The sequence below is a fragment of the Egibacteraceae bacterium genome, from assembly GCA_035540635.1.
In the GTDB taxonomy this organism is placed as follows: Bacteria; Actinomycetota; Nitriliruptoria; order Euzebyales; family Egibacteraceae; genus DATLGH01.
In genome coordinates this window covers 1-56,605 of record DATLGH010000019.1, presented here as the reverse complement: position 1 = coordinate 56,605, position 56,605 = coordinate 1, and the positions used below count along the sequence as shown (strand labels likewise).

Annotated in this window: 56 protein-coding genes and 2 tRNA genes (1 of these 58 cut by a window edge); 42 read left to right on the top strand and 16 right to left on the bottom strand. The window is 74.0% G+C overall.

Translation table 11 applies throughout. The features are described 5' to 3' along the window. The 5 genes from VM324_03585 to VM324_03565 form a co-directional block, all read right to left on the bottom strand. Positions 1-118, bottom strand: partial view of a metal ABC transporter permease gene (locus VM324_03585; GenBank protein HVL98354.1) — the start only. It extends 701 nt beyond the left edge of the window; the window shows 118 of its 819 coding nt (coding positions 1-118); its start codon is at positions 116-118; its stop codon lies beyond the left edge, outside the window. After that, positions 115-849 (bottom strand): metal ABC transporter ATP-binding protein, encoded by a 735-nt coding sequence (locus VM324_03580; protein ID HVL98353.1) that lies wholly within the window; start codon positions 847-849, stop codon positions 115-117. Before VM324_03580 ends, VM324_03585 begins: the two co-directional genes overlap by 4 nt. Before the next feature lie 58 nt (positions 850-907). Beyond that, a complete protein-coding gene (locus tag VM324_03575) occupies positions 908-1,978 on the bottom strand; it encodes a metal ABC transporter substrate-binding protein (protein HVL98352.1) in 1,071 nt (356 codons plus the stop codon). A 159-nt stretch (positions 1,979-2,137) separates the two neighbouring features. After that, the gene (locus VM324_03570; GenBank protein HVL98351.1) at positions 2,138-3,451 is read right to left on the bottom strand and encodes an FAD-dependent oxidoreductase; all 1,314 of its coding nucleotides are present in this window, start codon (positions 3,449-3,451) and stop codon (positions 2,138-2,140) included. Positions 3,452-3,515: 64 nt separating this feature from the next. Then, positions 3,516-4,964, bottom strand: coding sequence for a phospholipid carrier-dependent glycosyltransferase (locus VM324_03565; protein HVL98350.1), 1,449 nt, complete (start codon positions 4,962-4,964; stop codon positions 3,516-3,518). 24 nt (positions 4,965-4,988) lie between these two features. Between VM324_03565 and rsmI the strand changes: the two genes are divergently transcribed. After that, entirely contained in the window at positions 4,989-5,885 is an 897-nt protein-coding gene (gene rsmI, locus VM324_03560) for a 16S rRNA (cytidine(1402)-2'-O)-methyltransferase (protein ID HVL98349.1), read from the top strand. Positions 5,886-6,023: 138 nt separating this feature from the next. Here rsmI and VM324_03555 read toward each other — a convergent pair whose 3' ends face one another. Together VM324_03555 and VM324_03550 are read right to left on the bottom strand one after the other, a co-directional pair. Then, positions 6,024-6,860, bottom strand: a complete 837-nt coding sequence (locus VM324_03555) for a hypothetical protein (protein ID HVL98348.1) — start codon at positions 6,858-6,860, stop codon at positions 6,024-6,026. After that, entirely contained in the window at positions 6,857-7,351 is a 495-nt protein-coding gene (locus VM324_03550) for a sigma factor-like helix-turn-helix DNA-binding protein (protein HVL98347.1), read from the bottom strand. The genes VM324_03555 and VM324_03550 overlap by 4 nt, the downstream gene beginning before the upstream one ends. A 122-nt stretch (positions 7,352-7,473) precedes the next feature. Here VM324_03550 and metG point away from each other — a divergent pair, with 122 nt between their 5' ends. The 14 genes from metG (at position 7,474) to VM324_03480 (ending at position 21,447) form a co-directional block, all read left to right on the top strand. Continuing rightward, the gene (gene metG / locus VM324_03545) at positions 7,474-9,027 is read left to right on the top strand and encodes a methionine--tRNA ligase (GenBank protein ID HVL98346.1); all 1,554 of its coding nucleotides are present in this window, start codon (positions 7,474-7,476) and stop codon (positions 9,025-9,027) included. 64 nt (positions 9,028-9,091) lie between these two features. Beyond that, positions 9,092-9,646, top strand: coding sequence for a SigE family RNA polymerase sigma factor (locus tag VM324_03540; protein HVL98345.1), 555 nt, complete (start codon positions 9,092-9,094; stop codon positions 9,644-9,646). Beyond that, positions 9,647-11,917 carry a hypothetical protein gene (locus tag VM324_03535; GenBank protein ID HVL98344.1) on the top strand — a complete coding sequence of 757 codons (2,271 nt, stop codon included), beginning with the start codon at positions 9,647-9,649 and terminating at the stop codon, positions 11,915-11,917. It begins immediately after the preceding gene. Positions 11,918-12,042: 125 nt separating this feature from the next. Further along, positions 12,043-12,822: a TatD family hydrolase gene (locus tag VM324_03530; GenBank protein ID HVL98343.1), complete on the top strand. Its 780-nt coding sequence runs from the start codon at positions 12,043-12,045 to the stop codon at positions 12,820-12,822. Between the two features lie 41 nt (positions 12,823-12,863). Then, a complete protein-coding gene (locus VM324_03525; GenBank protein HVL98342.1) occupies positions 12,864-14,066 on the top strand; it encodes a septal ring lytic transglycosylase RlpA family protein in 1,203 nt (400 codons plus the stop codon). Then, the gene (gene rsmA / locus VM324_03520) at positions 14,047-14,901 is read left to right on the top strand and encodes a 16S rRNA (adenine(1518)-N(6)/adenine(1519)-N(6))-dimethyltransferase RsmA (GenBank protein HVL98341.1); all 855 of its coding nucleotides are present in this window, start codon (positions 14,047-14,049) and stop codon (positions 14,899-14,901) included. Before VM324_03525 ends, rsmA begins: the two co-directional genes overlap by 20 nt. A gap of 71 nt (positions 14,902-14,972) precedes the next feature. Continuing rightward, entirely contained in the window at positions 14,973-16,001 is a 1,029-nt protein-coding gene (locus VM324_03515) for a 4-(cytidine 5'-diphospho)-2-C-methyl-D-erythritol kinase (protein ID HVL98340.1), read from the top strand. A gap of 85 nt (positions 16,002-16,086) precedes the next feature. Then, positions 16,087-16,160 (top strand) — tRNA-Gln (locus VM324_03510). Between the two features lie 22 nt (positions 16,161-16,182). After that, on the top strand, positions 16,183-17,541 hold the full coding sequence (gene glmU, locus VM324_03505) for a bifunctional UDP-N-acetylglucosamine diphosphorylase/glucosamine-1-phosphate N-acetyltransferase GlmU (GenBank protein HVL98339.1): 1,359 nt from the start codon (positions 16,183-16,185) through the stop codon (positions 17,539-17,541). A 16-nt stretch (positions 17,542-17,557) separates the two neighbouring features. Further along, complete coding sequence (locus tag VM324_03500) at positions 17,558-18,523, top strand: ribose-phosphate diphosphokinase (GenBank protein ID HVL98338.1); 966 nt, start codon at positions 17,558-17,560, stop codon at positions 18,521-18,523. 91 nt (positions 18,524-18,614) lie between these two features. Further along, positions 18,615-19,292 carry a 50S ribosomal protein L25 gene (locus tag VM324_03495; protein HVL98337.1) on the top strand — a complete coding sequence of 226 codons (678 nt, stop codon included), beginning with the start codon at positions 18,615-18,617 and terminating at the stop codon, positions 19,290-19,292. Between the two features lie 48 nt (positions 19,293-19,340). Continuing rightward, the gene (pth, locus tag VM324_03490) at positions 19,341-19,940 is read left to right on the top strand and encodes an aminoacyl-tRNA hydrolase (GenBank protein ID HVL98336.1); all 600 of its coding nucleotides are present in this window, start codon (positions 19,341-19,343) and stop codon (positions 19,938-19,940) included. Beyond that, the gene (locus VM324_03485; protein HVL98335.1) at positions 19,937-20,425 is read left to right on the top strand and encodes a hypothetical protein; all 489 of its coding nucleotides are present in this window, start codon (positions 19,937-19,939) and stop codon (positions 20,423-20,425) included. The genes pth and VM324_03485 overlap by 4 nt, the downstream gene beginning before the upstream one ends. Positions 20,426-20,478: 53 nt before the next feature. Further along, positions 20,479-21,447 carry a hypothetical protein gene (locus VM324_03480; GenBank protein ID HVL98334.1) on the top strand — a complete coding sequence of 323 codons (969 nt, stop codon included), beginning with the start codon at positions 20,479-20,481 and terminating at the stop codon, positions 21,445-21,447. A 58-nt stretch (positions 21,448-21,505) separates the two neighbouring features. Here VM324_03480 and VM324_03475 read toward each other — a convergent pair whose 3' ends face one another. From VM324_03475 to VM324_03460, 4 genes are all read right to left on the bottom strand, one after another. After that, entirely contained in the window at positions 21,506-21,835 is a 330-nt protein-coding gene (locus tag VM324_03475) for a Rieske (2Fe-2S) protein (protein ID HVL98333.1), read from the bottom strand. Beyond that, positions 21,835-23,496: a nitrite/sulfite reductase gene (locus VM324_03470; protein HVL98332.1), complete on the bottom strand. Its 1,662-nt coding sequence runs from the start codon at positions 23,494-23,496 to the stop codon at positions 21,835-21,837. The genes VM324_03475 and VM324_03470 overlap by 1 nt, the downstream gene beginning before the upstream one ends. Then, positions 23,493-24,662 carry a uroporphyrinogen-III synthase gene (locus tag VM324_03465; GenBank protein HVL98331.1) on the bottom strand — a complete coding sequence of 390 codons (1,170 nt, stop codon included), beginning with the start codon at positions 24,660-24,662 and terminating at the stop codon, positions 23,493-23,495. The genes VM324_03470 and VM324_03465 overlap by 4 nt, the downstream gene beginning before the upstream one ends. 94 nt (positions 24,663-24,756) lie before the next feature. Continuing rightward, positions 24,757-26,256, bottom strand: a complete 1,500-nt coding sequence (locus tag VM324_03460) for a NarK family nitrate/nitrite MFS transporter (protein HVL98330.1) — start codon at positions 26,254-26,256, stop codon at positions 24,757-24,759. A gap of 187 nt (positions 26,257-26,443) precedes the next feature. Between VM324_03460 and VM324_03455 the strand changes: the two genes are divergently transcribed. From VM324_03455 to VM324_03410, 10 genes are all read left to right on the top strand, one after another. Next, positions 26,444-28,573, top strand: coding sequence for a molybdopterin oxidoreductase family protein (locus tag VM324_03455; GenBank protein HVL98329.1), 2,130 nt, complete (start codon positions 26,444-26,446; stop codon positions 28,571-28,573). A gap of 49 nt (positions 28,574-28,622) precedes the next feature. Next, the gene (locus VM324_03450; GenBank protein HVL98328.1) at positions 28,623-29,012 is read left to right on the top strand and encodes a hypothetical protein; all 390 of its coding nucleotides are present in this window, start codon (positions 28,623-28,625) and stop codon (positions 29,010-29,012) included. Between the two features lie 72 nt (positions 29,013-29,084). Further along, complete coding sequence (mfd, locus tag VM324_03445; protein ID HVL98327.1) at positions 29,085-32,576, top strand: transcription-repair coupling factor; 3,492 nt, start codon at positions 29,085-29,087, stop codon at positions 32,574-32,576. A 66-nt stretch (positions 32,577-32,642) separates the two neighbouring features. Continuing rightward, positions 32,643-33,698 (top strand): peptidylprolyl isomerase, encoded by a 1,056-nt coding sequence (locus VM324_03440; GenBank protein ID HVL98326.1) that lies wholly within the window; start codon positions 32,643-32,645, stop codon positions 33,696-33,698. An 8-nt stretch (positions 33,699-33,706) separates the two neighbouring features. Then, a complete protein-coding gene (gene mazG, locus VM324_03435) occupies positions 33,707-34,876 on the top strand; it encodes a nucleoside triphosphate pyrophosphohydrolase (protein HVL98325.1) in 1,170 nt (389 codons plus the stop codon). Positions 34,877-34,975: 99 nt separating this feature from the next. Next, complete coding sequence (gene eno / locus VM324_03430) at positions 34,976-36,268, top strand: phosphopyruvate hydratase (GenBank protein ID HVL98324.1); 1,293 nt, start codon at positions 34,976-34,978, stop codon at positions 36,266-36,268. Continuing rightward, a complete protein-coding gene (locus tag VM324_03425; protein HVL98323.1) occupies positions 36,265-36,717 on the top strand; it encodes a septum formation initiator family protein in 453 nt (150 codons plus the stop codon). The genes eno and VM324_03425 overlap by 4 nt, the downstream gene beginning before the upstream one ends. Before the next feature lie 12 nt (positions 36,718-36,729). Then, positions 36,730-37,155 carry a GNAT family N-acetyltransferase gene (locus VM324_03420; protein HVL98322.1) on the top strand — a complete coding sequence of 142 codons (426 nt, stop codon included), beginning with the start codon at positions 36,730-36,732 and terminating at the stop codon, positions 37,153-37,155. Positions 37,156-37,210: 55 nt separating this feature from the next. Continuing rightward, positions 37,211-37,771, top strand: coding sequence for a DUF501 domain-containing protein (locus VM324_03415; protein ID HVL98321.1), 561 nt, complete (start codon positions 37,211-37,213; stop codon positions 37,769-37,771). Then, entirely contained in the window at positions 37,768-38,679 is a 912-nt protein-coding gene (locus VM324_03410; GenBank protein HVL98320.1) for a Ppx/GppA phosphatase family protein, read from the top strand. The genes VM324_03415 and VM324_03410 overlap by 4 nt, the downstream gene beginning before the upstream one ends. A 45-nt stretch (positions 38,680-38,724) precedes the next feature. On the opposite strand, the gene VM324_03405 is transcribed toward VM324_03410, so the two are convergent. The 3 genes from VM324_03405 to VM324_03395 are packed head-to-tail and all read right to left on the bottom strand — an operon-like array spanning position 38,725 to position 40,125. Further along, complete coding sequence (locus VM324_03405) at positions 38,725-39,387, bottom strand: O-methyltransferase (GenBank protein HVL98319.1); 663 nt, start codon at positions 39,385-39,387, stop codon at positions 38,725-38,727. A gap of 1 nt (position 39,388) precedes the next feature. Then, positions 39,389-39,655, bottom strand: a complete 267-nt coding sequence (locus tag VM324_03400; GenBank protein ID HVL98318.1) for a hypothetical protein — start codon at positions 39,653-39,655, stop codon at positions 39,389-39,391. Beyond that, positions 39,652-40,125, bottom strand: a complete 474-nt coding sequence (locus VM324_03395) for a CBS domain-containing protein (protein ID HVL98317.1) — start codon at positions 40,123-40,125, stop codon at positions 39,652-39,654. The genes VM324_03400 and VM324_03395 overlap by 4 nt, the downstream gene beginning before the upstream one ends. Positions 40,126-40,223: 98 nt before the next feature. Between VM324_03395 and VM324_03390 the strand changes: the two genes are divergently transcribed. The 11 genes from VM324_03390 (at position 40,224) to VM324_03340 (ending at position 49,024) form a co-directional block, all read left to right on the top strand. Next, a complete protein-coding gene (locus VM324_03390) occupies positions 40,224-40,964 on the top strand; it encodes a PIG-L deacetylase family protein (GenBank protein ID HVL98316.1) in 741 nt (246 codons plus the stop codon). A 3-nt stretch (positions 40,965-40,967) separates the two neighbouring features. Then, positions 40,968-41,273 (top strand): MTH1187 family thiamine-binding protein, encoded by a 306-nt coding sequence (locus tag VM324_03385; protein ID HVL98315.1) that lies wholly within the window; start codon positions 40,968-40,970, stop codon positions 41,271-41,273. A gap of 166 nt (positions 41,274-41,439) precedes the next feature. Further along, entirely contained in the window at positions 41,440-42,114 is a 675-nt protein-coding gene (locus VM324_03380) for a CoA pyrophosphatase (GenBank protein ID HVL98314.1), read from the top strand. Beyond that, positions 42,111-42,683: a hypothetical protein gene (locus VM324_03375; protein ID HVL98313.1), complete on the top strand. Its 573-nt coding sequence runs from the start codon at positions 42,111-42,113 to the stop codon at positions 42,681-42,683. Before VM324_03380 ends, VM324_03375 begins: the two co-directional genes overlap by 4 nt. 2 nt (positions 42,684-42,685) lie before the next feature. Beyond that, positions 42,686-42,771: transfer RNA gene (locus tag VM324_03370), tRNA-Leu, on the top strand. A gap of 78 nt (positions 42,772-42,849) precedes the next feature. After that, positions 42,850-43,953, top strand: a complete 1,104-nt coding sequence (locus VM324_03365) for an NYN domain-containing protein (GenBank protein HVL98312.1) — start codon at positions 42,850-42,852, stop codon at positions 43,951-43,953. Positions 43,954-43,990: 37 nt separating this feature from the next. Continuing rightward, positions 43,991-45,163, top strand: a complete 1,173-nt coding sequence (locus tag VM324_03360; GenBank protein ID HVL98311.1) for an FIST N-terminal domain-containing protein — start codon at positions 43,991-43,993, stop codon at positions 45,161-45,163. Between the two features lie 91 nt (positions 45,164-45,254). Beyond that, positions 45,255-45,593 (top strand): P-II family nitrogen regulator, encoded by a 339-nt coding sequence (locus VM324_03355; protein HVL98310.1) that lies wholly within the window; start codon positions 45,255-45,257, stop codon positions 45,591-45,593. After that, positions 45,491-48,115: a [protein-PII] uridylyltransferase gene (gene glnD, locus VM324_03350; protein ID HVL98309.1), complete on the top strand. Its 2,625-nt coding sequence runs from the start codon at positions 45,491-45,493 to the stop codon at positions 48,113-48,115. Before VM324_03355 ends, glnD begins: the two co-directional genes overlap by 103 nt. Positions 48,116-48,159: 44 nt before the next feature. Next, positions 48,160-48,480, top strand: coding sequence for a DUF192 domain-containing protein (locus tag VM324_03345; protein HVL98308.1), 321 nt, complete (start codon positions 48,160-48,162; stop codon positions 48,478-48,480). Positions 48,481-48,547: 67 nt separating this feature from the next. Next, complete coding sequence (locus VM324_03340; GenBank protein HVL98307.1) at positions 48,548-49,024, top strand: FABP family protein; 477 nt, start codon at positions 48,548-48,550, stop codon at positions 49,022-49,024. 4 nt (positions 49,025-49,028) lie between these two features. Here the strand turns inward: VM324_03340 and VM324_03335 are convergent, their stop codons facing one another. After that, on the bottom strand, positions 49,029-50,429 hold the full coding sequence (locus VM324_03335; protein HVL98306.1) for a class II fumarate hydratase: 1,401 nt from the start codon (positions 50,427-50,429) through the stop codon (positions 49,029-49,031). A 91-nt stretch (positions 50,430-50,520) separates the two neighbouring features. Here VM324_03335 and VM324_03330 point away from each other — a divergent pair, with 91 nt between their 5' ends. From VM324_03330 to ilvA, 5 genes are read left to right on the top strand one after another with little or no spacing between them, the layout of a single operon-like run. After that, positions 50,521-51,171 (top strand): histidine phosphatase family protein, encoded by a 651-nt coding sequence (locus VM324_03330; protein ID HVL98305.1) that lies wholly within the window; start codon positions 50,521-50,523, stop codon positions 51,169-51,171. Beyond that, a complete protein-coding gene (locus VM324_03325) occupies positions 51,164-51,682 on the top strand; it encodes a DUF3090 family protein (protein ID HVL98304.1) in 519 nt (172 codons plus the stop codon). Before VM324_03330 ends, VM324_03325 begins: the two co-directional genes overlap by 8 nt. A gap of 3 nt (positions 51,683-51,685) precedes the next feature. Further along, the gene (locus VM324_03320; protein HVL98303.1) at positions 51,686-52,414 is read left to right on the top strand and encodes an SCO1664 family protein; all 729 of its coding nucleotides are present in this window, start codon (positions 51,686-51,688) and stop codon (positions 52,412-52,414) included. Positions 52,415-52,452: 38 nt separating this feature from the next. Beyond that, positions 52,453-52,725: a hypothetical protein gene (locus VM324_03315; GenBank protein ID HVL98302.1), complete on the top strand. Its 273-nt coding sequence runs from the start codon at positions 52,453-52,455 to the stop codon at positions 52,723-52,725. A 13-nt stretch (positions 52,726-52,738) separates the two neighbouring features. Then, a complete protein-coding gene (ilvA, locus tag VM324_03310; GenBank protein ID HVL98301.1) occupies positions 52,739-53,941 on the top strand; it encodes a threonine ammonia-lyase in 1,203 nt (400 codons plus the stop codon). Here the strand turns inward: ilvA and VM324_03305 are convergent. Next, on the bottom strand, positions 53,926-55,917 hold the full coding sequence (locus VM324_03305) for a protein meaA (protein ID HVL98300.1): 1,992 nt from the start codon (positions 55,915-55,917) through the stop codon (positions 53,926-53,928). The two genes, ilvA and VM324_03305, sit on opposite strands and share 16 nt — an antisense overlap. Positions 55,918-56,132: 215 nt before the next feature. On the opposite strand from VM324_03305, the gene VM324_03300 reads away from it, so the two are divergent. Beyond that, positions 56,133-56,605 (top strand): hypothetical protein (locus VM324_03300; GenBank protein ID HVL98299.1); only part of this gene is annotated, 473 nt, incomplete at its 3' end.

The following is a 56,605-nucleotide window of genomic DNA, read 5'->3' as shown; positions in this document are numbered from 1 at the left end:
CGCCGATGAGGCTCTGGCCGCGCTGCACGACGAAGGCGCCGACGAGCGGCGCGACCGCGCAGACGGCCACGCACGCCACGAAGGCCTTCTGCATGAACCCGAACTCGAGCATGGTCATCGCTCTTCGGCTCCCGGCACGTCGAGCGGCTCGTGCGCGTGGCCGTGCCGGGACGGGTCCGCGCAGGGCACGGCCCGCCCCGCGCGCAGCTCGACCACCCGGTCGGCCAGGCCGGCGAAGCCCTCCGGGTCGTGGCTGATGTAGACGACCGCCACCCCCTCGGTGCGCACGAGGTGCTCGAGCGACTCGCGCAGCACGGTCCGCGCATCCACGTCGACGCCCGTGGTCGGTTCGTCGAGCACGAGCAGATCGGGGCTGGTGACGAGCGCGCGGGCGATGAGCGCCCGCTGCTGCTGGCCCCCGGAGAGGCGCGCGACCGACTGGCGGCGCAGCGCCGCGAGCCCGAGCAGGTCGAGGACCTCCTCGACGCGCCGGCGCTGGTCGCGGTCGGGGCGGCGGAACACCCCGAGCCGACCGGCGAGGCCCGTGCGTACGACCTCCTCGACGCTGACGGGAACAGCTGTCTCCGCGGTCGCCCGCTGGGGCACGTAGCCCACCCGTCCCCAGTCGTCGAAGTCCCGCACACGCGTGCCGAAGAGCCGCACGGTCCCGTGGGTGGGGCGGAGCAGCCCCAGCCCGAGCTTCATCAGCGTGGACTTGCCCGACCCGTTCGGGCCGACCACGGCCATGAACTGGCCGGGGGCGATGCGCAGCGACACCTCCCGCAGGACGGGCAGGCGTCCGTAGCCGAAGGTGACCTGGTCGTACTCGAGCACGGGCGTGGCCGGCATCAGCGTCCCTCCCGCTCGAAAGGGGCGGTCGCCTCACCGCGGAAGCAGCCGAGCTTCGTCACGTGCACTCCAGAGCGGTTGCGAAGGCCTCCGCCTGGGCCCGCAGCGCGTCGGGGAACCGCACGCCGGCCAGGTGGGCCTCGCCGATCTCCAGCGGATCGACGTCGAGCAGGTCGACGCCCGCCTCGCTCGCGAGCGCCTCCGCGTCGCCGCGGCCCTCGATCGGCTCGGCGAGGACCGCCGGGATGCCCTCGGCGCGGATCCGCTCGGTGAGCTCGGCCAGGCGGGCCGGGGAGGCGTCGGCGTGCCCACCGGCTCCCGAGATGCCCTCCTGTGCCAAGCCCCGGCGCTCGAGCAGGTAGGCGTAGGCCTCGTGGCTCACGATCGCGGTGTCGTGGGCGCAGTCGGCGAACACGGCGTCGATGTCCTCGTCGAGCGCGGCGAGCTCGTCGTGGAGCGCACCGGCGCGCTCGCGGTAGCCGTCGGCCCGGTCGGGGTCGGCGGCGGCGAACGCCTCACCGACCGCCTCGGCCACCCCCGCCATGATCGCCGCATCGAACCACAGGTGCGGGTCGACCGCCTCGTCGTCGTGGGCGTGCGCATCCTCCTGCTGGCCGGAGCCGTGGTCGTCGTCGGCGTCGTCGGCGTGGTCGTCGTCGCCGTCGCCGTGCCCGTGGTCGTCGCCGTCCTCGTGGTCATGGCCCTCGAGGCGGCGGAGGTTGTCGGACCCGGCGACCTCCGCGACCGAGACGACGGCGCCGGTCGCGTCGGCGACGGCTGCCTCCACCTGAGGCTGGAAGTCGAGGTCGCCCATGTAGAGGACGACGTCGGCGGATTCGACGAGCCGGCGATCATCGGGGCTGAGCTCGAGGTCGTGGGGGTCCTGACCGCTGGACGTGAGCAGCCGCACGTCCGCGCCCGGCGCGATGTCCTCGGCGACGGCCGCGAGCGGGTAGACGGACGTGACGGCGGTGATCCCCTCCCCGAGAAGCGGGGTGTCGGCGCCCTCCGCCGACGCATCCTCCTCGACGCTCTGCGTGGGCGCCTGCCCGCAGGCGCCGAGCGCCAGAACGAGACAGGCGAGGACGACGAAGCGGTGGTGCACGGCGATCTCCAGGGACGGCGTCACGACCGCGCACACCCTAGATGCTTCTGACAACCAATGCCAATCGATCAGGTGGTCGGGGAAGACACGGATTGGAGGAGGGCCGGGCCTTGTGCCGGTTGCAACGATCGCTCGACGACCGTCGGCGCGCGAGCCCCCGCGCGACGGGGTCGTCGAGCAGCGTCAGGCGGCGTCCTGCTCGCTGCGGGCGTCGGTCAGGACCTCGGCCGGGCTGCGCACGGGGCTGAGCTGGACGATGTCGCGGCGGAACGGCAGGCCGACGAGCCAGTCGGAGAGGATCCGTGCACGGCTCGACGGCGAGGGGATCGACGCGAGGTAGTACGCCCGGCGCAGGGCCCACGCAGCGGTCCCGCGCACGTGGCGGCCCATCACCTGTCCCACGCCCTTGCGCCGGCCGAGCGTGACGAGCTCGCCGACACTGCGGTGGCGGAACTCCTGCAGGGGGGCCCCGCGGAGTGCTGCGACGAGGTTCTCGCCGACCTTCGTGCCCTGTCGACGGGCGTGCTGGGCGGTCGGGGGCACGGTGCCACCCGCCGCGAGGTCGGGGACGGCGGCGCCGTCGCCGCCGGTCCACGCCCCGTCGACCCCACGCACCCGCAGGTACGCGTCCGCGTCGAGCCGCCCGTCCTCGGTGGTGGGCAGCCCGAGCTCGCCGATGAGGGGATGGGGCTGGACCCCGGCGACCCAGACGAGGGTGTCGGAGCGGATCGTCTCCCCGTCGGACAACCGGAGAAAGCCGCCCTCCACCGATTCGAGGAGGGTGCGCAGACGCACGTCGATCCCTCGCGCGCGCAGCTCGGCGAGGGCGTAGCCGGCGAGGCGCTCGTCGACGGTCGGCAGGATCCGGTCGGTCGCCTCGACGAGCACCCACCGCAGGTCGCCGACCGTGATCGACGGGTAGTACCCGCAGACCGCACGGGTGAGGTCCTCGAGCTCGGCCAGGGCCTCGACGCCCGTGTAGCCGCCGCCGACGACGACGAACGTGAGTGCGCGACTGCGGACGTCCGGGTCACGGGTGGCCTCTGCGGCCTCCATGCGCCCGAGCACGTGGTTGCGCAGGTAGAGGGCCTCCTCGATCGACTTGAAACCGACCGCGTTCTCCTTGAGACCCGGCACCGGCAGGATTCGCGACGTCGAGCCCAGCCCGATGACGACGTGGTCGTAGTCGTAGACGGACCCGGGACCGTCCACGGGCTGCACGTCGGCACGCCGGGTGCCATGGTCGAGTCCGGTCAGGCGCCCCTTCACGAACCGCGTGCGCCCGAGGACCTTGCGCAGCGGGACGACGGCGTGGCGGGGTTCGATCGTCGCCGAGGCGACCTCCGGCAGCAGGGGCTGGTAGAGCATGAAGTTGTCGGGGTTCACCAGCGTGATGGAGGCCTCGTGGGCACCGAGGCGCGCCTCGAGCTCGAGCGCGGCGTACAGGCCGATGTAGCCGGCCCCCGCGATCAGGATGCGTGCGGGTCGTCGGGTCATGTCGTCGGGCTACCCACGGGCGCCGAGGGAGATGCGCCCAGCGGACCGCCCGTTCGCCGCGGCGTCAGATCCACGAGTCGAACCACATCCGCTGACGCCACGCGTGGGGGTCGAGAGGGTAGGCGGCGTACACCGGGTAGAAGAAGGCGAACGCGGCGACGGCGGCGACGGCCAGCGCCCACGGGACCCAGCGCAGTCCTCGGCGCTCGGCCAGCCGCACCGCGCACCACCCGACCGCCAGCGCCACGAACGGCACCACGGGTGCGAGGTAGAACAGGAACAGCGGACGCCTGGCGAGCAGCCAGGGCAGGTACTGGCCGGCGAGGAAGGCGAGCAGCGCCCCAGCCCGCCAGTCCCGGTGCCGGACGCCGAACCACACGAGTGCGGGATAGGCGAGCAGGGCGAGCCACCACAACACGGGGTTGCCGAGCCCCACGATGTGGGCCACGGTGCCCGGGGGGATCGCACAACCGCTGTCCTGGGGCGTGCAGGAGGCGTAGTGGTACGCGACCGGGCGGCGCAGCCACAGCCACTCGCTCGCAGGAGAGCGGTAGCGGTGCGGCGCCTCCAGCGCCCCGTGGAACCGCTGGATCTCGCGCTGCTCGCCGACCCAGGCGCGGGCGATGTCGACGGTCCCGGCGTCGCATTCGGCCGCCACCGGGCACGCCTGCCGCCCCACCCGGGTCTCGGTGAAGTTCATGAACCAGCCGGCGTAGCTCGCGACGTAGACGGCGACGGGCACCACGACGAGCGCGCCCGCCACGGACAGCGCCGGCGCCCACACCCGCGTCCACGGCGAGCCCGTCACGCGCCGGCGCCACGCGAGCTCGCTGGCGGCGACGAACAGGCCGGCGGCGCCGATCGCGAGCAGCGCGGACCACTTCGTCGCCAGGGCCAGGCCGAGCACGACGCCGGCCAGCCACCGGTGCGGGCAGCGCAGCCGGGGTAGGCCGTCGCCCGGGCCGGGGGCCGCGTCCCAGCGTCGGTCGTGGTCGGCGAGGAGCAGCCAGAACCCCGCGACGACGAACAGCGCGAGGAAGGCGTCGAGCATCGCGATGCGGCTCATCGTGAACGCGAGCCCGTCGACCGCGAGCAGCAGTGCCGCGAGTGCCGCGACGCCGCGGCGTCCGAACAGCCGCAGCCCGGCGAGGTAGGTGAGCAGGACAGTGACGCTGCCCGCGAGCGCGCCCGGTGCACGCCAGCCGACCGGGTTGTCACCGAGGACGGCGATGCCCGCCGCGATCAGCCACTTGCCGAGCGGCGGGTGCACCGCGAACTCCTCCTCGGTGCCGACGGCCAGCAGCGAACGCGCGTCGGTCACGTAGTAGGTCTCGTCGAAGTAGATCTCCGGCGGCTCGGCGAGGCGGTACAACCGCAGGGTGCCGGCAACCGCGACGAGCAGGACCGGCACGAGCAGCGCGACGGCACGGCGCCGGCGCTGGTCCCGGCGCGTGTCCGGCTCGCCGGCGCCCGCCACGGGGGCCGGCGGGCGGGCGCCGGTGTCGGTCGACATGGTTCCGCGAGTGTAAGGACGACGGTGGACCAGGCAGGAGACCCGCAGGAGGCGGGCGGGCGGCTCGTCGTGGTCGGCACCCCGATCGGCAACCTCGACGACCTGTCCCCCCGCGCCGCCGCGGCGCTCGCCGCCGCCGACCTCGTCGCCGCGGAGGACACCCGCCGCAGCCGGGTGCTGCTCGAGCGCGCCGGCGTGCGCAAGCCCATGGTGAGCTACCACGACCACAACGAGGCCGCCCGCACCCCCGAGCTCGTCGCGCGCGTTGCCGCCGGTGAGACGGTGGTGCTCGTCACCGACGCGGGGACGCCGGGCCTGGCCGACCCGGGGTACCGGCTCGTGCGCGCCGCGGTGGAGCGGGGGCTCGTCGTGGAGTCGGTCCCCGGGCCGTCGGCGGCGGTGCAGGCCCTCGTCGTGTCGGGGCTGCCGATGGACCGCTTCTGCTTCGAGGGGTTCCTGCCCCGCAAGGCGGGCGCACGGGCCCAGGCGCTGGCCGCCCTCGCCGACGAGCCGCGTACGCTCGTGTTCTACGTCACCCCGCACCGCGCCGCCGACGACCTCGCGGCGATGGCCGCGGCGTTCGGCCCCCGTCCCGCGGCGCTGGCCCGGGAGCTCACGAAGCGCCACGAGGAGGTGTGGCGCGGTCCGCTGCCGGAGCTGGCCGCCCGGGCCGCGCAGGGGGTGCGCGGCGAGTTGACCCTCGTCGTCGCCGGCGCCCCCGCCCGGTCGGCCGAGGAACCCGAGCCCGCGGACCTCGCCGAACGGGTGCGCGCCCTCATCGCCGCGGGGGAGGACAAGAAGGGCGCCATCGGCCGGGTCGCCGCCACCACCGGAGTGTCACGCCGCGCGGTCTACCAGGCGGTCCTCGACGCCGAGCAGGCCGGCGGGACCGGCGGAGCGACCGGCGCCACCCTCATGTAGCGCAAGCGTTAGCGCCCCTGGGCTCGGCGCTCATGCAGCGAAGCGGTAGCGCCCCTGGGCTCGGCGCGTGCACCTCGGCCCCGCTCCGGTCCGGGACGGGAGAAGACGGGCACCTACGCCCCCCTGTCCGCTTGGCCTTCAGGGCAGGGATCCGCCGGCGGGCGGGGCGGCCTTCGACCACCGTCCTCCCCCGGCGCGATCCAGGCGAAGATGCACCCTGCCGTCGCGATCGACGGCGTCGACCCTTACGGGCTCGGCCTTTCCGGGCCACCAGGCCAGGAAGTGCCCGTCCGCGCTGCGGGCCGCCACCGTCTGGCCGTCCTCCAGCGTGACGATGACCCGCACGCCTTCCGGCGCGACACCGAACAGCTCCGAGAAGCGCCCGGCCTTGCCCAGGGGCGGCAAATCCGTGCTCCCCCAGCCGAGGACCGCGAGCGAGGCGCGAAAGGAGGCCACGGCCCTCAAGCCCGTACTGCCGCCGACGGGGGCAGCGTGCGGATCGTGGGGATCCCAGATCAGCACGCACGTCACCACCGTCGACCCCGTGGGGCCACCGGACGACAGGTAGAGCGCCACGAAGCCGTTGCCGCGCTGGTCCACCACCGTCGGCGCGAGCGCGTCGCCGCGACCGAGGAGCTCGCGGTAGACGGCTTGCGCATGCTCCACGGACGGGCCATCAACGCCCTCCCCGTCGGCTACGGGGGCCGCCCACGTGTGGAAGTCGTCCTCGCAGTGCTGCTCTGCCCGTGCCACGAGCCGCTCGTCGAGCGGACCGGGTTCCGGCGTCCAGTCGGCGAAGGCGGTCTGGCGGCCAGGAAGCAACGTGCCGGCCGCCACGGCGGCGGCCAGGACCGCCACCGCGCCGGCCTGGCCCAGCCGGCGCCGGCGGCGCCGGCTTGCCGAACGCTTTCGGATCGACCCTGGTGCCACATCGTGGCGCTCGACGAAGGCGGGAGCGAGGTCGGGAAGGGTCATGGCAGGTCCTCCGTGCGGTGCTCGACGGCCGCCAGGGCGGCATCGGCGCGCAGCGCCTGCAGCGCGCGATGGAGATGGGCTTTGACGGTGCCCGGCTTGATCCGCAGGACGCGGGCAGTCTCCTCGGTCGACAGGTCAGCCAGGATCCGCAGCGCCACGACGGCACGTTGCTGGGCGGGCAGCGCCAACACACGAGCGCGGAGGGCGGGGTCGAACGGCTCGCCGGGCGGGGGCACGTCGACCGGACGGGGCGGCGGTCGCCGCCTGCTCCGCACGAGGCTCCGCCAACGGGAGCGATGCAGGTTCACGCCGACGCGGACGACCCAGGCGGTGGGGTTGGGATGCGACGACACCGACGACCACCGCTCGTACGCCCGCACGAACGCCTCAGACGTGAGGTCCGAGGCGAGGTCGGGGTCGCGGGTGATGGCGACCAAGGTGCGCAGCACGCCGTCGCGCGCCTCCACGTACCACTCGTCGAAGTTCCGCATCCGCCCCCCACTCGCCCGAGCTGGCTGTCATTGTGACCACGCCCGCGCAGCCGTTTGGGTGTACTGCGCGGTCTGGTCGCCGAAGAATCCGCTCGCCAGTGTGCTGCGACTACGATCGGGTGATGGCGACCAAGGACACGTTCTACGTCACGACCCCGATCTACTACGTGAACGACCTGCCGCACATCGGGCACGCCTACACGACGGTGGCGGCGGACGTCCTGGTCCGGTGGCGGCGGCTGAACGGCGACCGGGTGCACTTCCTCACCGGCACCGACGAGCACGGGCAGAAGGTCGCGACGGCGGCGGCGGAGCGGGGCATGAGCCCCCAGGAGCACGTCGACGACATCGTGCCCCGCTGGCACGAGATGCTCGACCTCCTGCGCATCTCCCACGACGACTTCATCCGCACGACCGAGGAGCGCCACGAGGCGCGGGTGCAGGAGTTCATGCAGCGCCTGTACGACCAGGGCGACCTCTACACCGCCACCTACTCGGGCCCCTACTGCGTGCGGTGCGAGGCGTACTACACGACCGAGGAGCTCGTCGACGGCGAGCACTGCCCGATCCACCGACGTCCGGTCGACTGGCTGGAGCAGGAGAACTGGTTCTTCCGCCTGTCGAAGTACGCACCGGACCTGCTGCGCCTCTACGACGAGCACCCCGGGTTCGTCCAGCCGCAGGTGCGCCTGAACGAGGTGCGCGCCTTCGTCGAGGCGGGCCTCGAGGACATCTCCGCGTCCCGCTCGGCGTTCGCGTGGGGCGTCCCCGTGCCATGGGAGCCCGGCCACGTCTTCTACGTGTGGTTCGACGCGCTGCTCAACTACGTCACGGCCGCGGGCTACGGCGCCGACGACGAGGCGTTCGCCCGCCGCTGGCCCGCCGACGTGCATCTCATCGGCAAGGACATCCTGCGCTTCCACGCGGTGTACTGGCCGGCGATGCTCATCGCCGCCGGCGTCGCGGTCCCGCGCCAGGTCTACGCCCACGGGTTCCTGCTCGTCGGCGGGGAGAAGATGGGCAAGTCCAACGCGACGGGGATCCGTCCCGAGGAGCTCGTCGCCCACTTCGGCGTGGACTGCTACCGCTACTACTTCCTTCGCGAGATCAGCTTCGGCAACGACGGCACGTTCTCGTGGGAGTCGATGGTGGCCCGCTACACCACCGACCTCGCGAACGACCTCGGCAACCTCGCCAACCGTGTGCTCACCATGGTCGGCTCCTACTGCGACGGCGTCGTACCCGAGCCGGCGGGGCCTGCCGGGGACGCGGAGGCGGCGCTCGCCGCGGACCTCGTGACCGCGCTCGACGGCCTCGCTGCCCTCGACCGGCTCGACTTCAAGCGCGCGCTGGAGGACCTGTGGGTCTTCGTCTCCGGCGTGAACCGCTACGTCGAGGCGCGTGCCCCGTGGGCGCTCAACCGGCAGGGAGCCGCCGACGACCTCGGCCGCGCGCTCTACACCTGCGTCGACGCCCTGCGCGTCATCGCGGTGCTCGTCTCGCCGGTCATGCCCGACGCCGCCGCCGCGCTGTGGGGCAAGCTCGGCCTGCCGGAGGAGCTCGACGCGCAGCGGCTGCCCGCCGCCGCGACGCAGGGACGCACCCCGGCCGGGGTGCGCGTGGCCCGTGGGGGCCTGCTGTTCCCGAAGCTCGACGAGGGCCCAGCCCGCCGCTGAGGGCTGACCGCCTCAACCTCCCGCGCCGCCCGTGCGTCAGAGTGGGTGAGAGAGGGAGGGATCGGTGGCGGTTGTGGTGATGGGACGCACGGGCGCGGGGACGAAACCCACCTTCGCCGACGTCTTCGCCGCACACCATGGGGAAGCCCTGCGGCTTGCCTACCTGCTCTGCGGCGACCCCCACCGCGCCGAGGACGCCGTGGCGGAGGCCTTCACGAAGATGTACCGCCGGTGGCGGCGCGGCGGCATCGAGGTCCCCCGCGCGTACGTGCGCCGGGCCGTGGTGAACGAGGTCAACTCGCGCTTCCGCCGTCTGGCCCTCGAACGCCGCGAGGCGCGCCGCCGGCACGGCGACGACCGCGGCGCCCGCGGCGCCGACGAGGACCTCGCCGACCGCGACGAGGTGTTCCGCGTGCTGGCGCGCCTGCCGGCGCGACAGCGCACCGCGGTGGTGCTGCGCTACTACGCGGACCTGTCGGAGGCCGACACGGCCGCCGCGATGGACGTCACCGTCGGCACGGTCAAGTCGTGCGTGTCCCGGGGGCTCAGCCGCCTGCGCGAGCTGCTCGAGGAGCACGAACCCACCGGGGGTCCCGCAGGCCCCGAGGAGGTGAGCTAGGTGACCCACGACGTGGAGGAACGCCTCCGCCGCTCGCTCGCGGCCCGGTCGGGCGACGTCTCGCCCGACCCGGCGGTCTGGGAGCAGGTCCAGACGCGCCTCCGCCGCCGCGCCTACGCTCGCTGGTCGGTGGCCGGAGTGGCGGCGGCGGCGATGCTCGCGGTGGCCGCCCTCCTCCTTCCCGGGCTGCTCACAACTTCCCGGGTGGACCTCGGCCCCGCCGCACCGGGACAGCTCTCTGGCCGGGCGCACGGCCTGGTGTCCACGGACGGCCGTTCCTTCACGGTCGCCGATCCCGCCGGGGAGGTGGTGCACGAGTTCGACCCGCCGACGGATGCGACGGAACCCCTGCCGATCACCCGCCTGGCCGTCCGGCCCGGCTCGACGCTCGCGGACCTCACGGTCGTGTACCTCCGCGCCGACTCGGACTGCACGCGCACCGAGGTGGGCTGGGTGACGGCGGAGGCCGGCAGCCTCGCCGGGGGGGCCCTCGGCGGCGGCCAGGGGTTGTGCGTCACCGACCCCGTGTGGTCACCCGACGGAGGCGCGCTCGCCTGGGTCGAGCAGGCGTCCGGCGCCCACGCCGACACGTTCGGCCTGCGGATGCGCTGCTGGGGCGAGGACGCCTGCGAGGAGTTCGGCGACGACGTCTCGCCGCTGCACACCCTCGACGTCAGCGGGCTCGAGGCAGCTCCCGGGGCGGTGCGCCGGCTGCGTGCGACGGACTGGATCCACGACGACGCCGCCATGACGCTGCCCATGTCGGTGCTCCACGAGCCGGGAGGCGTGCGGGCGGCGGCCCTGCAGGTCGTCCGCAGCGAGGGCGGCGGCGTCGCGCCCCCCGGACTTCTGGAAGGCCATGGGGCGAGCGTGTCCGCCAGCCCGGCCGGCGCGGCGCCCGACGACGGCCGCCCTCTCGGCTGGGTGGGGGGCCACACCCTCGTGGTGGAACCCGGCGGCGACGTCGTCCTGCGTCGCGCGGGCGAGCCGGCGACGCTGCCCCTGCCGTCCGACGTGCTCGACGCCGGGCAGGCCGACAGCGGCGACGCCTGGCTGTCGGCCCGCGAGGACACCGTCGTCCTCGGTGACGGGGGCGACGCGTGGACCGTGCGGTGGACCGGTGACGGCTGGTCCGAGCTGACCCCGCTGCCCGGCGTCGTCCACGCCGCCGTCCTGCCCCTGCCCGTCGACGCGCCCACGCCCGACGAGACCCCCACACCCGCGTCGGATCCGACGGCGGAGCCCGCACCCTCCGACGGCACCCCGCCGGACGCCGCAGGCGACGTCTCGTTCCTCGCCACCGACGGCGCGGCGATCACGCTGCACGGCCCGCAAGGGCCGACGACGCTCGTCACGGCGAGCCAGGAGGAGATCACCGACTTCGCCGTCCACCCCGCCTCGACCGCCGACGACCTCACCGTGGCGTGGCGGGAGGGCACGGGCTGCGACGCGACGCTGCACTGGGCCCGTGTCCACCAGGGCACCGAAGCGGCGAGGGACACCCGACCGGCGACCTGCCCCGGGCGCCTCGTCTTCGCCCCCGACGGCAGTCACCTCGCGTGGGTGTCGCACGGCGAGGACCCGGCGAGCGGGATGTTCGTCCTCGAGACGCTGCCGTGGTGGACGGGGCCCTACGCCGAGCCGGAGGCGTTCACCCTGCGGGCGGACCCCGCCGAGACCGCCGGCCTCGACCTCACCGACTGGGTGTGGGGTGGCGGAACGGGCCCGGAGACCGACGGCGTCTTGCTCCTCGCCGGCTTCGACACGCACGGGACCGTGTCCGCCTACAGCCTGGGGATCATGCGCCTGGACGACCGTTACCCGGGAGACCCGCGGCTTGCGCTTGCCGACGACGCAGTCGCCCGGCAGGTGACGCCATTCCGCTCCGGCACCGGCCAGGACCGCTTCGCCGTCCTCCAGGTCGACAGCCACCACAACGACGGCGCCGCGGTCGGCCCCGCCTACGTCCTCGAACAGCGCCCACGCGGCGGCGGCGAGGTCGAGGTCGCGGTCGCCCGCGAGGGCGACGGCGACCAGCGCGACGAAGGACCGGTGCTGCCCGAGGGCCTGCTGCGGGTCAACACCACCGGCGAGGTCGACGACGTCTGGATGACCGCCCGGGGCGACGAGGTCCTCCTCGGCGACGGCGCCGGGCGCGCCTGGCGGCTCACGTGGACGGACACCGGGTGGATCGGCCCCCGGGAGCTCGACGGGGATGTCCGCTTTGCGGTGCCCTTCGGCCGGCGTGATCCGCCCAGCCCCTCATCCTGACGGCGCGGACGCGAGCCCGTCGCGCCGGGCGGCCATCGCTGCTATCGTGCGCGGGCCGCCCACGAGAGGTTGCGGGCGTTGCCACGCACCCGAACCGACGACCGCTGTCGGAGACCGCCGCCGCCGTGTACACCGACACGCACTGCCACCTGGAGCTCATCGACGGTGAACCCGTCGACGATGTCGTCGCCCGCGCCCGGGAGGCCGGCGTCACGACCCTCGTCACCGTCGGCGTGGACCTCGCGTCCTCCGCGGAGTGCGTACGATCCGCGTCGAGCTACGCCGGCGTCTACGCGGCGGTGGGCATCCACCCCCACAACGCCATCGAGGCGACCGACCACGTCCTCGCCCGGCTTGCGACACTGGCCGAGCACCCGCGAGTGGTCGCCATCGGCGAGACGGGCCTCGACTACTTCCGCGACCACTCGCCGCGCGTCCGCCAGGAGGAGTCGTTCCGGGAGCACATCCGTCTCGCGAAGGAGCTCGACAGGGCGCTCGTCGTGCACGACCGCGACGCGCACGAGGACGTGGTCGCCGTGCTCGACGACGAGCGGGCGCCCGCCCGCACGGTGTTCCACTGCTTCTCCGGCACCGAGGAGCTCGTCGAGATCTGCGCCGAGCGGGGCTGGTACGTGTCCTTCGCCGGGAACGTGACGTTCACGAACGCACCGCAGCTGCGGAAAGCCGCCGCCGCCGCCCCGCTCGAGCTCATCGTCGCCGAGACCGACTCGCCGTACCTGTCCCCGCATCCCTACCGGGGACGCCCGAACGAGCCGGCGCGGGTGCCGCTCACCGTCGCGCAGCTCGCCGAGCTGCACGGGCTCGACGCCGAGGAGATGGCGCGCCGTACGAGCGAGAACGCTCGGCGCCTGTTCGCACTGCCCGGGTCGCCGGACGGACCCTGACCGCGTTTGGCCCCGCAGGCGTCGCTTGCTAGGTTCGGTCCATGGTCCCCCTCTTCGCCCGCCTGGGCGTTTGCGTGCTCGTCGCCGTGCTCGGCTTCGGCCTCATCGCCGGGGAGAAGGACGTCGCCCTCATCGTCGACGGGCAGCTCGAGCAGCGCACGACCCACGCCGCGACCGTGGGGGAGTTCCTCGAGCGGGCGGGGGTCGCGGTCGGCGACCACGACGAGCTTCGCCCCGATCCCGACACGCCGCTGGTCCACGGAGCCCTCGTGGAGCTGGTGCACGCCAGGGAGCTGACCCTGCTCGTGGGCGCGACGGAGCGGCGCGTCATCTCCACCTCGCTGACCGTCGAGGAGGTCCTCGCCGAGCTCGGTGAGGGGGGCGGTCGGCGCGACGTCGTGCGACCCGCCCGACTCACCCCCGTGCGCAGCGGCATGGTCGTCGAGGTGAGCACGCCGGTGGCGATCACCGTGGCCGTCGACGGTGCGGAGCACGAGGTCATCACCGACGCGCCGTCCGTCCGGGCGGTCCTCGACGGGCTCGGCGTCGGCGCCGGCCCGGACGACCGCGTGACGCCCGCGCTCGACGCCGCCCCGCAGGAGGGCGAGCGCGTCGTCGTCCAGCGCGTGACCGTCGCCGAGGAGACGCGCGAGGAGCAGATCGGCTTCCGCGTCGTGGAGCGGCCCACCGCGGACCTCCGGCGGGGCCAGCACCGCGAGGTCGTGCCCGGCGAGGAGGGGCTGCGCGAGGTCGTGGATGCCGTCGTCCGCGTCGACGGGGTCGAGGAGTCGCGGGCGCCGACGGCCCACCGCGTCGTCCGCAAGCCGCGACACGCCGTCGTCGAGGTCGGCACCGCGGCGTCGGCGCCGTCCCCCCGGCCGGCTCCCCCGCCGCCCGCACCCGTGCCGGCGGGGACGCCCCGCGCCGAGCCGCAGCCCGTTGCCGCCCCGGCCGCGGCCCGCGCCGAGCAGGGGCGGGCGTCGAAGTACGCCGCGTCCTTCGACGGCGAGCCGACCGCGAGCGGGGAGCCGTACGATCCCGAGGCGATGACCGCGGCGCACCGGACGCTGCCGCTCGGCACCCGGGTAACCGTCACGAACCACGCCAACGGCAAGTCGGTCACCGTGCGGGTCAACGACCGCGGGCCGTTCGTCGAGGGCCGCGTCATCGACCTCTCCCAGGCCGCCTTCTGGAGCATCGGCCCGCGGGGGGCGGGGATCCTCGATGTCCGACTCGAGTGGTGAGGCCGCCCACCCGCTGCTGACCCCCCGTGACGTGCGCCGCCTGCTCGCCGCGCATGCCGTCGCACCCCGCAAGACCCACGGGCAGAACTTCGTCGTCGATCCCAACACCGTGCGCAAGACGGTGCGCGACGCCGGTGTCCGCCCCGGCGAGCTCGTGTGTGAGGTGGGACCAGGCGTCGGCAGCCTCACACGCGCGCTGCGGGCGGCGGGCGCCCGTGTCGTGGCGGTGGAGATCGACGCCGGCCTCGTGCGCGTGCTGCAGACCACCCTGGGGTGGGACCCGCAGGTGCGGGTCGTGCACGGCGACGCCCTGTCCGTGGACCTCGCCGTCCTCGTCGACGGTGGTCCGGCAGCCTTCGTCGCGAACCTCCCGTACAACGTCGCCACACCGCTGGTGCTCGATGCCCTCGCCGCCGGGGTCTTCACGCGCCTGCACGTCATGGTCCAGCGCGAGGTCGGGGAGCGCTGGGCGGCGCGTGTGGGCGGTCCGCAGTACGGGGCGGTCAGCGTGAAGATGGCCGCGTTCGCCGACGTCGCCGTCGTCGCCGCGGTCAGCCGGGCCGCGTTCTATCCGGTGCCCAACGTCGAAAGCGTCACCGTGCGCCTCGTCCCCCGACCGTGGGCGTATCCGGTCGACCGGGCGGGCCTGTTCCGGCTTGTCGGCGCGGGCTTCTCGCAGCGGCGCAAGCGCCTCCGCAACGCCCTCGGCGCCGTGCACCCCCCGGGGGCCGTGGAGGATGCGCTGCGGGCCAGCGGGCTCGACCCCGGCGCCCGTGCCGAAGAGCTCGACCTCGACGCCTGGGTGCGCCTGGCGGCCACGCTGGGGGTCCGGTAGGTGCTTTGCTCATACTCCCGGACTCCCCCTACCATCGGCGCCGGAACGGCAGCAGACAAGGGGCGCCACCCGTGAGCCGGGAGATGACCGCCGACGGCCCTTCCGTGGCGGTGCGCGTTCCCGGGAAGGTCAACCTGTTCCTCGCCGTCCGGGGCCGCATGGCCGACGGCTACCACGACCTCGTCACCGTCCTGCAGACGGTGTCGCTGTTCGACGAGCTGCACGCCGGCGTGGTCGGCCCGCCGGGCCGCGGTCACCACCCCGCCGGCCGCCGACGCATGCGCGTCGAGCTCTGGCACGACGCCAAGGAGGGCCTGCCCCCCGCCGGCGACAACCTCGCCGCCCGCGCCGCCGTCGCGCTCGGACGGGCCGCCGGCATCCTCGAGGCGGAGCTCGGATCCGGGGGGGTCACCGGCGGGCGGGACTGGGACCGCTCCGCCGGCCCGGACGCCGGAACGGGAGAACCGCGCACGGTCCTCGACCTGCGCAAGCGCATCCCCGTGGCCGGCGGCATGGCCGGAGGGTCGGCCGACGCCGCGGCCGCGCTCGTGGCGCTGAACGAGCTGTGGGGCTGCGACCTCACCCGTGACGAGCTGCGCACCGTCGCCGCCAGCCTCGGCAGCGACGTGCCGTTCTGTCTCGTCGGCGGCACCGCGCTCGCCACCGGTCGCGGCACCGCGCTCGCCCGTGTGCTCTGCAGAGGCACCTTCCACTGGGTCGTGTGCCAGGCGGCCGACCAGCTGCCCACCGCGCAGGTGTACCGCGCGTGGGACCGTCACTGCCGGCCGAGCGAGGTCGAGCCGGACGCCGTCCTGCAGGCGCTGCGGGTGCAGGATCCCGTGGCGCTCGGCGCCGCCCTGCACAACGACCTCGAGGCCGCCGCCTTCTCGCTCCGCCCGGAGCTCGAGGTGGACCGCAAGGCCCTGCTCGACGCGGGCGCCCTCGGCGCGATGCTGTCGGGCAGCGGCCCGACGCTCCTCGCCCTCGCCGAGGACGCCGTGGCGGCGCACCGCATCGCCGAGCGGGTCGCCGGCCGCTTCGCGCGCGTCGTCGTCGCCCAGTCACCCGCCGGGGGACCGGAGCTGTCCGACGGTCGGTGATCCCCCGGACGCCCCGGCCTGATCCGCTAGCCTGGGCGTGCGCGCCCCCGTTCCGGAGCTGCCGGCCGGTTCCGTCGAGGGACGGTGGGAGGTGGTGAAATGGCATCACGTCGTCCTTTGGAGTCGAAGTTGAAGGTTCGATCCCTTCCCTCCCAGCCACCGCCCTGCCGGCGCGGCTGACATGCGTGCCGCAGTCGTCCTTGCCGCCGGCATGGGAACCCGCTTCCGGTCCGAGCGCGCCAAGGTGCTCCATGAGCTCGCCGGCCGCAGCATGCTGCGGTGGGTGCTCGAGGCCCTGCGACCGCTCGGGCTCGACCGGGTCGTCGTCGTCGTCGGGCACCAGGCGGACGAGGTCCGCGCGGAGGCCGAGTCGTCGGGACTCGCCGGCCTCGTGACCGTCACCCAGGCGGAGCAGCGCGGGACAGGCCACGCGGTTCGCCAAGTGGTGGACGCCGGCGCGCTCGACGGCGTCGACACCGTCCTCGTCCTGCCCGGCGACGTGCCGCTGGTCACCGCCGAGCCGCTGCGGGCGTTGCTCGACGGGCACGGGGCGCGGCCCGTCACGCTCCTGTCCACCCGCCTCGCCGATCCGACCGGCTATGGTCGGGTGCTGCGCGACGGCGCCGGTCAGGTCGTGCGCATCGTGGAGGAGCGCGACGCGACGGAGGCGGAGCGCACGGTCGACGAGGTCGGCACGTCGATCTACGCGTTCGCGCGCGGGCCGCTCGTCTCGGCCCTCGGGGCGCTCTCCACCGACAACGCCCAGGGTGAGGAGTACCTGACCGACGTGGTCGGACCGCTCGCCGCCGACGCCGTCATGGCCCCGGCCGAGCTCGTCGCGGGCGTGAACGACCGGGTGCAGCTGGCCGACGCCGCCGCGGTGCTGCGTCGCAGGGTGCTCGAACGGCTCATGCGCGGCGGTGTCACCGTCGTCGACCCGGCGACCACCTACGTCGACGCTGACGCGGCCGTGGCCGCCGACGCGGTCCTGCGTCCCGGGACGCATCTCGAGGGGCGCTGCGTGATCGGGGAGGCGGCCGACATCGGTCCCACCAGCCGGCTCGTCGATGCGACCGTCGAGGCGGGCGCAACGGTCACCCACAGCGTGCTCGTCGGGGCCTCGGTCGGGCCCGGCGTCACCGTCGGGCCGTTCACCTACCTGCGGCCGGGCGCGCGGCTCGAGCGCGGCGCGAAGGTTGGCGCGTTCGTGGAGATCAAGCAGTCGGTGATCGGTGAGGGCAGCAAGGTGCCCCACCTGTCGTACGTGGGGGACGCCACGGTGGGCCGGGACGTCAACATCGGCGCCGCCACCGTCACCGTCAACTACGACGGGCGGGACAAGCACCCGACGGTCATCGGGGACGGCGCGTTCATCGGCAGCGACACGATGCTCGTCGCGCCGGTCGAGGTCGGTGCCCGCGCGTACACGGGTGCCGGGTCGGTCATCACGAAGGACGTCCCCGAAGGTGCGCTCGCCGTCGAGCGTGGTGAGCAGCGCACGGTCGCCGGGTACGCCGACCGCAGACGCAGCCGCCACTAGGAGGAGCCCCGCGCGCATGGAGGTCGTCACCAAGAAGCGGATGCAGATCTTCTCCGGGCGCGGGTTCCCGGAGCTCGCCCAGGAGGTCGCGGACCATCTCGGCATGCGTCTCGGCGACGTCGACATCCACCGTTTCGCCAACGGCGAGATCTACTGCCGCTACCGCGAGAACGTGCGGGGATCCGACGTCTTCGTGATCCAGACGCACTGCGCGCCGGTGAACGAGAACATCATGGAGCAGCTCATCCTCATCGACGCGGCCAAGCGAGCGTCCGCCAAGCGCATCACCGCGGTCGTGCCTTACTACGGCTACGCCCGGCAGGACAAGAAGACGCGCTCGCGAGAACCCATCACCGCGAAGCTGCTCGCCGACATGCTCGCTGTCGCCGGAGCCGACCGCGTCGTGTCGGTCGACCTCCACACCCAGCAGATCCAGGGTTTCCTCGACGATCCGCTCGACAGCCTCACCGCGCTGCCGCTGCTCGTCGGCTGGCTCATCGAGCACTTCGACGAGCAGGAGCTCGTCGTGGCATCACCCGACGCAGGCCGGGTGCGGCTCGCGGAGAAGTTCGCGTCGCGGCTGCCGAACGCGAGCATGGCGTTCGTCGCGAAGACCCGCACCGCGCACAACGTCGCAAAGACCCTCGCGGTCGTCGGGGAGGTGCAGGGCAGGACCTGTGTGCTCGTCGACGACATGATCGACACGGCGGGCACGATCTGCGGTGCGGCCGAGGCGCTCATCGACCACGGGGCGGAGCGGGTTATCGCGTGCGCGACGCACCCCGTGCTGTCCGGCCCCGCGTGCGGACGCATCGAACGCTCGTCCATCGAGCGCGTCGTCCTGACGAACACGCTGCCGCTGCCGGCGGACTGCACGGACAAGGTGTCGGTCGTGTCGATCGCGCCCATCGTCGCGAGCACCATGAAGGCGATCTTCGAAGACGAGTCGGTCAGCGAGCTGTTCGACGACCAGAACCAGTAGCGTTGTCCGGGCGCGCGGGCCGCGGCTAGACTACGCAGGCGTGCGCGCGCGTCCGCGCCGCCTTTCCGCGTTTCCCCACAGGAGTGTCACCATGGCCGATCAGGTCGCCCTCGCCGCCCGCTTGCGCGCGGGCTCGGGAAAGGGTGAGGCCCGCGCGCTGCGCCGCGAGGGCCGGGTGCCCGCCATCGCGTACGGTGCCGACCTCGACGAGCCGACGGCCATCTCCGTCGACGCCCTCGACCTCTACCACGCGCTGCACACCGACGCCGGGCTGAACGCGATCATCAACCTGAGGGTCGACGAGCAGGAGCAGCTCGTCATCGCGCGGGAGATCCAGCGCCACCCCGTCAAGCGGCACTTCCTGCACGCCGACTTCGTCACCGTGTCGCGGTCGGTGAAGATCACCGTCGACGTGCCGGTCGTCACCGAGGGCACCGCGCCCGGCGAGGAGGAGGGCGGGGTCGTCGAGCAGCAGCTCCACACCGTGCCGGTCGAGGTGCTGCCCCTCGAGGTGCCCGACCAGATCGTCCTCGACATCTCCGACATGGCGGTCGGTGACGTGAAGCGGGTGGCCGACCTCGTGCTCCCGGCAGGCGTGGAGTCGCTCGAGGACCCGGAGCGCACGGTGGTCACGCTCGTCGTGCCGGCGCTCGACGTCCCCGACACCGAGGCGGGGGCGCCCCTCGAGCCGCTCGGGGACGTGGAGGGGGCCGTGCAGGGCGCCGCCGACACGCCCGAGGACTCCGCCGACGCGACCGCGGGTCCGTAGTCCGCGCGGGCGGCCATGGGGCTGCTCGATCGCGTCCGACGCGCACCGGTGAGCGCGCCCCGCTGGCTCGTCGTCGGTCTCGGCAACCCCGAGGCGGAGTACGGCGGCACCCGCCACAACGTCGGAGCGGACACCGTGCGACTGCTCGCCGACCGGCTCGGTGCGTCGTTCAAGCCGCACAAGGCCAAGGCCCAGGTCGCGGACACGTTCCAGGGTTCCGGCCTCGACCGCACGCCGCTGTCCCTCTGCCGGCCGTTCGGGTACTACAACACCGCGGGCGGCCCGGTGCAGGCTCTCATGGCCTTCTACAAGGTGCCCGTCGAGCGGCTGATCGTCGTCCACGACGACATCGACCTCGAGCTCGGCACGGTCCGTCTGAAGCGCGGCGGCGGCACCGGCGGCAACAAGGGGCTGGCGAGCATCCAGCAGCGCATCGGCAGCCCCGACTTCCTGCGGGTCCGGATCGGGATCGATCGTCCGCCTGGTCGTCAGGACCCCGCGGACTACGTGCTGAAGCGCTTCGGCGCGAAGGACCGGGAAGCGGCGGACATCGCCATCGAGCGGGCTGCCGACGCGGTCCTCGACCTCCTCGCCGAGGGCCTGGAGGGAGCGCAGAACCGCCATCACGCCAAGGGCCCGACGAGGTGAGCGGCGCGCAGCCCGCCGACACCGTGCAGCTGTGCTGGAACGACCCCGCGAGCATCCTCGGCGGGATGCACTGGCGCATGTCGCGGGGTGGCGAGGAGTTCCCCACGGCGTTGCACCGGCTCGTGCGGGCGGTTCCCCCCGACCTCGCCCATCGTTGCGTGGACGTGCACGTCGAGGCGCTCGGGAGTGTGCTCGCCGCGGTCGACGAGTTCCAGGCCAACCTCGTCGAGGGGCTCGGCGAGGACGTCGCAGGCACGCCTGGCGCGGTCGGCACCGACTCGCCGATCGGCGCGACCTGCCGCCAGGCGGCCGCCGCGGTCGACGCGCTCGTCTACGAGCTGTCCCGCGCCCTCACGGCGCTCCAGCGGCCCCCCGACGGCCGGGCCGCCCGTCTCGTCCTCGACGCGGCGCACGTCTCGGTGTACCTGCGCAGCCTCGTCGGGCTTCACACCTGGCCGCAAGCGGGCGGCACGGGCCGGTCCTGACCCGACGCCCGCGCGCGTTGCGGGTCCGTGCCGGGCACTGGCACAGTACGGGTGTGGCCAAGGGTGGGCGTGTTGCGCTGCGGTTGACGGCTCTTCGTGCCCGCGGGGCGGATGGCCTCGAGGCGCTTCCCGACCGCAAAGAGCTGGCCGGCGGCCCACCGGAGACGCGGCGTGAGGTGCTCGACGGGCTGCGGGTGGAGCTCTACGCGCTGACGGCGCTGCTCGCGGACGCGATCATGCGGCGCGTGCTGCTCGACCGCGCGTCGTATCCGCCGTACGGCCTGGCGCGGTCGATGTTCTCCGAGTGGGGGATGCTGAAGGTCCACCCGGAGCCCTACGAGGAAGGGTCGATCACCTCGTTCTTCGAGCTCTGGAAGGCTCTCGTCGACACGACCGTGCTCCACCTGCACCGTGAGCTCGGCGCGCAGCGTCACGCGGACCTCGGGTGGGTCGTCGAGCGCCTCGACGCGCTCGTGCCGCTGTTCAGCGCAGGCGCCGACCGTCGGACGCTCGCGAGGTTGCGTGACACGCAGACCTTCCTCTACGGGGGGATGCAGTTCGGCAGCAGCGTCTGCGTCCAGCTCGCCGAGGTCATGTCCCGCAGGCTCGCCGCCCTGGGACTGCCCCCGGCCGCCCAGCGCAAGGTCATGGCGAGAAGCGTCGCCCCGGCCCACCGCTTGGCGGCGATGAGCCAGGAGGGGGCGTTGCGCACGTACCGCAACCTGCTGTCGGCGGCTGACGACACGCCGGAGGAAGGACGCGACCGGCCCGGCTGGTTCGACGCCGGCCGGTTCGCCGTCCAGGAGAGCGACGGCGCCCCGCACAGCGTCGTGCTCGCCGAGGGCTCCGCGGACGACGACGTGCCCGCTGCCTACACGCCCCTCGGATGCCCGGCGCGCCTGGCGACCACGGGCGACCGTTCGCCCATCGCCGGCCTCTGGCGGTGGTGCGTCGATGTGTGCGCCGACACCGGCCTGCTCGCCGACCGGGGCGGGCGGGACCCCGGCCGGCATCCCGGCTGACCGCCGGGCGCCCCCCTCGTCGCCCGGCGGTGCTGCGGTAGACGGCCTCGAGCGGGGGTCAGCCGAGGGTGACGAGGACGTCGTCGCCGTCGACGTGCACGGGATAGAGGCGCAGCGGCTTGCGGGCAGGACCCGCGTCGCAGGGGGCGCCCGTGCGCAGGACGAAGCGGGCCCCGTGCCACGGGCACCGCAGGTGCTCGCCGTCGACGACGCGGCCCTCGCCGAGTGGCCCGCCGGCGTGCGTGCAGGAGCCGTCGAAGGCGACGAAGGCGCCGCCGAGGTTCACGACGACGACGGACCGGTCCTGCACGGTGAGGGTGTGCAGGTGACGCGGCGGCAGGTCGGCGACCGTCGCCACGCGCACCACCCGTCTGGTGGAGGCGACCATCACGCCACGCCCACGAGGGGAAGCGACCGGTCGGGCTCGGCGTGCGCCGGCTCCGGACCGGGCGCCCAGCGACCGGCGCACAGGGCGTCGATGTGCGCCTTGAACGCGTCGACGCCCAGGCGGTTGACCGTCTGCGACAGCGTCTCGCCACGGTGGCGCAGTGCCTCCCAGATGCCGGTCACCGCCTCGGTGATCGCCGGTACGTCGGCCTCCGCCACCCGGCCGACGACGCGGCCGAAGACGCCCGCGGGGACGTCGCCGCCCAGCCAGACCTGGTACCCGAGCACCGGAGAGCCGCCCACCGTGACCTTGCCCCCGGAGAACCCGAGGTCGGCGATCTGGTGCTGGGCGCACGAGTTCGGGCATCCCGAGACGTGCACCCGCAAGCCGGTGTTGCGTGCGAGCGCCGGGTGGGCGGCAAGGGCGGCACCGGCGGACTGCGCGGGGGTGATCGCCAGCGCGCAGACCGGCCCGCCGGTGCAGGCGCGGACGTCACTTGCCTGGTCGGCCCCCCGCACCCCCAGGCCACACGACGCGAGGCGCTGCCGCACGTGCGGCACGGCCTCGAGCGCGACGTCGCGCAGGGCGACGTTCTGGTTGCGGGTGAGGTACAGCGTCGCGTCGCCGAGCTCCTCGGCCAGGCGGGCGAGCATCCGCAGGTCCTCGCCGTCGACGTCGCCGAGCGGGACCGCCACCGTGACGAGCGCACGGCCGGGCGTGCGCTGCGGCCGCACCCCGCTGCTCCACCCCCCGGGCGGGGCGCACGCGAGCACGGCGGCCACCTGGGTGTCGTCGGCGGGCGCGACCGGCGCGGGCGCGGGCCGCGGACGGCCGCGCGCCCCGTCGTAGGCCGCGGCGAACAGCTCGGCGAAGCGCAGCTCCCCGAGGTCGCGGATGAGGAACTTCATCCGCCCCTTCGCGGGGCGGTCGACGTCGCCGTGGGCGGCGAAGACCTCGACGAGGGCCTCGGCCGCGGCGACGGCGTCGTGGCGGGGCACGAACTGCTCGAGCGGGACGGCGAGAAACGGCGCCTTGCCGGCGCTGCCGCCGGCGAACAGCTCGTAGCCGAGCGCACCGTCCTCCCGGACGGTCGACACGAAGCCGGCGTCGTTCACCCGGGCGTGGTCCCGGCAGGGCGGGCAGCCGCCGAACGCGATGTTCACGCGCGACGGCAGCCGGCAGTTGAGGTCGGCGGAGCGGGCGAGGACCGCGTCGGAGACGGCTCGGGCGTCGGGAAGGCAGTCGAACGGCTCGTCGAGGCCCACGCCGGCGTCCGCGCAGGCCATGACGTTGCGCATCGTGTGCCCGCAGGTCGAGCTCGTCGTCAGACCGAGGTCGGCGATGGCGGCGAGCACCGCGGTGACATCCCGGGCCGCAACGTGGTGGAGCTCGAACTGCTGTCGGGTCGTGAGGTGCACCCAGCCCCGGCCGTGGCGCTCGGCGACACGCGCGACGCCGCGCGCGGTGCCGGCCGGAAGGCGACCACCGGGGACGCGCACGCGGATCATGAACACACCGGCCTGTGCCTGCGCGCAGACGCCGTGCATCTTCAGCGCGTAGCGCTCCTCGGGTGACAGCCACGCGTCGCCGTCCGCCGTGAGGCGGTCGAGGTCGACGGGCAGACCGGCGCGCTTGGCGGCGGGGATGTCGGGGCCCTTCATCGCAGCATGCCGATCCCGTGGGCGTCGAGGTTCGTCATGTCGTCGTCCTCCTGGCTTGCGCTCTGCAGCGGGCGGTAGCGGTAGCCGACCCCCCGGACCGTCTCGAGGCACGCCCCGGCGGAGCCGAGCTTGCGGCGCAGGCGGCTGATCTGGTGCTTGACCTGCGTGGGGTCCTCCGGCGGTTCGTGTCCCCACGCCTCCCGGGCGAGCTGCGTCGGGGTGCACACCACCTCGGGCCGGCGGACGAGGGCGGCGAGCACCGCGAACTCGCGCGGGCCGAGGGCGACGGCGTGCGCGCCCGACCGGGCGATGCAGGTGTCGGGGACGAGCTCGATGCGCTCGTGGACGGCGGCGGGCACCATGCGGCGCCGTTGCGCCCACCCCTGTAACGCCCGGACGAGGTCGGCGGTGCGGTAGCGGGTCGGCATGACCGCGACGGGTACGCCGGCGGCCTCGAAGGCCCGGGCTGTGACCGGTCCGACGGCGGCGGCCGCCACCGAGGTGCGGAGCGCAAGCGTGGCCGCACGTCGCAGGCCCGCCTCGTCGGCGATCGTGAAGAGGTTGGTGACCGCCGGGGAGCTCGTCGCGACGACGACGTCGAGGGCGCCGTCGGCGACCGCGCGCACCAGCCGGTGCGCCGGTCCGAGATCGAGCGGCAGCACGCAGCGGTACGCCGACGCCCGCAGCACCCGGGCTCCGAGGTCGCCGAGACCGGCGTAGGCCGCTCCGCTGTCGGCGCCGTGGACCTGCACCGCCACGGCTTCGCCGCGCACGACATGGGCGGCCAGCCAGTCCGCGACGTCCGCGTCGGTCTCCTGCGGCGAGACGAACACCGCATCGCCGCCGAGCGTGCGCAACCCGCCGAGCGCCTTGGGCCCTCGTGCGACGCCCGGCGTGGCGCCGACGAGCGCGCGCAGCGCGGCCCCCCGACCGTGCGCCTCGGCCGCCTGCGCCCAGGCGCGCATGCCGGCGCCGGTCGAGGCCACGAGCCAGGCGGGGCGGGCCTCGAGGATCGCGTCGGTCTCCTCGACGAGAAGCCGGTCGCAGGGGGGCGGCACCGAGGTGACCGTCGGCCCGTGGACCACCCGCGCCCCGTGGCGTGCGAGCGCGTCGACGAGCTCGCGACCCTTGCGGTCGCCGGTGACGCCGATCCGCAGGTCGTGCACGGACGCCCCTCCTCTCGTGTGACGGGCCTCCGACGGCTGTGACGGCCCATTTGCCGGTTGGAACCCAGGGTGGCGAGCGCCGATGAGGGATGCGCTACGCGGGCGTTTCCGCCGCGTGAACGATGGGTCGCACCTCGGCGGCGTCGCGCACGTGCGCCGAATCGAAGCTGCCCTCGGGCTCCGGCAGCCACCGGCAGGCGAGTGCTGCGACGAGCGCGGACGCCCCGATGACCGCGAAGAAGACCGTCGGCCCGGCGAAGATGAGCAGCGTGAGGTAGAGCAGGGCCCCGACGTTGCCATAGGCACCGACGATGCCGGCGATCTGGCCGCTCACCCGCCGCTTGACCAGCGGCACGATCGCGTACGTGGCCCCCTCGCCGGCCTGCACGAAGAACGAGCAGGCCATCACGGCGAGCACCGCCAGAGCGACCGGCCACGACGGACCGATCACGGCGACGAGACCGTAGCCCGCGGCGAGGCACACGAGCAGCGTGAGCAGCGTGCGTCGCCGGCTGCCGAGCAGGTCGCTCGACAGCCCGCCGACCGGTCGGGCGACGAGGTTCACGAACGCGAACGCGCTCGCCATCGCCCCGGCGGCGACGACGCCGAGACCGAAGGTCTCCCCGAAGAAGGTCGGCAGCATCGACACGACGGCGAGCTCGGAGCCGAACGTGACCGCGTAGGCGAGGCTGAGGATGGCCACGGACCGGAACGGGTAGGCGTCGTCGGTCCCATAGGCGCCCGCCCGCGCGGGCCGGTTCACCCGGAGGATGCCCCGCACCTGGACGGCCAGGACGACGACGAGCAGGCCGACGGCCGCCCACATCGCGGCCGGTGACAGGAAACCGACGAGGCGCAGCCGCCAGGCGAGCAGCGCGAGGACGCCGACCAGGGGCACCTGCAGCGCTATGAGGCCCACGACGCCGGCCCGGCTCGTCACCTCGAGCGCCCCCTGCCGGCGCGGCGCGAGGTACGCGTCCCCGTCGGGGGTGTCCCGCACCGCACGCAGGTAGAACAGCCCGTAGCCGAGGGCCATCACCCCGGTGAGCCCGATCGCCCACCGCCAGCCGTCGGCGCCGCCCACCACCGCCGCCACGGTCGGCAGCGTGAAGGCCGCAGCCGCCGAGCCGAAGTTGCCCCACCCCCCGTAGACGCCCTCGGCCATGCCGACCTCGCGGGGCGGGAACCACTCGGCCACCATGCGGATGCCGACGACGAAACCGGCGCCGACGACCGAGAGAGCAAGACGGCTGGCGACCATCGTGGGGAACGTCGTGGCGAGGGCGAACAGCGTGCAGGGCACGAAGGCGTAGACGAGGATGGCGGCGTACACCCGCCGGGGGCCCCAGCGGTCGAGGGCCATGCCGATGAGGATGCGGGCCGGCACGGTCAGCGCGACGTTGCAGAGCGCAAGCGTCGCCAGCTGGGTGCGGTCCAAGCCGAGCTGGCGGCCGATCGTCGACGCGAACGGCGCGAAGTTGAACCAGACGACGAACGACAGGAAGAACGCGAACCACGTGAGGTGCAGGATCCGGAAGCGACCGGAGAACGACCACAGGGACGTCAGCCGTCCGACAGCATCGGTGCGGCGCATCGTGACCTCCGGGGGGCGCACGGTTCGGGGATGGTGCCGCCACCGTGCGCCCTGCGTGTTCGCGCACCGCTACGCCGAGATGACGGCACGACGAAAACCCGGTCGGGTCCCCGCGCGACGCAGCGTTCACCGCGCCGACACGTTCGACCAACCCGCGCGAAACGCCCTCTGCCTACCGTGCCCGGCGATGGAGAAGGAGACCACGACCCACTGCCCCTATTGCTCGCTCAACTGCGGGCTGAAGCTCGTGACGCGCGGACAGACGGTCACCGGCTACGCGAAGTGGCGGCAGTCACCGTTCTCGTCCGGGGGCCTGTGCGCGAAAGGCGTCACGGCCTGGCAGCAGGTCCACCACCCCGAACGGCTGCGGCTGCCGCGCGTGCGCCGGGGGGACCGCTTCGTCGAGGTCGGCTGGGACGAGGCGCTCGACGTGGCCGCGACCGGCTTCCTGCGGATTCGCGAGCGCCGGGGCGACGCGGCGAACGCCGTGCTCACCGGCGCCTCGCTCACGAACGAGAAGGCCTACCTCGTCGGCAAGTTCGCGCGCCTGGCCCTGCGCACGCCGCACGTCGACCCCAACGGACGGCTCTGCATGTCCTCGGCGGGCGCGGCGGCGGTGCGCGCGTTCGGCCTCGACCGGGCGATGACCCCCCTGACCGACGTCGCCGACGCCGACGCGGTCGTCGTGATCGGTGCGAACCTGCCCGACGCCTACCCGCTGTTCATGCCGCACCTGCAGCGGGCGCGGCGGCGGGGCGCACGCGTGGCCGTCGTCGACCCGCGCGGTGGCACGCTCGTGCGCGACGGTGACCTCCATCTCGCGCTGCGTCCGGGAACCGACGCCGCGCTCGCCACGGGGCTGCTGCGCGAGCTCGACGTCCTAGGCCTCGTCGACGACGCGTTCGTCGCCGACCGCACCGTCGGCTACGGCGAGGCCCGGCGGGCCGCCGAGCCGTGGACGCTCGCGCGCACCGCCGCCGTCACCGGCGTGCCCGCAGCCGGCATCAGCGCGCTCGCGCGCCTGCTCGGCCGCAGTGAGCGGGCGCTGCTCCTGCACGCGCGCGGCTGCGAGCAGCAGGTCACCGGGACGGCGAACGTCCTCGCCTGGATCAACCTCGCGCTGGCGGCGGGTCACGCGGGGCGGCGGGGCTCGGGGATCGTCACCCTCACCGGGCAGCGCAACGGCCAGGGCGCCCGTGAGCACGGGCAGCGCTGCGACCAGCTGCCGGGCTACCGCACGATCGACGACCCCGCCGACCGGGCGGTCGTCGCGGCGCGGTGGGGCGTGCACCCCGGCGAGCTGCCCGGACGGGGCCTGACCTACGTCGAGATCCTCGCCGCCGCGCGGCGCGGTGAGGTTGCCGGGGCGCTCGTGCTGTCCACCAACCCTGCGGTGTCGGGACCGCGTTCGGGGGCGGTGCGGGCCGCGCTCGACGCGCTCGAGCACCTCGTCGTCGTCGACCCGTTCTTCTCCGAGACCTGCCGCCACGCCACCGTCGTGCTGCCCGGTTCGACGTTCGCCGAGGACGAGGGGACGATCACGACCACCGACGGGCGCGTCGTGCGGGTGGACCAGGCGGTGCCCCCCCAGGCGGTGCGCGGCGACCTCGACGTGCTCCGCGGGCTGGCGCACCGGTTCGGCGTGCGGCACCACTTCGACTTCCACACCGGCCGGGAGGTGTTCGCGGAGCTGTGCCGGGTGAGCGAGGGAGGCCCCGCCGACTACTCCGGCCTGGACTGGGAGGCGCTGCGGGACCGCGGCGGCATCTTCTGGCCCGCCCCGCGCCACCGGCCGGAGGGAACGCCCCGGCTGCACCTCGACCGGTTCGCCCACCCCGACGGGCGAGCGCGGTTCACGCCCATCGAGCCCACCGGGCCCACCGTGCCGGCCGGCGGCGCCTACCCGCTCGTGCTCGCCACCGGGCGGGTGCGCGACCACTACCTGTCGGGCAACCAGACGCGGCGCATCCCCGACCTCGTCCGCAAGACGCCGGGGCCGGTGCTCGAGGTGCATCCGCAGACGGCCGCCGCCGTCGGGCTCGTCGAGGGCGCACACGCGCGCGTCGCGTCCCGCCAGGGCGCCGTGGAGCTGTCCTGGGCCCCCAACCCCCACCTGCGGCGCGACACGCTGTTCGTGGGCTACCACTGGCCCGGGATCAACGACCTCACGAGCGACGCCCTCGACCCGACGAGCCGCATCGCCGGCATGAAGCACACGCCGGTGGCGCTGGACCCGGCCGGCCTGACGCCGGCCGCGCCGGACACGGATCGCGTCTGCGACCCGTCCGAGGACGCGGTGGCACCGAATCCCGCCTGACCGCAATCGCCGCTGGCGCCCGTCCGCCAGCCCAGCCGAGGAGGCAGCCATGTCCCTGCCCGCCGAGCTCCCGAGCTTCATCCCCGACGATCTCCTTCACGCCTACGCCGACGACGCGAGGCGCCACGTCGAGCGCACGCGCCCGAGAACCGCGCCCCACCAGGCCGCGACGACCACCATCGCCGCGGGTCGCCCGCAGCCTCACGCCCGCCGTGAGCCGGTCGTCGTCACCCTGCCGGCACGGCCGGCGCTGAGCGCGCCGCTGATCGCGGCGATGCTCCTCGGCCTCGCCGGCTCGGTCGTGGTCACGGCCCTCTGGTCCTGGCTCGCCGTGAGCCAGGAGAGCGTCGTCTGGTGGTGGCTGGCCGCGGGCGGGTTCGCCCTCGTCGCCGTGAGCTCCCTGCTCGTCGCGCGCGTCCTCGCCGGATCGGGTCGCTAAAGAGATCGGCTGCCGGCGCCCACCGCGGGAGCTTGCCTCACGGGACCGGCCACGTCACCATGGCTCTCGACCATGGCCGGATCCCCTGCGGCGCCGCTCGCTGCCCTCCTCGCACCCGGACGGACCCAGCTCACCGAGCTCCTCGAGCACCCCGGTGAGCTGCGCGTCGGGCCGGCGCTGCGCGCCTACACGCTCGCGCTGCTCGCCGAGCGGACCGGCCCGCTCCTCGTCGTCGTGCCGAACGAGCGCGACGCCGAGGCGGTCTGCGACGACCTCGCCGCCTTCCTCGGCGAGGGCGCCGTCGCCCACTTCCCCGCCTGGGAGACGCTGCCGCACGAGCGTCTGTCCCCCCAGGCCGCCACCGTCGGCCAGCGGCTGCGCGTCCTCGACCGCCTCCGCAAACCCGAGCCGTCGAGCAGCCTCGCCGACGGCGAGCAGGCGGCGGACCTCCGTGCGGTCGTCGCGCCCGTCCGGGCGCTACTCCAGCCGATGGACCCCCGCCTGGCGGAGCGGGAGCCGATCCGCCTGCGACCGGGCTTCGCCGGCGGTCTCGACGGGCTCGTCGAGTCCCTCGCGGCCCTCGGCTACGTCCGCACACCGCTCGTCGAGCGCCGTGGTGAGTTCGCGGTCCGCGGGGGCATCGTCGACGTGTTCCCGTCAGCGGCCGACCACCCGGTGCGGGTGGAGTTCTGGGGCGACGACATCGACTCGATCCGCGCGTTCTCCGCCGCCGACCAGCGCAGCCTCGCGCCGCTCGACGAGGTCGCCGTCGACGCCGCCCGCGAGCTCGTGCTCGACGCGGAGACGGCCGGCACCGCCCGGCTGCTCGCGCAGCGCCTGCCCACCCTCGCCGAGCCGCTCGGCCTGCTCGCCGACGGGGTGGCGTTCGAGGGCATGGAGTCCCTCGTCACGGCCATCCACCCGGCGCCCGCCTACCTGCCCGACTTCCTGCCTCCCGAGGCCGGTGTGGCCGTGGTGGACCCGCGCCGGCTCGCGGACCGGGCGGCGGAGCTGCGGGAGCAGGCCGCGGCCCTGCTCCTCGCCGGCTGGGGCACCGCCGACGGGGAGGGCGGCGTGCTGCCAGGCACCGACGACGCGGTGGGCTTCGCCGCGTGGGACACCGTGCGCGCCCGGGTGCGGGGCCCGCTGTGGGAGCTCTCCGCGTTCGGTGGGCAGGCCGATGTCGCCGGGCGCGGGTGGGACACGTTTCGCGGAGACATCGCCGCAGCCGCGACCCAGGCCCGTCGCCTGTCCGCCGACGGGCTGACCGTCGTGCTCACCACCGCCGGCCACGGCCCGGCGCTGCGCCTGGCGGAGGTGCTCCGCGAGGAGGGTGTCGCCGCGCCGGTCGAGCCGGCCGCTCCCCGCCCCGGCGGCGGCAGGGTCGCCATCGTCGAGTCGCCTCTGCGGGAGGGGTTCCTCGCCGCCGACCTCGGCGTCGCGGTCCTCGGCGAGTGGGATCTCTTCGGCCCCCGCCACGCCCGCGCCGGCCGTCGGCTGCCGAGCAGGCGGGCGGCGGGGGAGGCCGTGCTCGACCTCGCCGAGGGTGACTACGTCGTCCACAGCACCCACGGCGTCGGCCGCTACGTCGGCATGGTGACGCGTGAGCTACGTGGCCCGACCACCCTCGTCGGGGGAGGGACCGCCGGGTCGGTGACCCGCGACTACGTCGTGCTGTCCTACGCCGACGGCGATCGGCTGTTCGTCCCGACCGACCAGGTCGACGCGATCACGAAGTACGTCGGCGGCGAGCAGCCCCGGGTCATGCGGCTCGGCGGCGGAGACTGGCAGCGCGCCCGCGGCAAGGTCAAGAAAGCCGTGACCGAGATGGCCGCGGAGCTCATCCGCCTCTACTCGGCGCGCATGCACGCCGAGGGCCACGCGTTCAGCCTCGACACGGGCTGGCAGACCGAGCTCGAGCAGGCGTTCCCCCACGAGGAGACACCCGATCAGCTCGCTGCCATCGACGAGGTCAAGCAGGACATGGAGGCGCCGCTGCCGATGGACCGCCTGATCTGCGGCGACGTCGGCTTCGGCAAGACGGAGATCGCCGTGCGGGCGGCGGCCAAAGCGGTGTTCGACGGCAGGCAGGTGGCGGTGCTCGTGCCGACGACGCTGCTCGCGCAGCAGCACGGTGAGACGTTCACGGAGCGCTTCGCCGGCTTCCCCGTCAACGTCACCGTTCTGTCGCGCTTCCAGACCGCGCGGGAGCAGAAGGCGGTGCTCGACGGCCTCGCCGCCGGAACGGTCGACCTCGTGATCGGCACACACCGCCTGCTCGGCGCCGACGTCGCTTTCAAGAACCTCGGCCTCGTCATCGTCGACGAGGAGCAGCGCTTCGGCGTCGGCCACAAGGAGAAGCTCAAGGCCCTGCGCACGAGCGTGGACGTGCTCACGATGACCGCGACCCCCATCCCGCGCACCATGGAGATGGCCGTCACGGGCATCCGTGACCTCTCCACGATCGACACGCCCCCCGAGGAGCGCCAGCCCGTCGTGACCCAGGTGGGCGAGTGGGACGAGTCGCTGGCCGCGCTCGCGGTGCGCCGGGAGCTGCTGCGGGAAGGCCAGGTCTTCTGGGTCCACAACCAGGTGGCCACGATCGACGCCGCCGCCCAGCGCGTCCGCGAGCTCGTCCCGGGCGCCCGCGTCGAGGTCGCTAACGGGCAGATGGAGGAGTCCACCCTCGAGCGGGTCATGGTGCGCTTCTGGCAGCGCGAGTTCGACGTGCTCGTCTGTACGACGATCATCGAGTCGGGTCTTGACGTGGCGAACGCGAACACCCTCGTGGTCGAGCGCGCCGACCTGCTCGGGCTCGCGCAGCTGCACCAGCTTCGTGGGCGCATCGGTCGTGCCGGCGACCGCGGCTACGCCTACTTCTTCTTCCCCGAGCACCGGGCGATGACCGAGGAGGCGCACCGGCGCCTCGAGACGATCTCTACCGTCACGGGACTGGGCGCAGGCCTCTCGATCGCGCTGCGCGACCTCGAGATCCGCGGGGCGGGCAGCGTCGTCGGCGCCGATCAGTCCGGTCACGTCGCGGCCGTCGGGTTCGAGGAGTACGCCCGGCTCATGAAGGAGGCCGTCACCGAGCTGCGCCAGGGGGGCAAGCCGGTCGAGCCGGAGCCCGAGGTCGCCATCGACCTGCCCGTCGACGCGCACCTGCCCCGCGACTACATCGCCGACGAGTCGCTGCGCCTCGACGCCTACCGCAAGATCGCATCCGTGCGCGACGCCGCGGGGGTGAAGGCTGTGCGCGCCGAGCTCACCGACCGCTACGGGCCGCTGCCGCCACCCGCCGAGCGGCTGCTCGCGGTGGCGGCGCTGCGCGCCGCGGTCCGACGCTGGGGCATCACCGACGTCACGACGACGCCCCGGCGCACGGTGCGGATCTCGCCGGTGCAGCTCGCTGACTGGCAGGAGGTGCGCCTGGCTCGCGAGCACCGAGGCGCGGTCTACAACGCCACGGCGGGCGCGCTCGAGCTGCCCCTCGCCCGGTCGGGCGACCTCGTCGGGGCCGTCGCCCGACAGCTCAAAGCCGTCATGTCGCCCCCGCGGCGCTGACGTACACTGGCTCGGCTCCCCCCTTTCGACATGGACGGTCCTCTCCCAGTGCGTACTACTGACATCGTGAGTTCTTGCCGCCTGCGTCTGTTTGCGCTCGTCGCCCTCGCCGCGCTCGTCGCCGCCTGCGGGCCGGAGGGCGCCGCCGGCCCGGACGTCGCCGCGACGGTCAACGGCGAGGAGATCGCCATCGCGGAGGTGCGCGACCGCTACGACGCCGTCAGCGAGAACCCCCAGTTCGCCGAGCAGCTCGCCGGCGACGACTCTGGAGCGTTCGAGCAGCAGGTGCAGGCGGAGATCCTCACAGGCCTCATCCGCTCACGCCTGCTGCACCAGGGGGCCGCGGACCTCGGCGTGGAGCTCACCGACGAGGACGTCGAGGCCAAGCGCGAGGGGATCATCGAGGAGGTCGGCGGCGAGGACGCCTTCGCCGAGATCATCGAGACGAACAACCTCACCGAGGAGACGGTCGACAGCCAGCTGCGCGACCTCGCCATGCAGGACCTCGTCGCGGAGGCCCTGACGGCCGATGTCGACGTCGACGACGAGCAGGTGGCCGAGGAGTACGAGCGCAGCTACGGCACCGCCTCGGCGCGCCACATCCTCGTGGAGACCGAGGAGCAGGCGCAGCAGGTGCTCGCCCGCCTCGAGGCCGGCGAGGACTTCGGGGCGCTCGCGCAAGAGCTGTCCACCGACCCGAGCGCCGCGCAGAACGCCGGGGACCTCGGCCAGTTCGGGCGCGGCGACATGGTCCCCGAGTTCGCCGACGCCGTCTTCTCCGCGGAGGAGGGCCAGATCGTCGGCCCCGTCCAGACGCAGTTCGGCTTCCACGTCATCGAGGTCACCGAGATCGACCCCGGCCCGCCGCTCGAGGACGTCGAGGAGGAGATCGTCGCCCAGCTGCTCGAGGGCGAGCGGGGGCAGCTGCTCCAGGAGTGGCTCGACGAGCGTAGCGCGCAGGCGGAGGTGACGGTGAACCCCCGCTTCGGCGAGTGGGACGCCGAAGCGGGGCGCGTCGTGCCCGCTGACGCCCTCGGCGAGGAGGAGGGGGAGGAGGCGGAGGACGGCGGGTCGCCGACCTCGCCGCGCAGCCCGCCGGAACCCGACGCAGCGGAGTCGTAGGCGCCGGCATGGCCCGGCTCGTCCTCGTCGACACGTGCGACCAGCTGCCGGGACTGCTGCCGATGCACGGCTGGTCGGCGCTGATGTCGAGCGACCTCGTCGTCGTCGGCTCCGAGGACCACCCGTTCGTCGCGCACCTCGCCCTGGCTGACCTGCGCTACGAGACGGTCCCTCCCGAGGGCTCCGCCGCGCTGGGGCGCACCGACCTGCTGTCGGGCATGAGCCCCGCCCGCAAGCGGCAGGCCGAGCGCGTCGTGGAGGTCGCCGAGGCGCACGGCGAGGTCACCTACCTGTTCGGCCCCGACGACAGCGAGCCGTTCACCCGCGCCCTGGGCATGGAGGCCGCCCGCCGCGGGGTCGAGGTCGAGATGGTGTACTTCATGCTGGTGCCCAAGGGCGCCCGCCTCCTCGACCTCGTGCGCGTCCAGGAGCGTCTGCTCGCCCCTGACGGATGCCCCTGGGATCGCGAGCAGACCCACGACAGCCTCCTCCGCTACGCCGTCGAGGAGGTGTACGAGCTCGCCGAGGCCGTCGCTGCCGGCGACGTGGCGGCCCTGCGCGAGGAGCTCGGCGACGTGCTCCTCCAGGTGGTCTTCCACGCCCAGCTCGCGGAGCAGGCCGACGACCCCGACCGGCGCTTCACGATCGACGACGTCGCGGGCGGAATCGCCGCCAAGCTCGTGCGCCGCCACCCCCACGTGTTCGGTGACGCACGTGGCGCCGGGGAGGGGACCGCGCGTTCCGTCATGGCCAGCTGGGAGGAGCTGAAGGCGGCGGAGAAGCCCGAGCGGGAGGGCGTGTTCGACGGCGTCGTCGCGGCACAGCCCGCCCTCGGCTACGCGACGAAGCTGCAGTCCCGCGCCGCTCGGCTCGGCTTCGACTGGGAACACGACGCGGACGCCGCGGACCGGGTGCGGGCCGAGCTCGACGAGCTCCTCGCCGCCGAGCGGCCCGGGTTGCGCGTGGAGGAGCTCGGCGACCTGCTCCTCAGCGTCGTCGGCCTTGCGCGCCGCCTCGACATCGACCCCGAGGCCGCGCTGCGCGGCGCCGCCCGGCGGTTCCGGGCCCGTTTCGAGGCTGCGGTCGCCCGTGCGGGACGACCCTTGTCGGAGCTGACGCGGGCGGACTGGCTGGCGCTCTGGGAGGCGGCCAAGGCCGCAGAGGCGTCGGAGGGCTGACGACGCGCGGACCCTGCCGGCGCTGTGGCAGGTGTTGTACCTGTAGTGTTGCGGAGCGTAAAGTTGCCCAGGCCCGATTCGGGGAGTGTGAACCACCAGGTGGAGATCGAGAGTCTGCACGCACGGGAGCTGCTCGACTCCCGCGGGAACCCCACCGTGGAGGTCGACGTGCGGCTCGTCGACGGGGCCTACGGCCGCGCGTCCGTCCCGAGCGGGGCGTCGACCGGCCAGTTCGAGGCGGTCGAGCTGCGCGACGGCGGCACCCGCTACGAGGGCCGGGGCGTGCTGCGGGCGGTGGCCCATGTCCGCGAGCACATCGCACCCGCGCTGATCGGACGCGACGCGAGCGACCAGCGCGCGGTCGACCAGGTCCTCCTCGCGCTCGACGGCACCGACGACAAGGCCCGCCTCGGCGCGAACGCGCTGCTCGCCGTCAGCCTCGCGACGGCGAAGGCCGCGGCCGCCTCCCACGGGCTGCCCCTCTACGCCTACCTCGGTGGCCCGAACGCCCACGTCCTGCCCGTGCCGCTCATGAACATCGTGAACGGCGGGTCGCACGCCGACTCGAACGTCGACTTCCAGGAGTTCATGGTCGCTCCTCTCGGCGCGCCGTCCTTCTCCGAGGCGCTGCGGATGGGCACGGAGATCTACCACGTGCTCAAGCGGGTGCTGCGCGAGCGCGGACTCGTGACCGGCCTCGGCGACGAGGGCGGCTTCGCGCCGAGCCTCGAGTCGAACACCGCCGCGCTCGACCTCATCCTCGAAGCCATCGAGCGTGCCGGGTACGAGCCGGGCGAGGACGCCGCCCTCGCCCTCGACACCGCGTCGAGCGAGTTCTACAAGGACGGCCGCTACGAGCTGCGCGGCGAGGGCCGAAGCCTGTCCGCCGAGCACATGATCGAGCTCTTCGCCCGCCTCGTCGAGCAGTACCCCATCGTGTCGATCGAGGACGGCCTCGACGAGGACGACTGGGACGGGTGGCGGGCCCTCACCGAGCGGATCGGCGACCGCTGCCAGCTCGTCGGCGACGACCTGTTCGTGACGAGCAGCGAGCGGGTCAGGCGCGGGATCGACGACCGCTCGGCGAACAGCGTCCTCGTCAAGGTGAACCAGATCGGCACCCTCACCGAGACGCTGCAGACCATGGAGCTCGCGCACCGCGCCGGGTGGACCTGCATGGTCAGCCACCGCTCGGGCGAGACCGAGGACACGACGATCGCCGACCTCGCCGTCGCCACGAACGCCGGGCAGATCAAGACGGGGGCGCCGGCGCGCAGCGACCGGGTCGCGAAGTACAACCAGCTGCTCCGCATCGAGGAGCAGCTCGGCGACACCGCGCGCTACGCCGGGCGGCGGGCCTTCAAGCGGTCCGCCCGCCGGGGGCTCACATGACCGCTGCCCGTGCCCGGCGGAAGCGTCGTCGCCCGGGACGGTCCCACCGGCTGCGGCGGGCGACGGCGGGCAACCGGATGTACGGCTATGCGCTCGTCGCCGTCGTCGCGCTGCTCGCCGCGATGGCGCTCGGCCCGCTGCAGAGCTACACCGCCGCCGCCGACCGGGTCGACGCTCTCGTCAAGAAGCGGGACATCCTCCGGGAGGAGGTCGACCGGCTCGAGCAGCGCAGGGAGCGTCTCCACGACCTCGAGGAGATCGAGCTCATGGCACGGACCGACTTCGGTCTCGTGCGGCCCGGCGAGGTGCCTTTCGTCGTCGTCACCCCGGAGACCGACCTCGACCGCGTCCACCCCGACGCCGAGGGCCGGGCAGCGCCCGACGAGGGCCCGTGGTACCGGCGGCTCGGCCGCTGGCTCGGTGCGCGGCTGCGCGCGAACCCTCGCTGACACGCCTCGGCAATGGCCCTGCACTCGGCCGCTTTCGCCGACCTCGACCCGTTCACCCTCTACGGACTGCTGCGCCTGCGGGTCGACGTCTTCGTCGTCGAGCAGGCGTGCCCGTACCCCGACCTCGACGGTCGTGACCTCGAGCCCGGCGCGCGCCACCACTGGGCGGAGGAGGACGGGCGGGTCGTCGCGTGCCTGCGGGTGCTCGCCGAGCCGGACGGGTCGACCCGGATCGGACGGGTCGCCACGGCCGCCGCGGCCCGCCGGCGCGGCCTGGCCGAGGCGCTGCTGCGGGCGGCACTCGCCGAGGCGCCGCGCCCGGTGGTGCTCGCCGCCCAGACACGCATCGCCGCCTGGTACGAGGGCTTCGGGTTCACCCGCGACGGCGCGGACTACGTCGACGACGGCATCCTCCACACACCCATGCGCCTGAGATGAACGTGGTGCCGGTCGTGCTCTTGCAGCCCCGGTCGGCGGTCGTCAGGCTGGCCGGATGGACGACGCGCTGCGGCCCGCACCGGACGCCTCCTACGCGGCGCAGCTCGCCCGCGAGCCGATGGACGACCGCGATGCCGAGCTGGCCACGAGGATGATCGGGCGGCCGCTGCGCGGGCGGTCCGCCGCCGCGGTCCGCTGCGCCTGGGGGCTGCCCGCGGTCCTGCGGGTCAACCCGCGCCTCGACGACGGCACGCCGTTTCCCACCCTGTTCTGGCTCGCCTGCCCCCTGGCGAACAAGCACGTCGGCCGGCTGGAGGCCGAGGGCGCCATGGTCGGCCTGAACGAGCGGCTCGCCACGGACGACGCCTTCGCCGACGAGTACGCGGCCGCCTCGGAACGGTTCGTCGCGGCCCGGGACCGCCTCGGTCCCCGGGCCCCGAGGGACGCGAGCGCCGGCGGGATGCCCGCGCGGGTGAAGTGCCTCCACGCCCTCTACGCACACCACCTCGCCACGCGCGACAACCCGGTCGGCGCCTGGGTGGCCGGCCACGTCGAGCCCATGGCCTGCCCCGCGCCTTGCGTGCGCCTCGAGCGGGAGACAGGCCAGCCGACGTGACCCGCGTGGCCGCGGTGGACGTGGGGACGAACTCGGTGCGCCTGCTCGTCGCCGAGCCCGGCGACCCCCTGACCGAGATCCACCGGGATACGCGCATCACCCGGCTCGGCGCCGGCGTCGACGCGAACGGCCGGCTCGACGACAGCGCACTCGCACGCACCCTGGACTGCATCGGTCACTACGCGGGAGCGTGGGCCGACCTGGGAGCCACGCGGGTGCGCATCGCAGCGACGAGCGCCGTGCGTGACGCCGCGGACCGCGAGCGCTTCTTCGACGGCGCGCAGCAGCGCAGCGGTGTGCTGCCCGAGGTCCTCACCGGTGAGCAGGAGGCCCGCACGGCGTTCGCGGGCGCAACCTGTTCGGTCACCGGCGATCCGCCGTTCCTCGTCCTCGACATCGGTGGCGGCTCGACCGAGCTCATCCTCGGGGACCGCGCGCCCGCCGCGATGGTGAGCCGGCAGCTCGGCTGCGTGCGGCTGACCGAGAGCCACCTCGGCGGCAACCCGCCGGCGCCCGCGGAGGTCGAGGGTGCCCGGGCGGTGATCGACGGACACCTCGACGCGGTGGAGGGCTCGCTCGACCCGGCGAGCGCCCGGACGCTCGTAGGCGTCGCCGGAACGGTGACGACCCTGGCCGCCCTCCACCTCGAGCTGCGCACCTACCTGCCCCAGAGGATCCACGGCACGCGTGTGCCGTACGCCCGGGTCCGTGCGCTTACCGAGCGGCTCGTCGCGATGCCCTCCGCGGAGATCGCCGCCCTCGGCCCCGTGGCGCCGGGACGGGAGGACGTCATCGTGGGCGGCGCGCTCATCCTCGAACGGGTGATGGCCCGCTACGGGTTCGCCGACGTGCTGGTGAGCGAAGCCGACATCCTCGACGGGCTGGCACTCGAGCTCCTGCGGGGCTGAGTTCGGCAGCGGGTGGTGACGGCGACCCCGGGGCTTGCCGGGCCGTCAGTCCCCGACGCGGGTGACGAGCGTGAGGCCGTCGGCCACCGGCACGAGGACGCCCTCCACCCGCGGGTCGGCCGCCACGAGCTCGTTGAACGCGGCGATGGCCGTCGCGTTCTCGTCGTCCCCCGGGTCGAGGACACGGCCCTGCGCGAGCACGTTGTCGACGACGATGAGACCGTCGGGCGCCATGCGCGCGAGCAGCGTCTCGAAGTAGCGGGGATACCCCGGCTTGTCGGCGTCGATGAAGGCGAGGTCGACGGGAGGGTCGCCGCGGAGGCTGTCGAGGGTCTCCGACGCGTCGCCGAGCCGCAGCTCGATGCGGGTCGACACCCCGGCCTCGACCCAGTAGCGGGCAGCGATGCCCGCCCACTCCTCGTTGCGGTCGAAGCAGACGAGACGACCACCGTCGGCAAGACCGCGGGCGATGCAGATCGCCGAGTAGCCGGTGAACGTACCGACCTCGACCGCGAACCGCGTTTTCTTCAACCGCGCGAGGAGGGTGAGCAGCGCACCCTGCTCGGGAGCGATCTGCATGACCGACAGCTCCGGGAAGCGCTCCCGCGTCTCGGCAGCGAGCGCGCGCAGCACCTCGTCGCGGCCGGGAGTGTGAGCGACGACGTAGGCGTGGAGCGCGTCGTCGAGGCCCAGGGTCTTGGGGCTCACGTCACGCGGTCCAGCCGAGCCACATGTCGCCCATCGTGACCGCGACCCACAGCAGCGCCGCGTTGGCGAGGGGCACGAGCGGCGTCGCGGCCGGCCGCCTCCGGGCGACGCGCACGAACACGACTGCTGCGCCGAGCCACAGCACGTGGAAGGCCCCGACCGCCCAGAGCGGGGCCAGCAAACCGCTCGCCACGGTGAACGGCGCGAGGACGATGAGCTGCGCGACCCCGGCCAGCACGACTACTACGGCGCGCGCCCGACCCGTCACGGGGAGCCGCGGCCCATCGCCGCGACGAGGTCGCCCCGCGTGATGATGCCGGCCACGCGCCGGTCGGCGTCGAGGACGGGGACGCGCGAGACGTGGCGCTGGATGATCAGCGTCGCGACGTCCTCGACCGTGCCGTCGACCCCCACCCACGGCGGGTCGTCGTCCATGACCTCCCCGACCGTGCCACCGAGCGCGTGGCGGACCTCCTCGTCGAACCGGTGGCGTTCCCCCGGCAGCGGGAAATAGGCACCGAGGATCTCGACGACGGTCGGGGCGTGCAAACGCGCCTCGGAGACGATGAGGTCGCTGTCGTCGAGGAGCCCGATGAGCCGGCCGTCGGCGTCGACCACCGGCGCGCCGCTGATCCCGTGCCGCCCGAGCAGCGCGACCGCCTCCTCCACGCTCGTGTCGGGGGTGACCGTGATGACGTTGGTGGTCATCACCGCGGTGACGGGCAGCTCGCGGGCCATGAGGCGAAGCCTAGACAATACCTTGCGCTACCGCTTCGCTGCTCGAGCGCGCGACCTTGCGCTACCGCTTCGCTGCTCGAGCGCGCTACCGTGCTGCGATGTCGCCCCGACCGACGCTGTGGACCCTGCCGCGCCCGTTCCGCCGCGCGCTCGTCGTCGTCGCGCACCCCGACGACGCGGAGTTCGGCGCGGCCGGTACGATCGCGCGGTGGGTGCAGGACGGCACCGAGGTCTCCTATGTGGTGCTCACCGACGGGGCCGCCGGGTCGAGTGATCCGGCGATGACGCGCGAGCGGCTCGCGCCCCTGCGCATGGCTGAGCAGCGTGCGGCCTGCGCCGAGCTCGGCGTGGAGGACGTGACGTTCCTCGGGCACCCGGACGGGTACCTGCAGCCGACCGTCGAGCTGCGCCGGGAGGTGGCCGCGCAGATCCGCCGTCACCGCCCCGAAGCGGTCGTCACGATCAACCCCGAGATGCGCTGGACCTCACGGGGCACCGTCAACCATCCGGACCACCGGGTTGCCGGCGACCTCGTCCTCCACGCCATCAACCCCGCGGCCTCCCGCCGCCTGTGGGATCCGAGCCTGCTCGAGGAGGGGCTGGCGCCCTGGGACGTGAGCGAGCTGTGGATGATGAGCTTCGGGGAGGGCCCGCACCACGTGGACGTCACCGCGACGTTCGGGCGCAAGGTCGCCGCCATCCGTCGGCACGCCTCCCAGCTGGGCGAGAGGGATCCCGGGGCGCGCATGCGCGAGCGGGCGGCCGAGCGTGGCCGGGAGGTCGGCGTCGAGCTGTCGGAGGCGTTCACCGTCCTGCGATTCCGCGACCTGGAAGGCTGAGCGATGCTCGTGTGGTTCTCCGTCACGCCCATCGGCACCGGCAGCGCGAGCGTCTCGGCAGAGGTGGCCCGAGCCGTCGACGCCGTCGAGGCCACCGGGGTGCGGGCGACGACGGACGCGTCGGGGACGCTCCTCGAGGGCTCGTGGGACGAGTGCGTGACCGCGCTGCGGGCGGCTGCCGACGCGGTGCTCGACGTGGCGCCCCGGGTTTCGTTCACGTGCAAGTTCGACCTGCGCACCGACAAGCCGGATCAGACGGGGGCGGACAAGATCGCCAGCCTCGAGCGTGCGAGGATGGGCCCATCATGATGATGAGCCCCCGCACCCAGAAGACCGTCGTCGGCGTCCTCGTCGCGGTCGTCGCCTTCGCGATGATCCTCTCGCTCGTCGCCCGCGGCGGCTAGATGCACGCAGGCGTCGAGCGGTTGCGCTCGCATGCGGCCGCGTCGCCGCCGGGGGGTATGGTCGGGTTCCCATGGACGTCTGGACCCGGCTCACCCGCGCCCTGCATGACCTGCCCCGAGCCCCGCAACCCGGCAGCGGTCGCGTGGGCGCCGTCCTCGTCCTGCTGAGCGACCCCGACCGCAGCGGCGACCTCGAGCTCGTCTACACGCGCCGGCGCGCCGACCTGTCGAGCCACCCGGGACAGATCGCCTTCCCCGGAGGGCGCGTCGAGCCCGCCGAGCCCGTCGAGCAGGCGGCGGTCCGCGAAGCGGCCGAGGAGGTCGGGCTCCGCCCCTCGTCCGTCGACGTGCTCGGGCGCCTTCCACCGTTCTTCATCCCGCCGTCGGCGTACTGGCTGGTACCCGTCGTCAGCCGGTGGCGGGCCCCGCACCCGCTCGTCGCCGCCGAAGCCGAGGTCGCAGCGGTGCTGCGGATCCGCGTGTCGTGGCTCCTCGACGGCGCCCGGTGGCGCGTCACGCGGCGGCCGCCGACCGGCGCCGCGTGGGCGTGGCAGCTCGACGAGCGCCACCTTCTGTGGGGGGCGACGGCGGCCGTCACCGTGGCACTGCTGGACATCCTCAGCCCGGGCTGGAACAGCGGTGTGGACCCCGGCGCGCTGCCGGTCGAGCGGGAGGCCAGCCCTTGGGAGGCGCCGGAGCGAGGAGCGGATGGCGCCCCCGACATCGCCTCCGCGAGGCTCCCTTGACCGGCGCGGCCGTCGCCGTCTACGCGGCGGTCGTCGTGTCGGACGTCGCCGTCTCGTCGCGCTGGTACGCCTCGACGCTGTCCTGCACACCCGAGGAGCACGGCGAGGGCTGGAGCTGCATGCTGCTGCCCGATCACTCCGCGATCGAGCTGTTCGCCGGGGACCCCGCCCACCCGGGTCGCACGTTCCCGAGCTACGCGGGGCGCGAGGGCCCCGCGGTCATGCCCGGCTACTCGGTCGAGGACCCGGAGGCAACCGTGGGAGGCCTCGCCGTCGCCCGCAGTCTCCCCGACTGGCACGTGGTCGTCGCGCCCGACGGGCTGCGCATCGTGGTGACGCACCGCGACACCGACATCGTCCTCGGCCTGGTCGGGTTCCGCTACGAAAGCCCGGCGGTGAGGGCGCAGCGGGCGTTCCTCGACCGTCTCGGGGTGGACGACCCCGTGACGAGCGGGCCCCGCCCTTCGGTCGTGCCCGTCGTCGTCGGCGACAGCGCCCAGCGCCTCGCCGATCCCGACGGCAACGTCATCGAGCTCGTCACCACGGATACGCTTGCGGCGCGAAGGTAACCGCCCGGATGGCGTAATCGGCAGCCGCGGGGGTCTTAAACACCCCTGTCCTGCACAGGACGTGTGGGTTCGAGTCCCACTCCGGGCACCCGCGGGCACGGGTGAACCTTCAGCCGCAGCGCGCTGGCGCACGGCACCCACCGGCATCCGTATACGCTCTCAGGCGATGACTACCGACGAAGAGCGCATCGCCCTGTTCATCGACTACGAGAACCTTGCGATCGGCGCGCGTGAGGACCTCGGTGGCATGGCGTTCGACCTCAAGCCGGTCGCCGACGCCCTCGCCGAGCGCGGGCGCGTGGTCGTGCGACGGGCGTACGCCGACTGGTCCTACTTCGACAACGACCGCCGCATGCTCACCCAGCAGCACGTCGAGCTCATCGAGATCCCCCAGCGCATGGGCGCGGTCCGCAAGAACGCCGCCGACATCAAGATGGCGGTCGACGCCGTCGAGCTTTCGTTCGAGCGCAACTACGTCACGACGTTCGTCATCTGCACCGGCGACAGCGACTTCACGCCCCTCGTGGGCAAGCTGCGCGAGCTCAACAAGCGCGTCATCGGGGTCGGGCTGCAGGCCTCCACCTCCGCGCTGCTGCCGCCCGCCTGTGACGAGTTCCTCTTCTACGAGCGCCTCGAAGGGGTCAACGTCCCGCAGCGCAAGAGCCGGGGCAGCCGCCGCGGCGGCCGTACGGCGGTGAGCGCGGCCAAGCCGGCCCGCAACGTCAGCGAGGTCCCGGCGGTGCCCGAGGTCGAGCTCGAGAAGACCCCAGCGAAGGGCGAGCCGGCCGAGCTCGGCAAGCTCGTCACGCAGACCCTCGCCGGCCTGCACCGCTCCACGGGCGGGGAGGTGCTCGCGTCGACACTGAAGCGCGCGCTGCTCCGCAAGGACCCGACGTTCAGCGAGGCCGACTATGGGTTCCGGGGCTTCGGCGAGCTGCTGCGCCACCTCGAGTCCCGCAAAGTCATCGAGCTGTCGCCGGGCACCGCCAAGGGGGACCCGGAGGTGAGCTTCCCCGAGGAGTCCAGCGGCGAGGACGGCGCGTTCGCCCTGCTCCGCGACGTCGTCGCCGATCTGCAGCGCACGAACGGTCCGCCGCCGCTTTCCGGGCTGAAGGACAAGCTCCGCAAGCGGCAGCCCGACTTCAGCGAGAAGGAGTTCGGATTCGGCGGGTTCCTCCAGTTCGCCAAGGCGGCGCGTACGCGGGGCGTGGTCACCATGGACTGGGACGACGACGCCGACGACTACGTCCTTGCGGTGCCCGACGCATGACACCCGCAACCGGAAACGCGCACGCGGCGGCGCGCCGGTGACCCCGCGCATCCGCGCAGCCGCCGGCGCGGGCGTCGACGTCGACGCCCTGCGGGCCACCGACGCGGCCGTGACGGCCGTGACGGCCGAGCTCGACGAGCGCCCCGACCTCGCGGTGGTCTTCCTCGGCGCCGCTCACGGCGCCGAGGCGGGCGCGGTGGCGGTCCGGGTGGGGGAGCGGCTCGCGCCCCGCCACCTCGTCGGCGTCACCGCCGGCGCGGTCGTGGCCGGCAGCCGGGAGATCGAGGACCCCACCGGCGTGTCGGTGTGGGCGGCGAGCCTGCCGGGAGCGACCCTCACGCCCCTGCGCTACCCCCCTGCCGCGGGGGCGGGGGAGCCGCCGCACGCGTGGCCCGAGCCGCCGGCTGACGCGACGGCGCTGCTGCTGCTCGCCGACCCGTTCACCTTCCCGGCCGACGCGTTCCTGGCGTGGTGGGAGCAGGCGCACCCGGGAGTGCCCGTCTCAGGTGGTCTGGCAAGCGGTGCGGCCCGTCCGGCCGACGTCCGTCTGGTCCTCGACGGTGAGGCGGTCGACGGGGGGGCGGTCGGCGTCGCGTTCAGTGGCGTGGCCGTGCGCACGCTCGTGAGCCAGGGATGCCGCCCCGTCGGGGACAGCTACACGGTGACCGCGGCGGACCGCAACCTCATCCACGAGCTCGCGGGGGAGGCTCCCGTCGAGCGCATCCGGGCGACGTTCGCCGAGGCGGACCCCGCCGACCAGGCGCTCATGCGCAGCGGCCTGCACATCGGCACAGTCATCGACGAGTACCGCGAGGCGCACGGGCGCGGCGACTTCCTCGTGCGCGGCGTGCTCGGCGCCCAGCACGAGACGGGCGCGATCGCGGTCGGCGACGTCGTGCGGGTCGGGCAGACGGTGCGCTTCCACGTCCGGGACGCCGCCAGCGCGGACGAGGACCTGCGGGAGCTCCTCGAGGGCTTCCCCGGCACCGAGTCACCCGGTGCGGCGCTGCTCTTCACCTGCAACGGGCGGGGCGAGCGGCTGTTCGGCGCTCCCGACCACGACGCCCGCCTCGTGAGCGATGCGCTCGGCGTCCCGCTCGCGGGCCTGCACTGCGCCGGCGAGCTCGGCCCCGTCGGCGCCCGCAGTTTCCTCCACGGGTTCACGGCGAGCCTGCTCGTGCTCGTCGACGAGAGCGGCGGCGAGATGTAACGAGCGCGAAACACCTGCCTGACCATGGGGTAACCCGTGCCCCGCATCCTTGTGGTCCTGTAGCGTCGGGGCCCGACTGGGAGGAACGTCGATGAAGTTGGTCATCGCCATCGTCAAGCCGTTCAAGCTGGAGGACGTGAAGGAGGCCCTCCGCGAGATCGGCATCGCCGGACTCACGGTGTCGGAGGCTCGCGGCTTCGGCCGGCAGCGGGGTCACACCGAGGTGTACCGGGGCGCGGAGTACCAAGTCGACTTCGTGCCGAAGAGCCGGATCGAGGTGATGGTCGACGACGACGCGGTGGACGGGGTGATCGACGCCATCACGAAATCGGCCCGCACCGGCAAGATCGGCGACGGCAAGATCGCCGTCGTGACCCTCGACGAGGTCGTGCGGATCCGCACCGGCGAACACGGACCGGAGGCGATCTGAGCACCACCCGAAGGCGGGGGGGCCCTGACCCCGCAACGATCGATGGCCCTCCGGGGCGGCTGTGGTGCCGGGCATGGACCGATGTCGTCGACGAGGCGCTGCGCGGCTGGTTGGCGTCGACGGCGAGCCCTGGAGGCATCGCCGTGGTCGCGCTCGGCAGCTACGCGCGGCGCCAGCTCTGCCCGGCGTCCGACATCGACCTGCTCCTGCTCCACGACGGCTGGGCGAACCGCGACCTCGAGGAGCTCGTGCGGTCGCTGTGCTATCCGCTGTGGGACGCCGGCCTGTCGGTCGGCCACGCCGTGCGGACGGGTCGTGAGGCGGTGCGGGCCGCGGCCGAGCGGGTCGACACCGCCACCGCCCTCACCGACCGCCGGCTCGTGGCCGGCGACCCCGGCCTCGTCGACGACCTCGCCGTCCGGCTGCGGCGCTGGCTGCGGGCCCGCTCGGCCAAGGTCCTCGCCGAACTCGCCGACGCGGACCGGCGCCGCCACGCGGCGGCCGGGCTGCATCCCGGCATGCTCGAACCCGAGCTGAAGGACGGGGCGGGCGGCCTCCGGGACCTCCACAGCCTGCGGTGGGCGGCGGCCTGCGTGCTCGGCGAGGTTGGCCTGGACCCCCTCGTCGGTGCCCGCTACCTCGGCGCGGCCGACCGACGGGAGCTCGCCGCGGCCGGCGACACGCTGCTCGCAGCCCGCTGCGCGCTGCACCTCGTCCGGGGGGCGACGAGCAACCGGGCGGGCGCGGACCTCGACCGTCTGCGGCTCGACCTGCAGGACGAGGTCGCCGCGCTCCTCGGCTGGGGCGACGCGGACGAGCTCGCGCGACGCGTGGGCCTCGCGACCCGCACGGTCGCGCACGTCCACGGGCGGACCTGGCCACTGCTCGTGGCCGACGCGAAGGGCGGGCGCCGGCGGCGGCGCGCGTCGGGCGAGCCGCTCGACGAGGGCGTGGCACTCGTCGAGGGGCTCGTCGAGGTGGACGACCATCACAGCCTGGCGGCAGACCCCGCCCTCGGCCTGCGCGCGGTGGCGGCGGCCGCGAGCCGTGGGGTGCATCTCGGGCGGGCCACGAGCGAGCGGCTGCGGCGGGAGGTCGAGACCCACCCGAGGCTGCGGTGGGACGCCGACAGCCGTGCCGCGCTGCTCGCCGCCCTGCGCGCCGGGCCCGCCGGTGTCGCAGCCCTGGAGGACGCCGACCACCTCGGTCTACTGACGGCGCACCTCCCCGACTGGCCCCGCGTCCGTGGCCGGCCGCAGCGCAACCCCCTGCACCGCTACGACCTCGACACCCACTGCCTGCAGGCGGTCGCCGAGCTCGTCCTCCTCGCGTCCGGCAGCGTCGACGAGCGGCATCGCCACCTTTGGGAGGGCCTCGCCGACCCCGACGCGCTCCTGCTCGGCACGTGGCTGCACGACGTCGGCAAGGCGTGGCCGGGCGACCACAGCGTCGTCGGCGCACGGGTCGCCCACGAGTGGGTGCTGCGCATGGGGTTCAGCCAGCGCCGCGCCGACCAGGTCGCGCGCTACGTGCGGCTGCACCTGTTCATGCCGGAGGCCGCCACCCGCCGCGACCTCGACGACGAGGACGAGCTCGCCGCGGTCGCCGACCAGGTCGGTGACGTCGAGACCCTCGACGGGCTGTACCTGCTGTCGCTCGCCGACGCCCGGGCGACCGGCCCGGCCGCGAACTCCACCTGGAAGGATCTCCTGCTCGGCGAGCTGCACGCCCGGGTGCGCAGCCTGCTCGCCCACGCCCACACCGACCCCTCCGAGGCGCGAGGTCCGCACGCGGTGGTCGCGCAGGCGCGCCGCCTCCTGCGCGACGACCCCACGCTCAACGGTCTGCTCACGGGACTGCCGCGCCGCTACCTGCAGGCGGCCACGACCGACCAGGTCATCGCGCATGCCCGACTCATGCAGACCCCCCTGGGGGCGGGCGAGCTGCGGGCGGCGCCCCGGCCGGGACCGGTCGAGGGCACGGTCACGCTGTCGGTGGCCGCCGCAGACCGCCCCGGGCTCATGGCCGACTGCGCGGGTGTGCTCGCCGGCCTCGGCATCTCCGTCCTCGACGCCCGGGTGTTCACCCGCACCGACGGGGTCGCGCTCGACTGGTTCGTCGTGCGCGCCGAGGGCGACACGGACTGGGGGGCGGTGGAGGCGGCGCTGCGGCAGGCCGCCGCCGGCGAGCTCGACGTGGCCGAGCTCGTCGCCCGCCGCGAGCGGGCACGCCGGCCCGGGGCCGCACCCCGCCCGCCGATGCCTGTCGAGGTCCGCTTCGACCGCCGGCCCATGGCGACGCGCATCGAGGTCCACGCACCCGACACCGCGGGCATGCTCTACCGGCTCGCGAGCGTGCTCGCCGAGGCGCGGCTCGACGTGGTCGGCGCGCGGGTGGCGACGCTCGTCGACAGCGCACACGACGTCTTCTTCGTCCGTCCCGTCGGCGGCCCGATCGACGCGGCCACGCTCGGCCCCCGTTTGCGCGCCGCGGCCCACCCCCCGGGGGCCGTGCCCGAGTGACGCCCTCGTCGCGGCGCGGGGTCGCCGGATAAGTGGCTGGGCTGATGTGCAACGGCCGGCTGGTCGCGCCGCTGGAGCTGGCGACCACGCTCGACACCCGCCGCCGGGGGCTCATCGGCCGCAACGGGGTCGACGGCGCGATGCTCCTGTGCCCGGCGAGCATCGTGCACACGTTCCGGATGGTGTTCACCATCGACGTGGCGTTCTGCGACCGGCACCTGGTCGTCCTCCGGACTGTGCGGATGCGCCCGAACCGGTGCTCACGGCCGGTCCCCTCGAGCGCCGCCGTGATCGAGGCGGAAGCGGGGGCCTTCGCGCGCTGGGGCGTCGTGCCGGGCGCCCGGCTCGGCGTGGACGACGGCTGATGGCCCGTGCAGGCTGGTCGCAGACGATGACCGGGCGCCCGGCCCGCACCGACCCGGGAGGGTGACGATGGCGGACCACCCGCCGCTGCACGAGGCGCTGGAACCACTCGCGTTCCTGCTCGGGTCCTGGGAGGGCGCGGGCTCGGGGGAGTACCCGACGATCGCGCCGTTTCGTTACTGCGAGCGCATCGCGTTCGGGCATGCCGGCAAGCCCTTCCTCGCCTACACCCAGCGGACGTGGGCGCCCGACGACGGGCGACCGCTGCACGCCGAGTCGGGCTACCTCCGCCACACCGGCGGCGGCGCCGTCGAGCTCGTGCTCGCGCACCCGACCGGGATCGTCGAGGTCTACACCGGTCGGGTGGAGGGCGCGGCGCTGCGGCTCGCGACGGCCACGGTGGCACGCACCCCCACGGCCAAGCGGGTCGACGCGCTCGAGCGCGACATCGACGTCGACGGCGAGGAGCTGAGCTACCTCGTGCGCATGGCTGCGGTCGGCCAGCCGCTCAGGCACCACCTCGCCGCCACCCTCCGGCGCACGTAGCAGGTCACAGCACGCCGCCCTCGGTCATGCGCCTGTTGTCCAGGATGCGGTCGACCTCCTCGTCGGGCAGCACGCCCGCGGCCTTCACGACCTCCCGCAACGGGCGGTCCTCGACGAGCGCCTGCTTCGCGAGCTCGGCGGACCGGTCGTAGCCGATCGCCGGCACCAGCGCGGTGACCGTGGACAGGTTCTTCTCGACGAGCTCCGTGCAACGCTCGACGTTCGCGACGACGCCGTCGACGCACCGCGCGGCGAAGTTCTCCGCGGAGGTCGCGAGCAGGCGCACCGACTCGAGGACGTTGCGCGCCATCATCGGGATGTAGACGTTCAGCTCGAAGTTGCCCGACAGCCCCCCGACGGTCACCGCGGCGTCGTTGCCGATCACCTGCGCGGCCACCTGGGTGACCGACTCGGGTATGACGGGGTTCACCTTGGCGGGCATGATCGAGCTGCCCGGCTGGATCTCCGGCAGGCGGATCTCCGCGAGTCCCGTGCGCGGACCCGACCCCATCCACCGCAGGTCGTTGGCGATCTTCGTGAGCGACACGGCGACGACCTTGCACGCCCCGCTCACCTCGACGAGCGCGTCGCGGGCGCCCTGCGCCTCGAAGTGGTTCGTGGCCTCGCGGAGCGTCGCGATGCCGGTGCGGCGCCGCAGCTCGGCGATCACCCCGTCGGTCATCCCCTCCGGCGCGTTCAGACCGGTGCCCACCGCGGTGCCCCCGAGCGGCAGCTCAGCGAGGCGCTCCAGCGTCGCCTCCACGCGGGCGATTCCCAGCTCGACCTGACGGGCGTAGCCCGAGAACTCCTGCCCGAGGGTCACGGGGGTGGCGTCCATGAGGTGCGTGCGCCCCGGCTTCACGACGTCGGCGAGCTCCCGGGCCTTGCGCTCGAGCGAGGCCTGCAGGCGCCGCAGGGATGGGAGGAGCCGGGCGGTCACGGCCTCGTGGACGGCGAGGTGGACCGCGGTGGGGAAGACGTCGTTGGACGACTGGCCGGCGTTGACGTGGTCGTTGGGGTGCACGGGGTCCTTCGACCCGAGCTGGCCGCCCAGCAGCTCGATCGCGCGGTTGGCGATGACCTCGTTCACGTTCATGTTCGAGCTCGTCCCCGACCCCGTCTGGAACACGTCGACGGGGAAGTGGCCACCGAGTACGCCGTCCGCGACCTCCTCGGCGGCCTGGGCGATGGCACGGAACCGCGCGTCGTCGAGCAGCCCCTGCGCGTGGTTGACGACGGCCGCGGCGGCCTTGACGAGCGCGAGCGCGCGGATGAGCCCGGTGGGGATCCCCTGGCCGGAGATCGGGAAGTTCGCCACGGCCCGCTGCGTGGACGCGCCGTAGTAGGCGCTGGCCGGCACCTCGACCTCGCCCATCGAGTCGCGTTCCGTGCGGGTGTCGCCCATCCCTGCGCTCCTTCGTCCCGGCGTGAGCGTGCCCGGGGCAGCGTAGCGGGCGAGGTCGGACGGGCCGACGTCGCTTAGGCTGGCCGTGGACATGACGACGCTTCTGCTCATCCGCCATGCCACGACCGCCGCCACCGGCAAGCGCCTCGGCGGCCGCACCGAGGCGAGCCTCGACGGGGGCGGGCGCGCGCAGGCGGAGGCAGCGGCCGACCGCCTCGCCAAGCTGCCGGTCAAGGCCGTCTACGCGAGCCCGCTCGCGCGCACCCGGGAGACGGCCGAGGTCGTGGCGGGGCGCCTCGGTCTGCCGGTGACCGCCGACGAGGGATTGCTCGAGGTGGAGTACGGGCGGTGGACCGACCGCCCGTTGAAGCAGGTGGCGCGAACCAAGCTCTGGCCCGTCATCCTCGCCCGCCCCTCGCTCGTGCGCTTCCCCGACGGTGAGACGATCCGGGCGGCGCAGCTGCGCGCCGTCGAGGCGGTCGAGGCGATCGTCGCACGCCATCCGCGCGACCTCGTCGCGGCGGTCAGCCACGCCGACGTCATCAAGGCGCTCGTCGCCTTCTACATCGGTCAGCCGCTCGACCTCTTCCAGCGCCTGCACGTCGGTCCCGCGTCCGTGAGCGTGCTCCAGCTCGCTCCCGGCGGGCAGCCGATGCTCCTGCGGTTCAACGACGACGGGCCGTTGACGCCGGAGCGGTTTCGGCGGGCACGTCCTGCGGGGAAGGCCACCGGTCGTGGGTGAGTCGTTCGAGCTCGACGTCGACTGGATCACCGCCGGAGCGGTCGGTGAGCCGGGCCGGCGCACGTTCTACGTCCAGGGCCGCCAGGGGGGGGAGCTCGTCGTGCTCCTCGTGGAGAAGAACCAGGTGCGCATGCTCGCGCAGCTGGCGGCCCAGCTGCTGTCCCGGGTCGACGTCGCGGTCACCCCGGACGACCTCGACACGGCCCGCCAAGCCCTCGTCGACCCGGCGGTGCCCGCCTGGCGCGCGGGGACGATGAGCCTCGGCATGGAGGCCGACGGTGAGCGCTTCCTGCTCGAGGCCGAGGAGCTCATGGAGCCCGAGGCCGTCGGCGAGGCGGGCACGGCCCGGTTCTGGATGAACCGCGACCAGCTCGTCGGGCTCGCCGCGTACGCCGCCTACGCCGTCGAGGCGGGCGCCCGCGAGACCTGCCGGCTGTGCTCGCGCCCCATAGACCCCATCTCCGGGCACGTCTGTCCGGCCTCGAACGGCCACGGACCCCTCACGGTGTGACGCTTGCGCACCGACGAGAACGTGCTTCCCCTGCTCGCCGAGGCGCCCCTGGCGGTGCGGGGCTACCTCACGGAGGCGAGCAACCACACGCTGCTCGTGCGGGTGGGCGAGAAGCGCGACCGGCTGCACGCGATCTACAAGCCCCGGCGGGGGGAGCGGCCCCTGTGGGACTTCCCGCACGGGACCCTGTGCCGCCGGGAGGTTGCGGCCTACGCCGTGAGCGAGTTCCTCGGCTGGCGGATCGTGCCCCCGACGGTGCTGCGCGAGGGACCTCTGGGACTGGGGTCGGTGCAGCTGTTCGTGCCGCACGACCCGTCGCGCCACTACTTCGTCCTCGTCGAAGACCCACAGCACCACCCGCCGCTCGCGCGGATGGCCTTCTTCGACCTGCTCGTCAACAACGCCGACCGCAAGGGCAGCCATGTCCTGCACGGCGGGGACGGGCACATCTGGGGCGTCGACCACGGGCTCACCTTCCACGTCCGGACGAAGCTGCGGACGGTCATCTGGGAGCTCGGCGGGACGCCCCTTCCCGCGGCGTTGCGTGCGGACCTCGCGCGGCTGCGACGCGCCGTGGCGCAGCCGGCGGACGCCCTCGTTCAGCAGCTCGAGGAGCTGCTGAGCCCCACGGAGATCGAGGTGCTCGGACTGCGGGCCGCGGCCCTCACCGAGGTCGCCGCGCTGCCCGACGTCGACGAGCGTCACCGGCCCTACCCGTGGCCCCCGCTGTAGTCGCGTAGGGTGAGGCCTTCCGAGCAGGAGGGTGTTCCATGAGCCGCCGGTTTCGCTACTACGCGGTCCTCGAGGGGATCGCCGAAGCCGAGGACGAGGGGCCCCTGCTCATCCGCGTCGAGACGGGGCAGGACTACGACACCTACCAGTCGGTGCACGAGGGGCAGTGGGTGCAGGACAACGCCGCCTACGACTACGTCCACGGGACCGGCGCGGCCCGGGCGTGCGAGGCCGCCGAGGCACACCAGCTGATCGCCGAGCGGTACGGGACCGAACAGGCCGACCGGCTCGTGCCCGGAGTGTCGGCGTAGGACGCGATCCGTCGTGGCCCTCGTCACCCTCGACGACATCGAGCAGGCCGCAAAGCGGCTCGAGGGGGTGGCGCAGCCTACCCCCGTGGAGCTGTCGCGGGCGATCAGCGCGATCGCCGGGCGGCGCACGGTCCTGAAGTGCGAGCACCTCCAGCGCACGGGGTCGTTCAAGATCCGCGGGGCCTACAACCGCATCGCCCAGCTGTCCGCCGGCGAGCGCTCCGGGGGGGTGGTCTGCTCGTCGGCGGGCAACCACGCGCAGGGCGTGGCCCTGTCCGCCGCCCTCGCCGGCGTGCCGGCCACGGTGTTCATGCCGACGGGTGCGCCGTTGCCGAAGGTCGAGGCCACCCGCGGCTACGGCGCGGAGGTCATCCTCACCGGGAGCGGCTACGACGACGCCCACGCCGCCGCGCAGGCGTGGACCGCGGAGCGCGGGGCGACGTTCGTGCACCCCTTCGACCATCCTGACGTCATCGCCGGCCAGGGCACCATCGGTCTCGAGGTCCTCGAGCAGGTGCCCGACGCAGGCACGGTCATCGTCCCGATGGGGGGAGGCGGGCTCGTCTCGGGTGTGGCCGCGGCGGTCAAGGCCGTCCGCCCGTCGGTGCGCATCGTCGGCGTGCAGGCCGCCGGCGCCGCCGCCTTCCCCGCGTCGCTGGCCGCGGGCGAGCCGCGGCCCCTCGCCGAGGTCACGACGTTCGCCGACGGCATCGCGGTCAAGACGCCGGGTGCGCTGACCCTCCGCCACGTCGCCGCACTCGTCGACGAGGTGGTCACGGTCACCGACGAGGCGATCGCCCGCGCGGTTCTCCTGCTCGTCGAGCGGGCGAAGCAGGTGGTCGAGCCCGCGGGGGCGGCGGGCCTGGCCGCACTGCTCGACGGGGCGGCCACGCTCATCGAGCCGGTCGTCGTGGTGCTCGGGGGCGGCAACGTCGATCCCCTGCTGCTGCTCCGCATCATCCAGTCGGGGATGTTCGAGGAGGGCCGCTACTTCGCCTTCCGCACCCGCCTGCGGGACCGCCCGGGCGCGCTGTCCGGCCTGCTCGCCCTCATCGGCGCGGCGGGTGCGAACGTCGTGGCGATCTCCCACCACCGGCTCGGGACGCGGCTCGGTGTCATCGAGGTCGAGGTCCACATCGAGGTCGAGACCCGGGGCCCCGCCCACACCGGTGACCTCGTCGATGCTCTTCTCGCTGCCGGCTACCCCGTCACCTGACGCGGCGGCGCGGCCCGGGCGCCGACGAGGTCGGCGATCTCGCCGACGACGCGGCTGAGGTCGTAGTCCTTCGGCGTGTAGACGGCGGCGACGCCCCGCGCGCGCAGCACCTCGGCGTCCCGAGCCGGGATGATCCCGCCGACGACGACCGGCACGTCGAGACCCTCGGCGCGCAGGCCGTCGACGACCTCGGGGACGAGGGCGGTGTGCGAGCCGGACAGGATCGACAGCCCGACGACGTGGACGTCCTCGTCGGCCGCCGCCCGGACGATCTGGGCGGGGGTGAGGCGGATGCCCTCGTAGACGACCTCGAAGCCGGCGTCGCGGGCGCGGACCGCGACCTGCTCCGCGCCCGACGAGTGGCCGTCGAGGCCGGGCTTGCCGACGAGCAGCTTGAGCTTGCGCCCGACCGCGGCCTCGGCGGCGGCGACCTTGCGCCGGGCGGTCGCGAGGGCGTCGGCCTCGAAGGGCCCGGCAGCCCCGGCCACGCCCGTCGGCCCCCGGTACTCGCCGTAGACCTCGCGCAGCGCGTCGGTCCACTCGCCGGTCGTCGCCCCGGCCCGGGCCGCCTCGATCGAGGCGGGCAGGACCGTGTCGCCGCGCGCTGCCTCCCGCCGGAGCGCGTCGAGTGCCCGCCGCACCGCCGCCCCGTCACGGCTGGCACGGAAGGCCTCGAGCCGGTCGATCTGCTGCGCTTCGCTCCCGGGGTCCACGGTGAGGAATCCGGCGTCGGCGCCGGTCGTGAGCGGTGAGGGCTCGGTCGTGGTGTAGGCGTTCACGCCGACGACGGTCTGCTCGCCGGACTCGATGCGGGCGAGCCGCTGCGCGTTCGACCGCACGAGCTGACTCTTCATGTACTCGACGGCCTCGACGGCGCCGCCGAGCCGCAGCACCTGCTCGTACTCCGCGCGGGCGCCCGCCGCGACGTGCGCGGTGAGCTCCTCCATGACCCGGCTGCCGCCGAAGACGTCGTCGTGCTCGAGCAGGTCGGTCTCGTAGGCGAGGATCTGCTGCATGCGCAGGGACAGCTGCTGGTCCCACGGGCGCGGCAGTCCGAGGGCTTCGTTCCACGCGGGCAGCTGTACCGCCCGGGCACGGGCGTCCTTCGACAGGGTGACGGCGAGCATCTCGAGGAGGATGCGGGCGATGTTGTTCTCCGGCTGCGCCTCCGTGAGCCCGAGCGAGTTGACCTGGACGCCATAGCGGAAGCGCCGAAGGGTGGGGTCGGTGACCCCGAAGCGCTTGCGGCAGAGCTCGTCCCAGAGCTGACCGAAGGCACGGACCTTCGCGACCTCCTCGACGAAGCGGATGCCGGCGTTCAGGAAGAAGCTCATCCGCCCGACGACGGTGGCGAACGCGTCGTCGCCCACCCGACCGGACTCCCGCACCGTGTCGAGCACGGCAGTGGCCGTGGCCAGGGCGTAGGCCACCTCCTGCTCGGGCGTGGCGCCGACCTCCTGGAGGTGGTAGCTGCACACGTTGATGGGGTTCCACTTCGGCACGGCCCGCACCGCGTGGGTGATCGTGTCGGCGACCAGGCGCATGCTCTCCCGCGGGGGGAACACGTAGGTGCCCCGCGACAGGTACTCCTTGATGATGTCGTTCTGGGTCGTGCCGCGCAGTGCGGCCGGGTCGGCGCCCTGCTCCCGCGCGACCGCGATGTAGAGCGACAGGAGCCACGCAGCGGTCGCGTTGATCGTCATCGACGTGTTCGTCTCCGCGAGGGGGATGCCGTCGAACAACGCCCGCATGTCCTCGATCGAGCAGATCGGCACCCCGACCTTGCCGACCTCACCACGCGCGAGGACGTGGTCGGCGTCGTAGCCCGTCTGCGTCGGCAGGTCGAACGCCACCGACAGGCCCGTCTGCCCCTTCGCGAGGTTGCCCCGGAACAGGGCGTTGGAGGCCGCGGCCGACGAGTGCCCCGAGTAGGTCCGCATGAGCCACGGCGGGTCCTTCTCGCGCGGCGCGGTCATGGTCTCGCAGTCCTTCGTCGACGGGTTGCCGCTTCCGGCGATTGTGCGTCGGCCGCCCACGCTCCGCCATGACGCGGGGCGGTGGCCGGTCGCTTCGGCCCCGATGCGGGGGCGTTGGTGGTCGACGTTCGTTCACACGCGCCCGAAAATTCTTCGCCGGGCCGTATCCGCGCGCCCGGCCTTGACGATGACCATCCGAGAGAGGACGCCGGAGGGTGGCGATCCGCGAGGCAGGGGACGGCGCGATGTCAGGTTTGCTCACGGGAGTCGCCGGCAGGGCGGCGGCGGCCGGCTTGCTCGGCAAGGGGCTCGTAGCCGCGGCGGCTGCCGCGGTGCTCGCCGCCGGCGCGGGCGCCGGCAGCATGGTGCTGACGGCGTCCGGCGGCGCGCCCGAGCCCACGCCGGAGGCGGCGCTCACCGATTCCCTGCCGGAGACCGCCACCGCGCGTCCCCGCGCACCCGGTCAGCACGGCCTCGATCGGGCCAACGCGACGCCCGCGCAGGGCCATGCCCCCGAGTCCACCCCCGCCAACCCGGGCGGCCCCTCGGACCGCGCGGCGCAGGAGGCCCACGACAACGCCGAGCGGCGGGCGGCCGATGCTGCGGACGCCGGGGCGCAGGAGGACGCGGATCGGCAGGAGGACGCCGGTCCGCCCGCGCACGCCGGCCCGCCCGCGCACGCCGGTCC

What these genes read in the sequence shown, in the direction of transcription:
- VM324_03580 (HVL98353.1), bottom strand. Translation starts at nt 849, where the DNA reads ATGCCGGCCACGCCCGTGCTCGAGTACGACCAGGTCACCTTCGGCTAC.
- VM324_03570 (HVL98351.1), bottom strand. Translation starts at nt 3,451, where the DNA reads ATGACCCGACGACCCGCACGCATCCTGATCGCGGGGGCCGGCTACATC.
- VM324_03565 (HVL98350.1), bottom strand. Translation starts at nt 4,964, where the DNA reads ATGTCGACCGACACCGGCGCCCGCCCGCCGGCCCCCGTGGCGGGCGCC.
- VM324_03555 (HVL98348.1), bottom strand. Translation starts at nt 6,860, where the DNA reads ATGACCCTTCCCGACCTCGCTCCCGCCTTCGTCGAGCGCCACGATGTG.
- VM324_03550 (HVL98347.1), bottom strand. Translation starts at nt 7,351, where the DNA reads ATGCGGAACTTCGACGAGTGGTACGTGGAGGCGCGCGACGGCGTGCTG.
- metG (HVL98346.1), top strand. Translation starts at nt 7,474, where the DNA reads ATGGCGACCAAGGACACGTTCTACGTCACGACCCCGATCTACTACGTG.
- VM324_03525 (HVL98342.1), top strand. Translation starts at nt 12,864, where the DNA reads ATGGTCCCCCTCTTCGCCCGCCTGGGCGTTTGCGTGCTCGTCGCCGTG.
- rsmA (HVL98341.1), top strand. Translation starts at nt 14,047, where the DNA reads ATGTCCGACTCGAGTGGTGAGGCCGCCCACCCGCTGCTGACCCCCCGT.
- glmU (HVL98339.1), top strand. Translation starts at nt 16,183, where the DNA reads ATGCGTGCCGCAGTCGTCCTTGCCGCCGGCATGGGAACCCGCTTCCGG.
- VM324_03500 (HVL98338.1), top strand. Translation starts at nt 17,558, where the DNA reads ATGGAGGTCGTCACCAAGAAGCGGATGCAGATCTTCTCCGGGCGCGGG.
- VM324_03495 (HVL98337.1), top strand. Translation starts at nt 18,615, where the DNA reads ATGGCCGATCAGGTCGCCCTCGCCGCCCGCTTGCGCGCGGGCTCGGGA.
- VM324_03475 (HVL98333.1), bottom strand. Translation starts at nt 21,835, where the DNA reads ATGGTCGCCTCCACCAGACGGGTGGTGCGCGTGGCGACGGTCGCCGAC.
- VM324_03470 (HVL98332.1), bottom strand. Translation starts at nt 23,496, where the DNA reads ATGAAGGGCCCCGACATCCCCGCCGCCAAGCGCGCCGGTCTGCCCGTC.
- VM324_03460 (HVL98330.1), bottom strand. Translation starts at nt 26,256, where the DNA reads ATGCGCCGCACCGATGCTGTCGGACGGCTGACGTCCCTGTGGTCGTTC.
- VM324_03455 (HVL98329.1), top strand. Translation starts at nt 26,444, where the DNA reads ATGGAGAAGGAGACCACGACCCACTGCCCCTATTGCTCGCTCAACTGC.
- VM324_03450 (HVL98328.1), top strand. Translation starts at nt 28,623, where the DNA reads ATGTCCCTGCCCGCCGAGCTCCCGAGCTTCATCCCCGACGATCTCCTT.
- mfd (HVL98327.1), top strand. Translation starts at nt 29,085, where the DNA reads ATGGCCGGATCCCCTGCGGCGCCGCTCGCTGCCCTCCTCGCACCCGGA.
- mazG (HVL98325.1), top strand. Translation starts at nt 33,707, where the DNA reads ATGGCCCGGCTCGTCCTCGTCGACACGTGCGACCAGCTGCCGGGACTG.
- VM324_03425 (HVL98323.1), top strand. Translation starts at nt 36,265, where the DNA reads ATGACCGCTGCCCGTGCCCGGCGGAAGCGTCGTCGCCCGGGACGGTCC.
- VM324_03420 (HVL98322.1), top strand. Translation starts at nt 36,730, where the DNA reads ATGGCCCTGCACTCGGCCGCTTTCGCCGACCTCGACCCGTTCACCCTC.
- VM324_03415 (HVL98321.1), top strand. Translation starts at nt 37,211, where the DNA reads ATGGACGACGCGCTGCGGCCCGCACCGGACGCCTCCTACGCGGCGCAG.
- VM324_03395 (HVL98317.1), bottom strand. Translation starts at nt 40,125, where the DNA reads ATGGCCCGCGAGCTGCCCGTCACCGCGGTGATGACCACCAACGTCATC.
- VM324_03390 (HVL98316.1), top strand. Translation starts at nt 40,224, where the DNA reads ATGTCGCCCCGACCGACGCTGTGGACCCTGCCGCGCCCGTTCCGCCGC.
- VM324_03385 (HVL98315.1), top strand. Translation starts at nt 40,968, where the DNA reads ATGCTCGTGTGGTTCTCCGTCACGCCCATCGGCACCGGCAGCGCGAGC.
- VM324_03380 (HVL98314.1), top strand. Translation starts at nt 41,440, where the DNA reads ATGGACGTCTGGACCCGGCTCACCCGCGCCCTGCATGACCTGCCCCGA.
- VM324_03365 (HVL98312.1), top strand. Translation starts at nt 42,850, where the DNA reads ATGACTACCGACGAAGAGCGCATCGCCCTGTTCATCGACTACGAGAAC.
- VM324_03355 (HVL98310.1), top strand. Translation starts at nt 45,255, where the DNA reads ATGAAGTTGGTCATCGCCATCGTCAAGCCGTTCAAGCTGGAGGACGTG.
- VM324_03345 (HVL98308.1), top strand. Translation starts at nt 48,160, where the DNA reads ATGTGCAACGGCCGGCTGGTCGCGCCGCTGGAGCTGGCGACCACGCTC.
- VM324_03340 (HVL98307.1), top strand. Translation starts at nt 48,548, where the DNA reads ATGGCGGACCACCCGCCGCTGCACGAGGCGCTGGAACCACTCGCGTTC.
- VM324_03335 (HVL98306.1), bottom strand. Translation starts at nt 50,429, where the DNA reads ATGGGCGACACCCGCACGGAACGCGACTCGATGGGCGAGGTCGAGGTG.
- VM324_03330 (HVL98305.1), top strand. Translation starts at nt 50,521, where the DNA reads ATGACGACGCTTCTGCTCATCCGCCATGCCACGACCGCCGCCACCGGC.
- VM324_03315 (HVL98302.1), top strand. Translation starts at nt 52,453, where the DNA reads ATGAGCCGCCGGTTTCGCTACTACGCGGTCCTCGAGGGGATCGCCGAA.
- VM324_03305 (HVL98300.1), bottom strand. Translation starts at nt 55,917, where the DNA reads ATGACCGCGCCGCGCGAGAAGGACCCGCCGTGGCTCATGCGGACCTAC.